A 57,221-nucleotide genomic window follows, 5' to 3' on the forward strand; every position below is an offset into this window, starting at 1 on the left:
GTTCCGATCCGGTTCGGTCAATCGAACAGGCCGAAGGTCATGTAGCTCCACCAGGAGCGGTCGTCGTCGTTGCCTTCGGCTTCGCGTGCATCCTCGCGCGCTTCGTCCTGATTCTCCGGCTTCAGTTCGTCCGGAATCTGTTCTTCGGCATCTTCGTACTGACGGATAACGTCCTGGCTGGCGCGCGTCTGGCCGGGCGGCAGCGGGGTGTCGCTCTCGATCAGGCCTAGCGTGGCCTTGGCCAGCCAGGAGCGATTGTCGGCTTCTTCCTCGCGGGGAACGAACTGGCCGTCCTCGAGGTTGGGGTGGTCCGGGTAGTTCAGCTTCAGGGTTTCCAGGCTGGTCGCGGCCAGGTCGTTCAGACCCAGGCGTTGATAGGCTTCCACCATGACCGCCAGGCCGTCACCGACCGATGGGGTCTCCTGGAAGTTTTCCACGACATAACGCCCACGATTGGCAGCAGCCACATAGGCCTGGCGCTTCAGGTAATAGTGGGCAACGTGAATTTCGTAGGCGGCCAGCAGGTTGCGCAGGTAGATCATCCGCGCTTTCGCATCGGGGGCGTAACGGCTGTTCGGATAGCGGCTGGTGAGTTGGGCGAATTCGTTGAACGAGTCGCGGGCCGCACCCGGGTCGCGCTTGGTCATGTCCAGCGGCAGGAAGCGGGCCAGCAGGCCTCGGTCCTGGTCGAAAGACGCGAGGCCTTTCAGGTAGTAGGCGTAGTCGACGCTGGGATGCTGCGGGTGCAGGCGGATGAAGCGCTCGGCCGCAGCCTTGGCGGCCTCCGGCTCGACGTTCTTGTAATAGGCGTAGATCAGTTCGAGCTGGGCCTGCTCGGCATAACGGCCGAACGGATAGCGAGATTCGAGCGCCTTGAGCTTGCTGATCGCGCTGGTGTAGCTCTTGCTGTCCAGGTCGGCCTGCGCCTGCTGGTACAGCTCCGTCTCGCTCAGGTTCTCGTCGACCACTTCGTTGGATGAACAGGCGGCGGTAAGGGCGAGGATGGCGATCAGCAGCAGGTGTTTCACTTGCATGGCGGCTTGCGTCCCTGTGACGGCTGGCTGTCGTGTGCAGAGCCGTCCTGTTATGATGGGCGCCCCGGAACTACCGGGACAAAAGAAGCCGTATTTAACCACAAGCGAGTAGCCGAACCAAAGGCCGCTCCCCCGCCGTTTCCGAGCATGTCCTCAAATACCGATCAGGCCATCCAACTCCGTGCCGAGGTGCCGTCCGAACTGGGCGGGCAACGTCTCGATCAGATCGCGGCTCAACTTTTCGCCGAACATTCCCGGTCGCGGCTGGCTGCCTGGATCAAGGACGGCCGGCTAACGGTGGATGGCGAGGTGCTGCGTCCCCGCGATATCGTCCATGGCGGTTCGCTGCTCGAACTGAATGCCGAGCAGGAAGCCCAGGGCGAATGGGTGGCGCAGGATATCGAGCTGAACATCGTCTACGAGGACGACCAGTTGCTGGTGCTCGACAAGCCGGCCGGGCTGGTCGTTCACCCGGCGGCGGGGCATGCCGATGGCACGCTGCTCAATGCCCTGCTGCATCATGTCCCGGACCTGATCAACGTGCCGCGTGCCGGCATCGTCCATCGCCTCGATAAGGACACCACCGGTCTCATGGTGGTGGCCAAGACACTGCAGGCGCAGACCCGCCTGGTCGAGCAGTTGCAAAAGCGCAGCGTCAGCCGGATCTACGAGGCCATCGTCATCGGCGTGATCACGGCCGGTGGCAAGATCGACGCTCCTATCGGCCGGCATGGCCAACAACGCCAGCGCATGGCCGTTGTCGAAGGCGGCAAGCCGGCTGTGAGTCATTACCGTGTGCTGGAGCGCTTCCGCTCGCACACTCACACCCGGATCAAGCTGGAGACCGGCCGGACTCACCAGATCCGCGTGCACATGAGTCACATCGGCTTTCCATTGGTGGGCGACCCCGTCTACGGTGGCCGTTTCCGCATCCCGCCGGCGGCCAGCCAGACGCTGGTTCAGGCGCTGAAGGACTTCCCCCGTCAGGCCCTGCATGCGCGCTTTCTCGAGCTGGACCATCCGGTGACTGGCCAACGCATGCGTTGGGAGTCGCCGTTGCCGGATGACTTCGTCTGGCTGCTGACGCTGCTGCGGCAGGATCAGGACTCTTTCGTCTGATGGGCGCCGACTGGCTGATCCCGGATTGGCCGGCCCCGGCTGGCGTCAGGGCTTGCGTCACCACGCGGGAAGGTGGAGTCAGCCAGCCGCCGTTCGACACTTTCAACCTTGGCGATCAAGTGGACGACGTGCCGGCGGCGGTTGCCGACAATCGGGCCCGGCTGATACGCAACCTGGAATGCCAGCCCGCCTGGTTGCGTCAGGTTCATGGCATCCAAGTCACCAAGGCCGATCCCCATCGCGTGGACGAGGCCGATGCCAGTTGGACCGATACGCCAGGCATTGCCTGCGCGATCCTCACCGCCGATTGCCTGCCGGCGCTGTTCTGCCATCGCTCTGGCGATCGTGTGGCGGCTGCCCATGCCGGGTGGCGCGGATTGGCTGGCGGTGTGCTGGAAGCCACGCTGGATGCGCTGGCCGTACCGGCCGACGAGGTATTGGTCTGGCTCGGTCCGGCCATCGGCCCCGCAGCGTTCGAAGTTGGGCCGGAAGTCCGCGAGGCGTTCGTCCGTAGCCATGCGCAAGCCGACTCGGCGTTCCGTCCCAGTGAGAATCAGGGCCGCTACATGGCGGATATCTACCAACTCGCCCGGATTCGTCTGGCTGCCCGTGGGGTGACAGCCGTATACGGCGGCGACTGGTGCACGTTTAGCGACCCGCGTTTCTTCTCGTATCGGCGCAGCGCCCGCACCGGGCGGTTTGCGTCCCTCATCTGGCTGGAATAGCCCTTCGGGCCGGCCAGACCTCCTTCCTGCAACGCCCAAGGCTGATCCGGGTCAAAGACCTGAGCCTTGAATCGACCAGAATCGTCCTTATCTAGCGTTCATCTCGGCAGGTTTTTCGTCACCAGGTGTGCTCATCGCGCCGGCCTGCTCCCAACCGGAAGGATGACTTCATGCGAATCGACCGATTGACCAGCAAGCTGCAGCTTGCACTCTCCGACGCCCAGTCCCTGGCCGTCGGTCTCGACCATCCGGCGATCGAGCCGTTGCACCTCATGCAGGCCCTGCTCGATCAGCAGGGTGGTTCGATCAAGCCTCTGCTGATGCAGGTGGGTTTCGACATCAATGGCCTTCGTCAGGCTCTGACCCAGGAACTCGACCGGCTCCCGAAAATCCAGAACCCCACCGGCGACATCAACCTGTCCCAGGACTTGGCGCGCCTGCTCAACCAGGCCGACCGGCTGGCCCAGCAGAAGGGTGATCAGTTCATTTCCAGTGAATTGGTGCTGCTTGCGGCGATGGACGAGAACACCCGCCTGGGCAAGCTGTTGCTGGGGCAGGGGGTATCGAAGAAAGCGCTGGAAAACGCCATCGCCAACCTGCGGGGTGGCCAGGCGGTGAACGACCCCAACGCCGAGGAGTCCCGCCAGGCGCTGGATAAATACACCGTCGACCTGACCAAGCGCGCCGAGGAAGGCAAGCTCGATCCGGTGATCGGTCGTGACGACGAAATCCGCCGGACCGTCCAGGTCCTGCAACGCCGCACCAAGAACAATCCGGTGCTGATCGGCGAGCCCGGCGTCGGTAAGACGGCCATCGTCGAAGGGTTGGCCCAGCGCATCGTCAACGGCGAAGTGCCGGATGGCCTGAAAGACAAGCGTCTGCTGTCCCTGGACATGGGGGCCCTGATCGCCGGTGCCAAATTCCGCGGCGAATTCGAGGAGCGTCTGAAGGCCGTGCTCAATGAGCTGGCCAAGCAGGAAGGGCGCGTCATCCTGTTCATCGACGAACTGCATACCATGGTGGGCGCGGGCAAGGCCGAGGGCGCCATGGACGCTGGCAACATGCTCAAGCCGGCGCTGGCGCGGGGCGAGTTGCATTGCGTAGGCGCCACCACCCTGGATGAGTATCGCCAGTACATCGAGAAGGACGCGGCGCTCGAGCGGCGCTTCCAGAAGGTGCTGGTGGACGAGCCGAGCGAGGAGGACACCATTGCTATCCTGCGCGGCCTCAAGGAGCGCTACGAAGTGCACCACGGGGTGACCATCACGGACGGTGCGATCATTGCCGCGGCCAAGCTCAGCCATCGCTACATCACCGATCGCCAGTTGCCGGACAAGGCTATCGACCTGATCGACGAGGCAGCCAGCCGTATCCGCATGGAGATCGACTCCAAGCCGGAAGAACTCGATCGCCTGGAACGTCGGCTGATCCAGCTGAAGATCGAACGCGAGGCGCTGAAGAAGGAGGAGGACGAAGCGACCCGCAAGCGCCTGGCCAAGCTGGAGGAAGACATCGCCAAGCTGGAGAAGGAATACGCCGACCTCGAGGAAATCTGGAAGTCAGAGAAAGCCGAGGTACAGGGCTCGGCGCAGATCCAGCAGAAGATCGAGCAGGCCAAGACCGAGCTGGAGGCCGCACGGCGCAAGGGCGATCTGAACCGCATGGCCGAGTTGCAATACGGTGTGATTCCCGATCTGGAGCGCAGTCTGCAGATGGTCGACCAGCACGGCAAGGCGGAGAACCAGTTGCTGCGCAACAAGGTAACCGACGAAGAAATCGCCGAGGTGGTTTCCAAGTGGACCGGTATTCCGGTTGCCAAGATGCTCGAAGGCGAGCGCGAAAAGCTGCTGAAAATGGAAGACATGCTGCACCAGCGCGTGATCGGGCAGCACGAAGCGGTGGTTGCCGTGGCCAACGCCGTGCGGCGCTCCCGTGCCGGTCTGGCAGACCCGAACCGGCCGAGCGGGTCCTTCCTCTTCCTCGGCCCGACCGGGGTGGGTAAGACCGAGTTGTGCAAGGCGCTGGCCGAGTTTCTCTTCGATACGGAAGAGGCGCTGGTGCGCATCGATATGTCCGAGTTCATGGAGAAGCACTCCGTGGCGCGGTTGATCGGTGCACCTCCGGGATATATCGGCTACGAAGAGGGCGGTTACCTGACCGAAGCGGTGCGCCGCAAGCCCTATTCGGTGGTGTTGCTGGATGAAGTGGAAAAGGCGCACCCGGATGTGTTCAACATTCTCTTGCAGGTGCTCGAGGACGGCCGTCTGACCGATAGCCACGGCCGCACGGTGGACTTCCGCAATACCGTGGTGGTGATGACCTCCAACCTCGGCTCGGCGCAGATTCAGGAGCTGGTCGGCGATCCCGAGGCGCAGCGGGCGGCGGTCATGGATGCGGTCAGCAGTCACTTCCGTCCGGAGTTCGTCAACCGTATCGACGAGGTGGTGGTGTTCGAACCGCTGGCGCGCGAGCAGATCGCCGGTATCGCCGGCATCCAGTTGCAACGCCTGCGTAAGCGGTTGGCCGAGCGGGAGCTGAGTCTGGACCTGTCCGACGAGGCATTGGACAAGCTGATCGCGGTCGGTTACGACCCGGTATACGGGGCACGGCCGTTGAAGCGTGCGATTCAGCGCTGGATCGAAAACCCGTTGGCGCAGTTGATCCTAGCGGGCAAATTCGAGCCGGGTGCGAGCATCGCTGCAAAGGTGGAGGGCGACGAGATCGTCTTTGCCTGACGGCTTTAGGCGAAACGTGAAGGCGATGGGGAGACCCATCGCCTTTTTGTTTGTGGCTAACCGTGGCCTTTCAGCAGGCGTTTGAGCGCTTGGGCCTGCTCTTCGGCCAAATCGATGATGTGGAAGCCGGCCCAGCAGTGCTGGCCATCGGCGCCGGGGCGCTGCCAGAGGCAATCGGCACCGAGGCGGATTTCTTCGATGCCTTCGATCGTCTGGGCTGGAACCAGGCGGAACTCCCAGAGCGAGTCGGCATTCAGGAGCTCTTCGCTGAACAGCATGAAGCCTTCGGTGGAGAGATCGACGACGCGGCCCAGATTGCGCCCGGAATGCAACTCGAAGGCATCCAGGGGCGGTTCGGCTGTTTGGCGCTCTTGCTGGCGACGCTCTTTTTCCATTGGCGGCGGGCTCCTAGCGGGAATCACTTCTGCGGCCAGTCAGGCGCTGCAGCAGGCGGTAAATGACATTCAGGGCTCGGTCCATCAGGGGTTTGGGCGGCTCGGTCGGCAGAATGCGCACCAGGCCCGACTCCATGTCGCCGGCCAGTTGCGCGAGGGACTTCACTGCGGCACGTTGGCCGCTGTGATCGACGAACATGTAGTTTTGTGTGGTCGAGCTGAACCACGACAACTTCAGGATGCGTTTCTGCTCTCCGCCAAATTCGAACCAGGTGCCGAATTCGACGCGCTGGAGTTCGTCGGCCAACTGCCGGCTGCTCCCGGTCAACGCGATCCCTTCGGTTCCGGCATCGACCGCGGCGGCGACACCTGTGCCCACATCCGGCGCGGCTTTCGACGACGCTTGAATGGGGGCGGCCGGAGTGACTGGGCTGTGCTGCTCAGTCTTGCTGGGTTGCTGGTCGATGCTCAAGCCTTTGAGCAGGCGGCTGATGTCGGCTTCGTGATGGCCAAGCAGCTGCAACCCTTTGCGTAATTCTTCCCGTATTCCTTGCACGGTTTCCTGGTTTTCGTGGCTGCCATTACGGATCAGGTGTTCGGCTACTTCGCTTGCGCGTCGCCATTCGCTGCTCTGTTCGCCGTGGCGTAGCTGGATGAAAACCAGTACATCGGTCCAGCTCTGTTCGAGAAAACTGCGGATCGCGGCAGGCGGCATCTGATCGGCGAGGCTGCGGGCGATGACGTCGGTCGCCTGTCGGCGAGCATCGAGCAGCTTGTCCCGGCCTTTCGCCGCCTCGATGGCGCGCCGCTCACGAAGCTCCACCCTGTGCCTGAGGGTGGCGACGAATAGCGTGAACTCGTCGAGCAGGCTTTCGAACAGCCCCAGGTCGCCCTCGAAGTGCTGGATCACGCGCTCCACCACCCAGTGCACCTTGTTCAGCAATTCGCCGTCTTCGCCATCGCCACCATAGATGACCGCTGCCTGGGCCAGACTGTTGAGCAGGCGGCGTGCGGGGTGGCTGTGTTCGGTGAACAGGCTCCGATCTTGAAGAGCCAGTTTCAGGTAGGGGGTATGCAGGTGCGACAGGGCAATCTTGTAGCTATCGCCCAATTCGTCGTCGTCGAGGATGAAATCGAACAGCATGCCCACCAGGTCGATCACGTCGGCCTGTTCCGAGGCCATTCTCCCTTGGCCGCTCGCATCGCTCCGGCTTTCCAATTGTTGGTGAAGCTCTGCTTTCAAACGATCGACTTTCTGCGGTTCCCGCAGCCGTTGGGCAAGCTCCTCGGCCGACTGGCCCTGCAAGCGATTCAGTGCTTCCAGCAGTTCACTGGCGCTGTAGGTCCGCTTGGCTGAAGGCGGCGCGAAGCTATCGATACTCGGCGTGCCACCCAGAAGCGGCGCTTCGGTCTTGTGCAGCCTGTAATCGTCCAGCAGGGCGGTGAGACCGCCGAATAGCGCACCCGGATTACTGGGGGGCGGGGCGCTCAAATCCTGAGGCGGCGCACTTGCGTTGGATATCGTCGCGGGGGAGGGGGCGTCCGGCGTTTTCGTCGGCTTATCCACCGGAGCGGGCGAGCGCTGTGCAGTGTATTTCAGGTTCGGCAGTATGCCGGCCTCGATCAGCCGTGCGTTCAGGGCTTCGTAGAGTCCGTCGAGGTTCTGCATCAACAGACGATCGAAGAGCACATAAAGGATGGTCTTGATCTTCACGTGCATGGCGCAGGGAGCCATCGCTTCGCGCAGCGACGATGCGATCGCCAGGGGGCCGAAGGGATTGCTGTCTTCGCCGAGCTTGCGTCCCTCGTTCAGGACCGCCAGGCGCTGGTCGAGGGCGAAAAGCGACTGTGCACACCGCGCCTTGACCCGGCTGACCATGTTACTGACCTGCAGGCTTTCTTCGTACTCGTCGTTCTGCACCAGAGCAAGCTGTTCGGCGTCCAGATCGACCGGTATTTCCGAGGCGGTGCGTCCTTCGATGAACTCGTCGAAGCGCCGGGCGATGCTCTGGTGGTAGAGGCGCTCGATATGTGGCCATTGTTGGCGAATGTCGCGCATGCTGTCGAAGAACAGGGTCTGGACCTGGTTGTTTTCGGCTTTCTCGGCGCAATCGAACAGCGTGTCTTCGGCGTGACTGAACACCAGATCGAGGTGTTCGGCCAAGTGATTCATCGCCAACTTGCGGCAACCCTGTACCAGCTCGCTGAAGCGTGGCTGGATGACACGGTTGGCCAGGATGCTGACGGTTCTGGGTGTTTCGGGTGGGGTGCCTTGGGAGCTCATGGATGGTCCTGGCTGAGCCTCGCGCTCGGCATGTCCTGGCCGAGCGCAAACTTCGCACAGATATAACAGTCGTGCTGAGAACTGCAAAGCATTGTATGAAGAAGAAAATTCAGGGTTGACAGGCGCGCGCGGAACCGTAAAATGGCGCGCCTCTGATACGGGAATCCGGTAACGCCGGACCAGTAAGGAGATTGGAAGGCTCGTCGTTCCGCGATAGCTCAGTCGGTAGAGCAAGTGACTGTTAATCACTGGGTCCCTGGTTCGAGTCCAGGTCGCGGAGCCAACTTCCAAGCGGGGTATAGCGCAGTCCGGTAGCGCGCCTGCTTTGGGAGCAGGATGTCGGGAGTTCGAATCTCTCTACCCCGACCATCTCAGGGTCGTTAGCTCAGTCGGTAGAGCAGTTGGCTTTTAACCAATTGGTCGTAGGTTCGAATCCTACACGACCCACCATTTCAAAGAAGCCCACCTCATCAGGTGGGCTTTTTCATTTCTGGCATTCGCTGAGAGGGTGCCACGACTTCGATTTCTATCCACCGTGTGTGGCGCGTTTATTTGGGGCTATCTCACATCCAGCCGGCGGATCGGGTTGCTAGACTGCCACGCCCAGTTAAGCCTCCAGGTCATGATGATGCGTTGGATAGCGATCGCTTTCAGCTTATTGACTATTGCCGCCTGCAACGACAGCGCTCCCTCCGCCACTCCGGTTTCCAATGCGGCGGAGAAAACGGCGGTGGTGTCTGGCAAGTGTGATGCCTTGCGGGACTATGAGGCACCTTCGCAGCGCTTCGATGAACGTGCCCAAGATTTGGCCCATGCGACAGGTTGCTTCATCGAGACCGATCTCTCCGAGACGGAGAGCGTTCAGGTGCCTGCCGTGAAAGGGGTTCTGACCATTCGAGAGGCGATAGCCAAGTCGCTCGAAGGAACGTCCTTGAAGATCACGCGCAACGAGCCCGATCTGATCGCCGTGGACGTGAATAAATGATGCTCTGAATATGTCGGTGAGCCGGAGCGCGGATCGCCGACATCAGCCCTTTTCAGTGCAGCTTCAAGCGCGGTTCCGTGCTGCGGCCGATCCGGTCGCTGAGCATCAGGAGCAGCGTGCGCGTAGTGCCGTACAGCGCCATTTGGTGCAGACGGTAGAGGGAGATGTAGAACATCCGGGCCAGCCATCCCTCCAGCTTCACGCTGCCCATTAGGTTACCCATCAAATTACCCACCGCCGAGAAGCTCGACAGCGAAATCAGCGAGCCATAGTCACGGTAGCGGTATTCCGGTAGCGCCTGGCCGGCGATCCGCAGCTTGATCGACTTGGCCAACAGAGAGGCTTGCTGGTGGGCTGCCTGGGCCCGGGGAGGAACGTTGCGGCCCTCGCTGCCGGGTTGTGGGCAGGCAGCGCAATCGCCGAAGGCGAAAATGTCGTCATCGAGGGTCGTCTGCAGGGTCGGCCGGACCAGCAATTGGTTGATGCGGTTGCTTTCCAGGCCACCCAGCTCGCGGAGAAAGGCTGGCGCGCGGATACCGGCTGCCCAGACCATCAGGTTCGCGGCCAGCGTCTGGCCCTGGTTGGTCTTCAGGCCATCGCGAGTGACTTCACTGACGGCCGCGCCGGTGATTACCCGCACGCCGAGCTTTTCCAGCGTTTCATGCACTGGTTTGCCGATTCGCTCCGGCAGGGCCGGAAGCACACGTGGGCCGGCCTCGATCAGGGTGATCCGCAGGTTCTCCGGCGTAATGCCATCGAGGCCGTAAGCGGCCAGTTGATGGGCTGCGTGGTGCAGTTCCGCCGCCAGTTCCACGCCAGTGGCACCGGCGCCGATGATGGCGATGTCGATCTGCGTGGCATCGTTGCCCTCACGGGCATGGGCGCGTAGATAGTGGCTGAGGAACTGGCTGTGGAAGCGTTCGGCCTGCTCGCGGGTATCGAGGAAGATGCAATGCTCGGCCGCACCTGACGTGCCGAAGTCATTGGTGGTACTGCCCACTGCGATGACCAGCGTGTCATAGCCGATCTCGCGTTCCGGAACCAATTCGAAACCGTGCTCGTCGTGGGTGGCGGCCAACTGGATGCATTTGCGGGTGCGATCCAGGCCGCACATGCGGCCCAGTTGGAACTCGAAGTGGTTCCATTTGGCCTGGGCGACATAGTTCAGCTCGTCCCAGGATGAGTTCAGCGACCCTGCCGCCACTTCATGCAGCAGCGGTTTCCAGATATGGGTCAGGTTGCAGTCGACCAGGGTGATGTTCGCTTGGCCGCGTTTGCCGAGGCTTCTACCCAGACGGGTGGCGAGCTCCAGCCCGCCGGCGCCGCCGCCGACGATCACGATACGATGGGACATGGGACAGTCTCACAAGGCTTGGAAAATCCGGGGCGGCCGAAAGGGCGAGCGCGAAGCAGCTCATAGCACCAGTTGGCTCAGAAGGCGGCTAAGGAGACCGAGGCCGATGACGACGGCGAGCACAAGGAGCAGAAGCAGCCAGGGGCGGAATGGCTTGCGCTCGACTTGATGCTGGGGAGCACTCAGGTACTGGTCGACGCGTTGTTGGTCGTCAGGACTCAGGCGGCTGGGCATGGAAGGCCTCGATGAAGTGTGACGTCATTCTATCCGTGCCTTTCGTTGCGGCTCAACGCCGAGGTCGTCATTCAGTCCGATAATGCCGCCGTGCAATACACGGATCACAGCGCGATACCGATATCGAACAGGATGGTGCGCCCGAGGTTGTTGCGCAGAAAGTCCGGAGCGCCCGGATGGGCGAACAGGACGCGGGCAAAGGTGGGGCCGACCATGGACAGCGATCGCCAGCCTTGGCGGAGGTATTCGGTCGGCGGCGGAAAGTGGCTGTTGAAGTCGGGCACCGCGCGTTTGAGATTGACGAAGGCGAGCAGGTCCAGATCGCCGAGATCCAGATCGCGCTCCACATAGTTATGCGCCTTCTTGCGCAGGGTCGGTGCCAGCCGGGCTTGGAGTTCGGTGGCGGGAATGCGCCGTGGACGGCTCTCGCGGCGCACCAGTTGGCTGAGGGAGAACGCGCTGCGGCGTCGCTCCAGTTCTGCACGCCATTCCTCGTTCAGCCGCCGCCCTTCATCCAGCACGAAGAACACTTCGAAATTGGCGTCACGGAACAGCACATCCGGCGGTTCCTGGCCTGCACTGCCGAATTCCTCGATGCGGTGTGAGACATTCAACGCTTGCAACAGGCGCTGGCAAACCCAGCGCTCACGTTCCCATTTGCGGGCGTTGGAGAGAAACGCGTTGGCTTGTTCGGCCTGATGGGTGAGCAGGCGCAGATAGTCTGAGTCATCCATGGCAAGCAGCTTAGCCCGCTTGGCTGGGGAGAGGTACCCCTTCGCTTGGTGTCAGTCGCTGCTGCCCAGGAGGGTTACACTGACGCTTTCTTCTCGATGGAAGACTGCCATGCAGATTCGTTCGGTCTTGCCTGAGGATCATTCCGCCTTGCTGGCGTTATGGGAGCGCACCCCCGGTATTCGTATACGACCCGAAGATGCTTTCGAGCCTTTTTGCGCTTATCTGGCCCGAAATCCGGGATTGAGCCTGATCGCCGAGCATGAAGGGCAACTGGCCGGGTCCGTAATGGCGGGGCACGATGGCCGGAGGGGCTACCTGCAGCACCTGGTCGTCGATCCGGCATATCGTCGCCGCGGTATCGCTAGGGCTCTCTTGGAGGAGGTGCTGGCTCGTCTCGCTGAGCTTGGTGTGCACAAGTCCCACGTCTTCGTATTGAGCGATGCGCCCGAGGCGTTGGCCTTCTGGGCTGCCCAGGGCGGCTGGGAGCAGAGGCAGGATATCCAGGTGTTTTCCACCCATGGGGTGCGTTCATGATTGGCGCGGAACTGCTCTCCCCCGAAAGCCAGTGGCTGGGCTGGGCGCTGTATTTGCCGATCCTGCTCTGGGCAGCTTGGCGAGCGCCCTGGCTGGAGCTGTTCAGCGACATGCGTCGGCAACACTTGCTGTTCGGTACGGTGCTGGCCCTGTTCTTCCTGTGGTTGGTGCGGCGTGATTTCGATTCCGGGCTTTCCTTGCATTTCATTGGCATGACCGCGGTGACGCTGCTGCTCGACTGGCCGCTGGCGATACTCAGCGGCTTGGCTGCACAGCTCGGCCTGATCGCTATCGGCCGTCAGGACGTCGCAGCGCTGGGGATGAACGGAGTGCTGTTGGTGTTGATCCCGGTAATGGTGACGGAGGTCTGCTCGACCTTGGTCGAGCGCGCACAGCCACGCAATCTGTTCGTCTATATCTTCTGTTCCGGTTTCTTTCCGGCCGCCCTGTCCGCACTGTTCTGCGTACTGGCCGGACTGGGTGTGCTGTGGATCGACGGGCTCTTTCCCATGCCGCCCTGGATCGAGGAGTTCGCTGGCTACCTATGGTTGGTGATGTTCCCCGAGGCTTTCATCAACGGCACCGCCATATCGGCTCTGGTGGTCTTCTACCCGGACTGGCTCGAAACGTTCAACCGTAGTCGCTATCTGCAAGCTCCCTGGAAGGGCGACGAGCCACCCCGTTGATGATGAGAAATTCAGCCGGCGGATCGGCTGGGTTGGGTTGATGTGGATCAAATCGCGGGTCGTGCTTCTGGCGACGATGATCAAGACATCGACAACAGGAGCAGGGTATGGGCGTACACGATTGGGCTCGTCAGGCGTTGACCACCGAACTGCAGGCGGCAGAGGGAAACGGATTCGATGAAGCGATGGCACTGCGTGCTTTGCTGAGTGCCATCGTCGAGCGGAGCAAGTCTGTCCGGTCTATCGATGATCTGGCGCAAGAGCTTCAGTTCCTGGCCGACAATCTCGACGATGGGCGGGACTATGCCTTCATGCGCCCCTGAGGGGTACCTCTAAAAACGTAGGCGAGGCGGTCAGCACAAGGCAAAAACAAACGAAAAAGCGCAGTTTACGGGCTGTAAATGAGCATTTTGACTGGGCTCGCATCCGAGCTTGTTTTTAACGCAGTGATGACAACGCAGGTAGTTTTTAGAGGTGCCCTGAGGTCGCTCAGTGCTCCCGAGGCGATAGGTCGCCGGAGAACAGATCGTCTTCCAACTGGTCGCCGGGTATCGCATGTTCTTCCGCGGCCCAGGCACCCAGGTCGATCAGCTTGCAACGTTCCGAGCAGAACGGTCGGTTCGGGCTTTGTGGACCCCATTCCACGGGCGCGCCGCAGGTAGGGCATTCAACGGTCATGGGTTGGCTCATGGCTGGCCTCCGCGCAAGGTCAGGTAGAAGTGGTGCAGTCGCTCGACTTCGGCCTTCAACCAGCTCAAATCGCGGTCGTTGACGATCACGTCGTCCGCATGGCGCAAACGCTCCTCACGCTTGGCCTGCACTTGAAGGATGGCATGTACCTGTTCTTCGGTCACATGATCGCGCTGGATGGTCCGGGCGAGTTGCAGATGCTCCGGAGCGTCCACTACCAGGACGCGCTGAGCCAGGCGATGCTGCCCTGACTCGACCAGCAGCGGAGACACCAGAATCGCGTAGGGGGACTCGGCACGACCGAGGTGGGCCAGAATTTCCTGGCCTATCAACGGGTGCAGGAGGCCTTCCAGCCAGCGCCGCTCCTCGGGATTCTGGAAAATTCTCCCTCGCAGCGCGGCGCGATCCAGTTGTCCATCAGGCAGGAGTACTTCCTGTCCGAAATGCTCGGCGATACGATCCAGAGCCGGGCGCCCGGGTTCGACGACCCAGCGTGCGGCGTGGTCGGCATCCACGAGATGGACGCCAAGATCGATGAAATGCTGGGCGACGGCGGTCTTGCCACTGCCAATACCGCCCGTCAGGCCCAGAATCCAGGGTTTGCTCATTTGAAACCGGCGAACTGCAAATAGGTACCGGTTATTTGATCACCCCAGAGCAAAGCAATCCAGCCAGCGATGGCCAGATAAGGACCGAAGGGAATCGGCGTGCTGGTTTCCGCGTTGCGCAAGCGCAGCATGATCACACCCAGCACGGCCCCGACCAGAGACGACAGCAGGATGGTCAACGGCAGTATCTGCCAGCCACCCCAGGCGCCGAGCATGGCCAGCAACTTGAAGTCGCCATAGCCCATGCCTTCCTTGCCAGTGATCAGCTTGAACAGCCAGTACACCGACCAGAGGCTCAGATAACCGGCCACCGCCCCCCAGAGCGCATCCTCCAGACTGGCGAAAAGCCCGAAGCTGTTGACGATCAGACCCAACCAGAGCAGCGGGAGCACCAGGGCGTCAGGCAGCAACTGGTGATCGACATCGATCATGCTCATTGCCAACAGGCCCCAGGTCAGTACCAGAGCCGCCCCGGCCGTCCATCCAAAACCGAAATGCCAAGCCACATAAGCCGACAACAAACCGCAGGCCAGCTCGATCAATGGGTAGCGCATACTGATCGGCGCCTTGCACTCCGAACACTTACCGCGCAGCGCCAGATAACTGACGATGGGAATATTTTCCCAGGCCCTGATCTGATGATTGCAATGCGGACAACGAGAATGCGGCAGCACCAGATTGAAAACAGGCCCGCTGTCTTCAGCCGGCAGGCCCAGCAGTTCTCTGGCCTGACTCTGCCAATCCCGGTGCATCATCTTCGGCAGGCGATGAATCACCACGTTGAGAAAGCTGCCAATCAACAGCCCCAGCACCAGCGCACATAAAACAAAGGCCAGCACATGGCTGGCCAAAAATTCGATCAAAGGCATGTTTAAACCACGGAGCCCAGCTGGAAGATCGGAAGGTACATGGCGATGATCAAACCGCCGACCAGCACGCCGAGGACGGCCATGATCATGGGTTCCATAAGGCTGGTTAGGTTGTCAACCATATTATCAACTTCTTCTTCGTAGAAGCTGGCAACCTTGTCCAACATGGTATCCAATGCGCCTGACTCTTCGCCAATAGCCGTCATTTGTACTGCCATGGCTGGGAATATCGAAGTTGTACGCATCGAGAAGTTCAACTGCATACCTGTCGAGACATCTTGTTTTATTTTGTTGACCGCGTTTTTGAATACTACATTACCGGTTGCGCCTGAAACGGAGTCCAGAGCATCAACGAGTGGAACACCGGCAGCAAAGGTGGTCGATAGTGTTCTGGCATAACGGGCAACCGCAGATTTGTATAGAATATCTCCTACAATGGGAAGCTTCAGGACTGTCCGATCAATCCAGTTTCGAAATCCCTCCGAGCGCTTATGGATTTCTTTAAAAGAAAATCCAATGGCAAAGAAACCAATCAGAACAATAAACCACCACTCTTGTAATAGTTCGGAAAGGTTAATTACCATCATGGTAAAGGCGGGTAGCTCTGCGCCGAAGTTTTCAAATACTGATTGGAACTGTGGGACGACTTTAATCAGCAAGATTGCAGAAACGATAATTGCGACAATGATTACGGCAATGGGGTAGGTCATCGCCTTCTTGATCTTGGCCTTAAGTGCTTCGGTTTTTTCTTTGTAGGTGGCTACGCGATCAAGCAATGTTTCTAGAGCGCCGGATTGTTCACCCGAGTCCACTAAGTTGCAATATAGATCATCAAAGTACTCTGGTTTTTTGCGTAGAGAGGCGGCGAAACTATTACCAGCAGCCACCTCTTGCTTGACCTCATCCACAAGCTTACGCATATTGGGATTTTCAAACCCCTCCCCAATGATATCGAACGACTGAAGTAAGGGGACGCCGGCTTTCATCATGGTCGCCATCTGGCGCGTAAACAAGGCGATATCAAGTGGTTTGATTTTCTTGCCAGAGTTAAATATGGATACCGATTTCTTTCGGACCTTGGTTGGGTTAATTCCCTGCTTACGTAGCTGGGCCTTGACTAAGGCAGGATTCTGCCCACTCAGCTCACCTTTGATCTTGGCGCCTTTCTTGTCTGTGCCTTCCCAGGCGAAGACACTGGTTTTCAACGCTTTTTCCGCCATGGGAGTTATTCCTTGGTCACGCGGTTGACTTCTTCGAGGCTGGTGACGCCCTGCATGGCCTTCAGTAGGCCAGAAGCGCGTAGGTCATTGAAGCCATCTCTTCGTGCCTGAGCAGCGATATCGATGGAATTACCTTCCTCCATGATAATCCGTTGCAGTGCTGGCGTAATTTTAACCACTTCATAAATACCGACACGGCCCTTGTAGCCCCCCTTGCAGTTTTCGCAGCCTACCGGGCCGTAGATTTTGAAGGTCCCGATCTTGTCTTCGGGAAAACCTTCCTTCAGCAAGGTTTCGCGTGGAATCTCGACCTCTTTCTTGCAACTGCCGCAAAGCTTGCGAGCGAGGCGCTGGGCAATGATGAGGTTGACTGACGTAGCGATGTTGAATGCCGGAACGCCCATATTGCGCAGACGCGTCAGCGTTTCCGCGGCACTGTTGGTGTGGAGCGTCGACATCACCATGTGACCGGTCTGGGCGGCCTTGATGGCGATTTCGGCGGTTTCCAGGTCGCGGATCTCCCCCACCATGATCACGTCCGGGTCCTGGCGCAGGAAGGCACGAAGAGCCTGGGCGAAATCCATACCTTGGCGTGGGTTGACGTTGACCTGGTTGATGCCCTCCAGGTTGATTTCCACCGGGTCCTCGGCCGTAGAGATATTGATATCCACCGTATTGAGGATATTGAGGCCGGTGTAGAGGGACACGGTCTTACCGGAGCCAGTGGGGCCGGTGACCAGAATCATGCCCTGAGGTTGTTTCAGGGCAGTCATATACAGCTCTTTCTGCTCTTCTTCGTAGCCAAGGGCATCGATCCCCATCTGTGCACTAGAGGGGTCGAGAATACGCATTACAATCTTTTCGCCCCAAAGGGTGGGGAGCGTGTTGACGCGAAAATCGATGGCCTTGGATTTGGAAATTTTCATCTTGATCCGGCCATCTTGAGGCTTGCGTCGCTCAGAGATATCTAGGCTCGCCATGACTTTGAGGCGTGCTGCAATTCTGCTAGCCAGTTGTATGGGGGGTTTTGCTACTTCATGAAGAATGCCGTCGGTCCGGAAGCGAACACGATATGCCTTTTCATAAGGCTCAAAGTGAAGGTCCGATGAGCCTCCTCTGATAGCATCGAGAAGCATTTTGTTGACGAAGCGCACCACGGGGGCGTCATCCGCATCCCCACCAGCCCCGGAGTCCTGCTTGTCTTCATCGACGGACTCAATGTCAACGCCATCCAAGTCGACATCGACGAGATCCTCCATTCCGCTCGAGCTGTTCTCGAAGAACTTTTCGATCGCATCACCGAGCTTGTCGTCTTCGACCAAGATGGACTCGGTGTTAAGGCCGGTACTGAACTGGATGTCGGTAATAGCTTGGTGATTGGCTGGATCGGATACTGCAACGAATAGCTTATTTCCGCGGCGCCAGAGAGGAAGAGCGCGATGTTGGCGGATCAGCTTTTCGCTGACGAGATCCTTGGGTTGGCTTTCCTTGTCGATGGTTCGCAAGTCAAAAAAGGCGACTCCGAACTGCTCCGCTGCAAGTTCTGCGAGATCTCGGCTTTTTACCAGTTTGTTCTGGACTAGGTAGGTAACCAGAGAAAGCTTATTACGCTGCGCCTGGATTTGGGCTTGCTGGGCGCTTTTTTCATCCATTAGCTCGGCCAACACCAATTGCCTGGCCAAGCCGGAAAGGGAGACGCTATCGTTCATGAATAACCTCACTCATCATGACTGCCTTATATCGTAGTTGGACCATGCTGCCAAACGAGGGGTGGGAGGGTGGCAAATTTTGTCACAAGCTGTGCATTTTTGTGTTCGGAGGATGAGGCTTGGTTAAGTCTCTTGGGGAAAAACGAGGGAGGACGACTTGGCATGGCTATTGCTTTTGGGTTTTCAGGTCGTTTGGCCTATCTACTTTTAGGAGAAACCAATGAAAGCTCAAAAAGGCTTTACCTTGATTGAACTGATGATCGTGGTTGCGATCATCGGTATTCTGGCTGCAATCGCTATCCCGGCATATCAGGACTACACCGTGCGCGCTAAGGTGACTGAAGGCTTGTCTCTTGCCTCTGCAGCAAAAACAACAATTGCTGAAAACGCAGCTAGTGGGACTTCTCCCTTGGACGCTGGTTGGACCGCCCCTACCTCTACTAATAACGTTAGCAGCGTTTCGGTGGTAAGTGGTACCGGTGTTATCCATATTACTTACACTTCTGCTGCCGGTAACGGGACCATTCAACTTAGCCCGACTGCAGGTGGTAGCGCATTGTCCGCTGGTGTTGTTCCGACAACATCGATTAGCTGGGATTGCAAAGGCGGTAATCTTCAGCCGAAATACCGTCCGTCCAACTGCCGGTAATCGTAGTAATAAGAAAGCCCTCTCTGGAGGGCTTTTTTTCGCTTGGAGATTTATAGTGCGTTTATCTCGTTTGCTTCTTCCTTTGGTGGTTTTATTTTTCGTTTTTCTTTTGTATTGGCCAGTAAAAGATTTCTTCTACGTCTGGGATGATTTTGCTCTTTTTCTTGATAGCTCTGCTTTACGCGGCTCCGGTAACGTTTGGGAGGCAATCTCACAGCCCATATTGCCTGGCACGACCTACTTTAGGCCGCTGGTGCTGTTGAGCTTTTGGTCGGAATTTAAACTTTTTGGAGTGAATCCGGCGATCTCCCATGTGGTGAATTTGTTTATTCAATTGCTAAATATTTCCCTGGTTGGGTGGCTAGCCCATGTATTAGTCGGGAGGGAAGGGAAAAGGTGGCAAATTGTTCTGCCCATGGTTGCATATGGGATTCACCCTGCCTTGGTCGAACCAGTTGCCTGGTCGGCTGGGCGCTTTGACCTATTGGTCACGACATGCACGCTCTTGGCTTTAATATCTGCCTTGGAGTGTAAAGGGAAGGTGGGAGGAATAGTTCTTTCCGGAATTTTCTTTCTTTTGGCGCTCCTTTCAAAAGAAATGGCGATTACTTTTCCGGCTCTTTTCGTGGTTTGTTACCTTGTCAAGACACAAAGTAGCCTGCGAGAGTCATTTATGACCTTTATGGCGCGCCCGCATATTTGGCTATTCGTTTCCCTATTCGTGGCAGGTGCTTTGTATTTATCGCTGCGCTATTCAAACTTGCAGGCGATGTACCATCAAGACCCTCGGGTCTCGGCTGCATTGAATAGCGTTTCGCATTTTGCGTTGGTGGGGCAAACGATCATTTTTTATCTGAGAATGATTGTTTGGCCATTTTCAGATATTAATCCTATGCATCCTTTTGATGTTTATAACTGGGGAGCGGGGCAGCTTATCTCAGGGGGACTTGCTCTCTTTTCGCTGAGTATGTTTGGTGTGTATGCCCTGGTTAAGCGTAGCCCTGCTTTACTGTTGGTTCTGGCAGGCTTCATCTCGCTTGCACCTGTATTGAATGTTATCCCCCTGACAATTGGCGGCAATATCGGGCATGAGAGGTTTTTGACCCTTCCCCTTGTCTTTTTTGCTCTGGCTATCGGATGGGGCCGGCTACCTGGCCTGAGCATTTCTTCTTCCATGAAAAAAGCATTACCGAAGCTATCCTGGCTGTTGGGAGGGGGGTGGGTATTGCTAGGTGTGATGAATGTTACGGTTACGTTACCATTATGGCGTGACGAGGTTTCCTTATGGTCTTGGTCATATGAGAAATACCCTGATTTTGAATATGTTCAGTTCAGTTTGGTTGCGGCTGCTGTTCGTCTGGGGCGGTTAGATACTGCTCAGAAGGTATTAGACGAAATCGAAGCCAAGGGCGAACTATCTCTAAGAATAAAGGCTATTAAAGGCCAATTGCTAGCCAGAGTGCATAGGCCGGAAGAGGCATTAAAACTACTGAATGAGGCTTTGGCGGGAAGTTATCAACCTCACCTGAAGGTTTTGAATAAAGGAATACAGCTAAAGGATGCAAAGATTACTAATCGGGGCTTTTCTGAGTCTTGGTACTTAAGGTTCGTGTATGGGGCGAGAGCTGAAGCTAATCTTTCTTTGAAGCGTTACAATGACGCGCTGGCAGACTTGGAGGTTGTGAAATTCTATCAGGAAGACTACGCCCCAGCTTATCTTCTTACAGCGCTGGCACTTTATGGGAAGGACGAGGTTAAGGCTGCAGATGAGAGCTTTAATAAGGCTTTGGGGTTTTATGTCAAGGAAGGGGCTAAAGACGCTATAGGTATTAAGGAGAATTTTATCTCCCAGTTGTGCCGGGGGGAAGGACGGCCTTTGCGGGTTTGCGAGTTAGAAGGGGATTTGGATGATTAAAAAAGAGATTCATGAATTTTTCTTTCTTTCCAAGGGTGGGCAGTTTGTTTGGATTGGGCTTTTATTGGGTTTGTTTTTAGTTGCTTTTATTAGGACGGCCTGGGTGTCGGACGATGCATATATAACATTTCGAGTGGTAGATAATTTTGCGGATGGATTGGGCTTGGTGTGGAACCCTGGTGAACGTGTTCAGGTATATACTCATCCGTTATGGTTGTTCTTGCTCATTCCTATTGGATTGATTGGTTTCGATCCATATTGGGGCAGTCTATTTTTGTCGTTTGCTTTTTTGGTCGGTACGTTGCTGCTCTTGATTCGAATGGGGTGGGCGAGCGGGGCGGGAGGAATATTGACGGCATTCCTGCTGTTAGCCTCAAAATCTTTCGTAGATTATTCCAGTTCGGGTCTTGAAAACCCGCTTTTGCATTTTCTTGTGGTTCTATACTTGTTAATTTTCTTGTGGGATAAGGGGGAGGGTATTTTTTTTATTGGGGTTATAGCAGGGCTGATTTTTTTAACTCGACCAGATGCGCTTCTTTTGATTTTGCCTGGTTTTGCTTTTCAGTTATACAGAGAGAGAAGAGATAGAGGGTTCTTGAAGCTTTCTATTCTTCCTTTTTTCTTTATTATTTTAGTGTGGGTGTTATTTTCAATATTTTATTATGGGGTGCCTGTTCCTAATACGGCTCTGGCAAAGGCTGGTAATGGGTTTGACTTGCCTCTGTCTATTCGGCAGGGATGGGGTGGTATTCAATGGCTCTGGCGAAATGACCCGTTTTCGCTAGTGCTTGTGGTGGCAGCGGTTGCTTTGGGTGGCGGCAGTAAGGATGCTCGCTGTAGAATTGTTGCTTTAAGTATTCTGCTGTGGGTTTTATATTACTTATATGTTGGCGGTGACTTCATGGGGGGGAGGTTTTTTAGTGTATTAGTGGTTGCGGGGGTGGTGATACTTGTACGTGAGTTGAGGGGGGGGGCTTCGATAAAATTCATGTTGCTCCCTCTTTTTATGGCATCTACAGCTGTGCAGGCCTCTGTCTTTTCTCCGCCAAATTATAATAATGCATTTATTGACTCAAATGGCGTGGCCGATGAAAGAGGTTTTTATTACACTTTTACGGGTGGGCTTCCTAATTATTTCATACGTGACCGTCGCAAGGAGCATATCTGGTATCGGTTAGGCGAAAGGTTCTATCCGCTGCATCAAAAGGTCTTTGTTGGTTGTACCATTGGGCTTTGGGGATATGCTGCAGGGAAGGAGGCTTATACGATAGATCCGTTTGCGCTGTCTGATCCATTTTTGTCAAGACTACCTGCGAGCCGAAGCTCAAGAGTGGGGCACTATGAGCGAGCGCTTCCTGCCGGTTATTTAGAGTCGCGGTTGTTTGGTAGTAACCGCCTAGAGAATCCCCATTTGGCTGAGTTAATGAGGTTGGTGTTGACAGTGACTCAGGGGGATCTTTGGTCAGTTGAGAGGCTTAAGTCGATTGTACGGTTAAATATCATAGGTCCCTCCTTGGTTGCTCAGTCTGGGTACAACCCAGATCTTGTGTGGCTTCCTGGAAAGTCTATCGAGGCGAAAGGCGCCTTTAGTTGTGCGGGAGTATCGAGTGCCGTATGGCTTTGGCGAATTGACCAGGACGGCGGTGAGTTAAAGGCTACAGCGCTTGTTGATTTATTATGAGTGTCTTTTTCTCGCTGTTTGCTGGCTTTGCTCAATTTGGATTTGGTTCGAGATGTCATTCATGGATAGGCTAAAAGGCCTTTTGGTATTGATGCGCCCCAAACAATGGGTAAAAAATGCCTTTGTTTGTGCTCCGTTGCTTTTTACTGGAGGTTTTATCGATAGTGCGGCTTTGCTTATGACGGGGCTGGCCGTAGTGCTTTTTTGTTTTGCATCTTCAGCAACGTATATAGTCAATGATATCCATGATATAGATCGGGATAGATGCCATCCTAAGAAGTCCAAGAGTCGGCCATTAGCTGCTGGAATCGTATCAATTCCCCAAGCCTTCATATTGCTAGCTATTTTATATTGCATGCTGGGTTTGGGGTGGTTTTTTCTTCCGCAGGTTGTGTTGGTCATACTAGGGTACTTGGTATTGAACCTGGCTTATACCTTTATACTCAAACATCAGCCGGTCATAGATATTTTTATCATTGCCATCGGTTTTGTGCTGCGTGTTTACGCTGGTGCCGTTGCGTTGTCTGTACCTGTTTCCTCGTGGATGTTCGTGACGACATTGTGTCTGGCGCTCTATCTCGCCGCAGTGAAGCGGCGCCAAGAGCTCAAGAGCAGTGGAAGCGAGGGGAGAGAAGTGCTTCGTCACTACTCTGTGGCGTTGATCGATCGCTATGCCGAGATGTCGGCGACAGGCGCGCTACTGTTCTATAGCCTTTTCGTGATTAGCGCGCGGCCGGACATGGTTATTACGATCCCTCTCGTTCTTTATGGGCTTTTCCGTTACTGGTACGTTGTGGAGACCCTGGGTGGAGGGGAGTCCCCAACGGACGCACTGTTGGCTGATTGGCAGCTTTTGGCTGTAGCGGCTATTTGGGTTCTGGCTTGCGCTTGGGCGATCTGGCCGAGTTGATATTCATGGATATATCCTACTTGTTGACCCCTTTCATCGCTTGGCTCGTGACGGGAGGGTGTAAATTTCTTATTAACAGCCTGAAGGTGAAGCGGCTGGCGTTCGATCTGATTGGCTATGGAGGGATGCCAAGTAACCATAGTGCGATTGTTAGCAGTATGGTAATGCTGATTGCGCTTAGAGAGGGGGTTGATCATCCTGCTTTAGGCGTGGCGATAACGCTGGCATTTATTGTAACGCTAGACGCAAGCAGCTTGCGTAAGCAGGTGGGTTTGCATGCTGAAGCTATTAATGCGCTGCGCTCAGATGATTTCAAAAAATTGAGGGTGCGCATGGGGCACTCCCGGGTCGAAATCCTAGCTGGGCTGTTTGTTGGTGGCCTGGTTGGGGTTGCTAGTTATTGTCTGCTTTAGCTGACTGACGGTTTGTGGCTTTGGACGGTTATAGGTTCAATCGTTTGAAGATAAACTCTGGAATCATCCGAATGATCAGCATAATGGGGCGCCAGAAGAAAGGGGTGTACAGAACATCCTTTCTTTTGTCGAGAGCTTGAATTATATCGCTGGCAATTTTGTCGGGCGTTGCCCAAAGTAGCCCCTTGCGGAAGTGGGCGGTCATTGGGGTGTCTACGAAACCAGGTTTTATCGTTAAGACTTGTACCCCTTGCTTGCTCAGCCGATTGCGTAATCCTTGTAGGAAAATATTCAGGGCGCCCTTAGCTGTTCCATATACATAATTGGACTGACGGCCGCGATCTCCGGCGACCGAGCTGATCACTGCGATGCGTCCATGTCCTTGGGTTTCAAAACGGTTACCCAAGAGGGTCAGCAAGGAAATTACGCTAGTTGCATTTGTTGTAAGCTCTTGAAGTGTGAGTGCGAAATTCTTTTCGCAGCTCTTCTGGTTACCCAAGGTTCCGTGGGCAATCAAGACAGTATCCAGCCCCCCTAAATCTCTTTCCGCTTGGTCAAGAAGCATGGAGTGGCTGGAAAAGTCAGCTGCATCGAATGTTTCGTATAGAGCCTTATTGGCTCCTCTAACCTTGAGGTCGCCGGCGAGCATTTCTAGTCTTTCTTTGTTTCGCCCCAGTAAATAGAGATTTATGCCCCTTAGTGCGAGCTGGCGAGCGGTTGCCTCAGCGATAGCCGAGGTGGCGCCAATAATTAAGATGTTCTTCATTTTGGTTATTCCAATCCAAGTCTGTGCGATTGCAGAGATGTAAATTTGTTTATTGCGCCATATTGGCTTCGGACTGTTTGAAAGTCTTCCCAGCGATTGTAGCTTCGCTTGAATGTTGCTTCGCTCATGCGAGCATCTTTAGCCAGGTAAATGCGACCGCCGTGGTCCAGAACCATGGCGTCCAGTTCGTTAAGCAGCTCGAAAAGACCCGTTGAGATTTTGAAATCCAAGGCTAATGTATAACCTTCCATTGGGAAGGAAAGCAGGTTGGGGTTCTCTCGGCCGAACGCCTTGAGTACAGCGAGAAAAGAGCCTCGGTGAGAAGACGCAATACGCTTGAGGATATCGTGCATGCCGCGCCGCCCTGCATCTTTCGGTATCACAAACTGATATTGAACGAATCCGTTCTTCCCGTAGAGTCGGTTCCAGTTAAGAATACGATCCAGCGGATAAAAGAAGCTTTCGTACGTTACTCTTTCGCAGTTATGTAAAGTGCGGACTCGATTATAGTAAAGCGTATTGAATGCTTGCACTGAATAGCGATTAAGAAGCGCTGAGGGCAGGTCTATCGGTACATTGATAGGGCGGTTTCGGGGGAGCTCTAGTCCGCCTTCGGTAGAGTGCTCTCCTGTCATGAGGAGCGATCGTCCTAGGTTTTTATCGCCGGCCAGGCAGTCAATCCACGCAACTGAGTAGGTAGCCCCTTGTTCGGAGTCGAAAAGGTCCATTACCTCCACTAGGTTGGTTGCTTTATGAGTAGTTTGCTCGATGTAAGCGCTCGTTATCGGTTTCAAGCGCAGGCATACATCAAGGATCAATCCCGTCAGACCCATCCCGCCGCAGGTGGCAAAGAACAAATCAGCATTTTGCTCTCGGGAGCACTCTAGAGCCTCTCCGCTTGCCAGCAATAATCTGAAACTGTCAACTATTTCACTAAAGCAACCAATCAGATGATGATTTTTTCCATGAACATCACTGGCGATTGCCCCGCCAAGCGTCACGAACTTGGTGCCGGGTGTAACGGGTAGGAACCAACCTCTGGGAGTAAATAGCTCCAGTAGTTCGCCAAGCGTTATGCCTGCACTGCAATGCAGTAGGCCAGTTTCCTGATCAAAGGACTTCAAGTGGTTTAGTGCGCGAGTACTGATAACCTGCTTGGATGAAGCACTGTCTCCATAGCTGCGACCCATTCCTCTTCCGATCAATGGGCCGGAGTTAGTAAGCACCGCTATGGTATCGCTAATCGTTCTTGGTTCCTCTACGACTGCATTGACGCTTGGATAACGCCCCCATCCTTGAATCAGCATTCATGCGCTCCTGCTACCGAAGACGTAGCGTTTATCCAATTCGTACTTTGTGAAGTACCCTATCGCAAGACCAATGACTCCTCCCAGATAACGCATTTCTTTGGTTGCAAAGACGAACTCAAATAGAAACTCGAAGCCCCAGAAAACGACGGTGGTTACAACGCCCATCAGTGCGTATAGCAGGAAGGTTCGGCTGTCTTCCGCAATGTCGCGTGCTTGAAATGAGAATATATAGCGCTTGTCAAGGATATACTTGACTAGTAAGCCAGTTCCTGTGCCGGCGATGATAGATAGCAGGAGAGCGAACGGGCCGTCATACATGCGTATGATTGCGTCCTGCGTACCTATGTTTGTTGCCGTTGCTACCGCGGCAAATAGTGCGTACATCGCGGCTAGTTTCATTTCTTTCTCGTTTGCAAAGAGCGTTGGATTGTATACTTATTTTTTTGACGAGCTTGAGCCTTATTCAGAACTGCCCAATGAAGCTCCATTTTCTACACCGCAGTTGAATCATATGAGCAGGAATGCTAATTTCCGCCTGCCGCCGGCATAGCTCAGTTGGTAGAGCAGCGCATTCGTAATGCGAAGGTCGGGGGTTCGACTCCTCTTGCCGGCACCACAATCTTAAAGCCCCGCCTTCGAGCGGGGCTTTGCTTTTTCTTCTTACAGGCTCAGCCGCATCGAAAGATCCACCGCCTTGATGTCCTTGGTCAAGGTGCCCAGCGAGATGTAGTCCACGCCCGTTTCGGCGATGCCGCGCAGGGTGGTTTCGTTGATGCCGCCGGAGGCTTCGAGTTTGGCGCGGCCGGCGGTGAGGGTGACGGCGGTGCGCATGTCGGCGAGGCTGAGTTCGTCGAGCATGATGATGTCGGCGCCGGCGTCCAGGGCTTCTTTCAATTCATCCAGGCTTTCTACTTCGACTTCCACCGGCTTGCCCGGGGCGATGTGGTGGGCGGTTTGTATGGCCTGGGCGATGCCGCCGCAGGCGGCGATGTGGTTTTCCTTGATCAGGAAGGCGTCGTACAGACCGATGCGATGGTTGTGGCAGCCGCCGCAGGTGACGGCGTATTTCTGGGCGAGGCGCAGGCCGGGGAGGGTCTTGCGGGTGTCGAGGAGTTTGACGCCGGTCCCTTCCACCAGGTCGGCGTAGTGACGGCAGCGGGTGGCGACCGCCGAGAGTGTCTGGAGGAAGTTGAGGGCGCTGCGTTCGCCACTGAGCAGGGCGCGGGCGGGACCTTCCAGGTGAAACAGTGTCTGATTGGGGGCGACACGGTCGCCGTCGTTGACTTGCCAGTGCACGGCCACACGGGGATCGAGCTGGCGAAACACAGCATTGACCCAGGCAGTGCCGCAAACGACGGCCATTTCACGGGTGATCACGCTGGCATGGGCCAGTCGCTCGGCGGGAATCAGTTGGACGGTGATGTCGCCGCTGCCGATGTCTTCCGCCAGCGCGCGGCGGACGTTGCTTTCGATTTCGGCGGTCAGGTCGGCGAGGGTCAGGTTGGGCATGCTGGGCTCCGCTGTCTGGATCGGGCGATTATAGAGACAGCCGGCGCCGGTATGCAGCGAATGAGTGGTTCGGAGCGGGCGAATTCAGCGGCTCGTTGGTCGTTTGGCTGTAGCCGCTCGTAAGGTTGTGCGTTACATCTGTGATGGAGATCATGTCTGTGACAAAAGTCGGCTTGGTGGAGGTAGGTGCATTCCTATATTGTTCCTACCAATCCTTATTTGACGCCATAAGCTTGACGTTACGGATGACGCCCATGTTCGTTGTGCAGAACGGCCCCTCGTGATGAGCCGTCTGTGGGAGACTCGTAATGCAGACCGATGCGAATGTGGTCCACCTGAACAAGGTGACCTCTGAGCAATCGCCAACTTCGCCGGTAGGAAGGCTGCCCGTGGCGCTTATTCAGGTGCGCGATAAGGCTGCTCAGCAGCTCAAGGAGGCGTTGCAGGCGTTGTTCGATAACGCCGATGACACCTTGTTCGAAATGGCCGATCGTGCCACCAGCAACGCCGAGCAGAATTCCTTCTTCGAGGCCATGCGTGACTTGCGTCTGAAGCGCAAGAGCATCGAGCGTGGCTTCCTGCAGAAGATCTTCGAGTCTTTCAGCGCCCTCACTCAGTACGAAATCGGTAAGCCGCCGCAGTTGGATGCGGTGGTTTCCTTCGACAGCCTGTCGCTGGTCCAGAACGACGAACTGGAAGAAACCGTGGCCATCGATGCCATGGTTGGCAAGGTGATGAGCCGCGACGCCACGGCGCTGGGCCACCTGACGACGCGCCTGAATACCCTGGTCAGCAAGAAGATCGAGGACAAGACCAACCCGCTGAGCCCGCGTGTGCTCTGTGAAGCTTTCCTGAGTGCATGCAGCAGCCTCGGCGTGGAAATCAAGGTCAAGCTGATCATCCTCAAGCTCTTCGAGAAGTACGTTCTCAGTGATCTCGACCATCTTTATGCCGAAACCAACCAGATGCTGGTGGCGGCTGGCGTGCTGCCCGAGCTGAAGACCGCTCCGGTGCGCCGCAATCCGACCCGTTCTCCGGCCTCCTCCTCTTCCGGCGGCCATGCGCACGAGGGGGCTTCGGCGCTGGGCGGGGGATACGTCGACGAGGGGGTGCAGGAGGTATTCGGCGTTCTGCAGGAGCTTCTGGCAGAGGTCCGTGGGAGTGCATTGCCGCGTCGTGAAGTACCTGCCGATGCAATGCCGATCACTACCCGCGACCTGACCCGCCTGCTGTCCCATATGCAGCAGCATTTGCCTGTCCAGACGGCCGCCGATTTCGACCTGCGTACACAGCTCGAGTCGCTGCTCACCCGCGCCAGCGCCAAGAGCGGCAAGACCCGCGTGGTCGGCGAAGTGGACGAGGATGTGATCAACCTCGTTTCCATGCTGTTCGAGTTCATCCTGGACGACCGCACGCTGCCTGACTCGCTGAAGGCCTTGATCGGCCGGCTGCAGATTCCGATGTTGAAGGTTGCGGTACTGGACAAGACCTTCTTCAGCCGCGGCAGCCATCCGGCCCGTCGCCTGCTCAACGAGATTGCAGCCGCAGCCATGGGCTGGAGCGAGCAGGACGATGCGCAGCGCGACAGCCTGTACCAGCGCATCGAGCAGGTGGTCCAGCGTCTGCTTAACGATTTCGTCGACGATCCGGCGATCTTCACCGATCTGTTGGCGGACTTCCTGGCCTTCACCGGTGACGAACGCCGTCGCAGCGAGTTGCTCGAGCAGCGTACCCGTGATGCGGAAGAGGGGCGGGCCAAGGCTGAGCTGGCCCGCCAACAGGTCGAGCAGGCACTGAACGAGCGTCTGCTTGGCAAGACCTTGCCGGAAGTGGTGGTGCGCCTGCTGCAGGAAGCCTGGAGCAAGGTCCTGCTGCTGACCTGTCTCAAACACGGCACTGAGTCGGAAGAGTGGCAGGCCGCGCTGGCCACGATGGACGATCTGATCTGGAGCGTGGAGCCGCACGAAGAGGCCGAGGCGCGTTTGCGCCTGTTGGAGCTGGTGCCGGGCTTGCTGAAGTCCCTGCGCGAAGGCTTGACCAGTGCGGCCTTCGATCCGTTCTCGACCGGCGAATTCTTCAGCCAGTTGGAAGCCCTGCATGTCCAGGCCTTCCAGCGCTTCAAGCGGCCCGTGCCGGAGGTGGCAGAGGTCGAAGTGCCTGTGACTGACGGCGCACAGAGCGATCCGCAGGCATTGGCCGATGGCGGCGATCAGGCGGCCTTGGCGTTGCCGGCTGCGGTTGTTCCTGTTGCCGAACAACCGAGCATGGTCGAGGTCATCGAGGAAATCGTCTTGTCGGCTCCAGGTGAAAGCCGCGAGCAGGAGCCCGAGGTTCACCTACCGGACGATGATGAGGCCTTGGCGCATGTCGACAGTCTGCGTGTCGGCAGCTGGGTGGAGATTCAGGAAGATGACGACCATAAGCTGCGTTGCAAACTGGCTGCGATCATCAAACCGACCGGCAAGTACATTTTCGTCAACCGCACCGGTATGAAGGTGCTGGAAAAGACCCGTATGGGGCTGGCCGTCGAGTTCCGTCGCGGCGCTATCCGGTTGCTGGACGATGCACTGCTTTTCGATCGCGCACTGGAATCCGTGATCGGCAATCTGCGTCGCTTGAAAGGCGCCTGATCCATCCTGCTACTACACAACGCCCGGTTTTCCGGGCGTTGTCGTTTATGCGGTGCCTTCTTTGTCGTCGATTTGGGCAAATTGGCTTCGGTGTCGATCACCTTCCTCAAGTGAGTGGGCGTTTGCCGAAATCGGTTCCCGAATCAACAAAAAAATTCTGCGGGAGCGGATGGTCAGCCCAGGCGGTGCTTTTTCGAAGTAGCCAAGGTGTCGACTATCGGAGGGCAGCCCTCTAGAGTGGAGGCAGCTCAAGGAGTGCTTATGCAGCTGGATCCCGACAGCGGCTGGTGCCAAGGCATCCGCCACTGCCCGTCACCCAATTTCAACGCCCGTCCGGCCGGGGAAATCTCCTTGCTGGTCATCCATAACATCAGCCTGCCGCCGGGCCAGTTCGGTACCGGCAAGGTGGTCGAGTTCTTTCAGAACCGCCTGCCGGTCGATGAGCATCCTTTCTTCGCCGAGATTGCAGCGCTGCAAGTCTCCGCGCATTTTCTGATCGAGCGTGACGGAGCCGTCACCCAGTTTGTCTCCTGTCTGGATCGTGCCTGGCATGCCGGGGTGTCACGGTTCGAGGAGCGGGAAAGCTGCAACGATTTTTCCATCGGTATCGAGCTGGAAGGCACGGACCTCATGCCTTTCACCGATGAACAATACAAGGCGCTGATCGGCTTGAGCCGGGAGTTGCTCAAAAACTATCCGGCCATCACGTTGGCGCGCATCTGCGGGCACAGCGATATCGCTCCGGGCCGCAAGACCGACCCGGGGCCTGCCTTCGATTGGGCGAGGCTGCGGACGGCCCTGAAAGAACAAGGAGAGAAACAATGAGCTTTCTGGTACTGCTGCTGGTGGTGTGGGTCGAGAAGTTCTCGTCCTGGCGCTGGCGTATTCAGCAGGACGGTCCCTGGTTGCGCCAGTTGGCGAAGGTAGAGGCAAGCCCGCGGCTGAAGACGGCACCCTGGCTGGCCCTGGGGCTGCTGGTGTTGCTGCCGGTACTGGTGTTGGGGCTCGTGCTATGGATGCTGGAGCCGGTGGCCTATGGTTGGCTGGCACTACCGGTTCACCTGCTGGTGGTGATCTACAGCCTGGGGCGCGGCGATGTCCTGGCGGCGCTCGGGCCCTTCCGCGATGCCTGGCGGCGTGGTGACAGCCAGGCGGCGTACCACGTGGCCGAGCGCGATCTGGCGCTGGATGCCAGTGAGGGTGGAGCCTTGCTGCTGCGGGTGCAGGGATATCTGCTGTGGCAGGCCTACCAGAGTTTCTTTGCCGTGATTTTCTGGTACGCGCTGCTCGGTCCGATGGCGGCGCTGGCCTATCGCTTGTTGGCACTGACGGCCGAGCATAGCCAGGAGCCCGCTCTACGCGAGCGGGCGGTGCAGTTGCGTCATGGCTTCGATTGGGTGCCGGTAAGGCTGCTCGCCGCCAGTTTCGCCCTGGTGGGCAATTTCGTCGCGGTCAGCCGGGCCTTGCTGCATGAACTGCTGAGCTGGGACGTTTCCGCTGCCCGGCTGGTGATCGATGCCGGGAGGGCGGCGAGCGAAAGCCCCGAGCCGGTGCTGGGTGAGGCGGGAGTCGCCAGCCTGGACGCGCTCTGGCAATTGCTGGTGCGCGCTGCGGTGCTCTGGTATGCGGCTTTCGCGGTCTGGACGCTGCTGCTCTGATACCGATCGCGCAGACTCAGCGCCATAGCCAGGCGGCGCCGCGCACACCGCTGGAATCGCCATGCCGGGCAGGTACCAGGCGTGTGTTGACCCGGTCGGAAAAAACATAGCGCGGCAATAGCAAGGGCACCTGTCGGTACAGCGCGGCGATGTTGGAAAGACCGCCGCCGAGCACGATGACCTCCGGGTCGATCAGGTTGATCACCGAGGCTAGCCCTCGCGCCAGTTGGTCGCAGTAGCGTTCCAGCGCTGCGCTGGCTACCTTGTCCCCGGCACCTGCCGCTTGGGCGATGGCACTGGCATCCATACCCAACCCGTTGCGTCCGGCCCACCCCGGGCCGGACAAAAAGGTCTCGATGCAATCCTCCTTGCCGCAATAGCAGCGCTGTGCCGGACCGTCCGATACTTGGCGCCAGGGCAGCGAATTGTGTCCCCACTCGCCGGCGATGGCGTTCGGGCCGGACAGCAGCCGCCCGTGAATCAAGATCCCGCCGCCCACGCCTGTGCCGAGAATTACGCCGAAGACGCTGGAGGCGCCTGCACCCGCGCCGTCGGTGGCTTCCGACAGGGCGAAGCAGTCCGCGTCGTTGGCCAGGCGGACGGGGCGATCCAGCCGTCGCTCCAGATCGCCCTGCAGGTCGCGGCCGATCAGGCAGGTGGAATTGGCGTTCTTGATCAGGCCGTGGTCGGGCGAACGGGTGCCGGGAATACCGACGCCGAGGCTGCCTCGTTCGCCGAGTTGCGCTTCGGCGGCTTCGACCAGATGCGCCAGGGTATCCAGGGTTGCGTCGTAGTCGCCCTGCGGGGTGGGCAGGCGTTGCCGGAGAAGCTCTCGTTCCCCGTGCAAAGCAAGGAGTTCGATCTTGGTGCCGCCCAGGTCGATACCCAGATGCAGTGTGTCGCTCATGCTTAACCTTAAGTTACAGAGGGGCGTGCCGAAATGAGGTATATATGTGGCACGTGGCCATAAAATGCGACTTGCGTCACGTTTATCCGTCCGTATCGACGAGTCTTTCTCGGGGCTGTGGATCGGATGGAAAGGGACGCGGGGACTGCCCTCTGAAAATCCTTCACGCGCCCTTATCCGGATAATAAAAACGGGAACAGGAGACGTCTTGTGAAGACCGCGTTGTATCCTGCCATCGCACTGATGAACCGACTGAGCTTCGGCATGAAGTTCAGCCTGATCAGCGTATTGTTCTTCCTGCCGATGTCGATCACCAATTTCTATCTGGTGCGCGACTCCTACCGCGATTTCGTCGCCACCCGTGCGGAGCTGGAAAGCCTCGATCTGCTCAGGGCCAGCCTCGAACTCCGGCGTAACCTGGAAACCCTCAACGACCTGGCGCTGATCAACTCCGTCATCGGCCAGTCCGGCCAGGCCGCGGACGTGGAAGCACGGGTGAACCGCCTGGAGAACGATCTGACCCAGGCGTTGCAGAATCTATCCCCGGTGGTCAGCGATGCCGAGCAGGTAGCGGAATTCAACGCCAAGCGCGACGAGTTGCTGGCCGCGCTGAAAGGTGCCCAGGCGGAAACCTCGTTGCAGAGCAAGGCCGCTTTGGTGGAGAAGTTGCTCGGCAATGCCCAGGTGTTCATCAAGTTCATCGCCAGCCAGGCTGGCCTCAGCCAGGACGCGCAGCGCGACGTGAGGCAACTGGCGGAGCTGGTGACCACCGTCACGCCTGAAGTGACAGCCGCACTGGCCACCGGACGCGCCATCGGCGCCTATTCCCTCGGCCAGGGTTTCCTCAATTCCGCCGCCAGCACCAAGCTCGACGAACTCTTGCTGGAGCTGGAGAAACTGCACGCCGAGTACGGCTTGAAGCTGACCGACGTGCTGGACGACAGTCCCGCCGCGCGCACGGCACTCGACGGCCTGGCCAGCGCCAGCCGGGAAACGCTGAAGGAGGGCGGGTTGCTCTTCGAAGACAAGGTGATCGTCGCCGATACCCTGGACATGCCCTGGCCGCAGTTCTACGAGCAGGTCACCGGTTTGATCGACAAGACCTACCAGCTCAACGATGCTGCCCTGGTGTTCCTCGACCATGAGCTGGAACAGCGCCTGGGGCAGAACCGGGTGCAGATGATCCTGCTGGTGACGGCGCTGGTGCTGGTGTTCCTATTGATCGGCTATCTCTACGGCGGCTTCTACGTATCGACCCGCAGCACCCTGAAGAACCTCGGCCAGGTACTGGACAAGGTCGCCGCCGGCGACATGACGGTCAGCTTCCAGGCCCGCAGCCGGGATGAGCTGGGCGAGCTGGGCCAGGTGTTCAACGGGACCGTGGCGAAGATTCACGACCTGATCGAGCGGGTCGGCCAGACCGTGGCCGAAGTGGAGCGTCAGGCCGACCGGGTGGAAGTGGTGTCCGGTGAAAGCAATCAGGCGGTGTCCGGCCAGCTCGGCCAGATCGAGCAGGTGGCCACGGCGATGAACCAGATGTCCGCCACCGCGCAGGAAGTGGCGCGAAGTGCCGCTGCGGCAGTGGGCAGCGCCCAGAGCGTCAATCAGGAGACCGTCAGCGGCCGCGCCCTGGTGGAGTCCCAGGTCGGCAGTATCCAGCGGCTGGCGGGCGAGATCGATCAGTCGGTGCTGGTGATCAACCAACTGGCCAGCGACAGCAGTGCCATCAGCCAGGTACTGGACGTGATCAAGGGCATCGCCGAGCAGACCAACCTGCTGGCGCTGAACGCTGCCATCGAGGCGGCGCGGGCGGGCGAGCAGGGGCGCGGTTTCGCCGTTGTGGCCGACGAGGTGCGCAACCTGGCCAAGCGGACCCAGCAGTCCACCGAAGAAATCGAGCAGATGATCTCCCGGCTGCAAGGTGGCGTCGGCGCGGCGGTGAAGACCATGAACACCAGTCACCAGATGGCCGAGGGCACGGTGAGCCAGTCGAGCCAGGTGCAGCAGGCGCTGGAGAACATCCTCGGTGCAGTGGGCATGATCGTCGACCAGAACCAGCAGATCGCCGCCGCCGCCGAACAGCAGACGGCGGTGGCCCACGATATCGACCAGAACATCGTCGAGATCAGCCGCGCCGGCGAGCGCACCGCCGAAGGCGCCAGCCAGACCGAACAGGCCAGTCGCCAGATGAGCGAGCTGGTGGCGCAGTTGAAGCAGTTGATCGGCGCGTTCCGCGTTTAAATTCTTGTGGGAGCGAATTCATTCGCGATAGAGGCATGACCTAATTCGCGATGATCCGCTCACACAAGTCATCGGCTCTTCTTAGAAACCTGCGTGCTGGCGAGCGAATGGGTATCGCGTGGGCTCAGTCCCAGCCAAACACAGCCTTGGCGTTGGCGGTGCTGGCGGCGGCCAGTTCGTCCGGGGCGATGCCCTTGAGTTCGGCCAGCGCAGTGCAGATGTCTGGCAGGTGCTCCGGGCTGTTGCGTCCTTCCGGATGCATCGATGGCGCCATGTCCGGCGAGTCGGTTTCCAGCACGATGGCGTCCAGCGGCAGATCGACGATGGTCCGGCGCAGGCGCTTGGCCTGTGGCCAGGTCGGCGCGCCGCCCAGGCCCAGCTTGAAGCCGAGCTTGAGATATTCCCTGGCTTCCTCAGCGCTGCCGGCGAAGGCGTGGACGATCCCGGCGCGTTCCAGCTTGAAGCGCTTCAGTGCGGCAATGGTCGGGGCATGGGCCCGGCGCACGTGTAGGAGCACCGGCAGTCCGAAATCGGCGGCCAAGGCCAGTTGCGCCTCGAACAACGGCTGTTGGCGCTCGCGGTCCAGCTCTTCCAGGTAGTAATCCAGGCCGAACTCGCCCACGGCACACAGCTTCGGATGCCCGGCACAGCGAGTCAGCCAGTCGCGCAGGGCGTCCAGGTCCTCGGGGCGATGCCGGTCCAGATAGACCGGGTGCAGGCCGAACGCGGCATAAACGCCGCGCTCTTGCTGGGCCAGGTCCCATAGGCGCTGCCAGTTGTCCCGGTACACCCCCAATACCACCTGCCGTTCGACGCCCAGCGCCTGGCAATGCCTCAGCACTTCGCTGCGGTCGTCGTCGAAATCGGGGAAGTCCAGATGGGTATGGGTGTCGATCAATCGCATCTCGATACTCAGGGGCGCCGCTGTTTGAACGTCCGGCTGACCGCTTGCACGCCGGCCCGGTAGTCGTCCTTCTCGATGGCGCGCAGGGCCAGGTCCAGGGCCTGGGCGGCGATCAGTTCGTGCTGCTGCGACATGGAGTTGACCCGCAGCGGCACGAAGTCGAGCAACTGGGTATCGCCAAAGGTCCCCAGCCGCAGGTGTTCCGGCCATTCGCCACGGGCTTGCAGCACATCGAAGACGCCTTCCAGCAGCACGTAGGCGGTGGTGATCAGCGCATCCGGCAGGAAGCCCAGGCGGTCGAGCAGGGCGTTCATCGATTGGCGTCCGCAGGCCCGGCTGAACGCTTCCCCTTGTTCGAGCAGTACCTCGCCGGAAAAGTTGCCCAGCGCCTGGCGGAAGCCGGCGGCACGCTCTTGACTGATGATCAGGTCCGGGCGGGCGCCGATCAGGGCGATGTGTCGCGGCGGTTCCGCTGCCAGCAGGCTGGCGGTGAGCTGGGCGCTGGCCTGGCGGTCGTCGCTGATCACCGAGCAGAAGCGCGCAGGGTCGAGCACCCGGTCGACCGCCACCACCGGCAGGCCGTCGGCCAGCAGGCGGGCATAGCTGTCGTCCTCTTCCGGCAGGCAACTGGCGACGATCAGCGCGTCGCAGCGGCGCATGCGGAACAGTTGCAGCAATTGCCGTTCGCTGTCCGGCTCGTCGTCGGAGCTGGCGATCAGGAGTTGATAACCACGGGCGCGGGCGCCCTGTTCGAGCAGTTTGGCCAGCCGCGCATAGCTGGGGTTTTCCAGGTCGGGGAGGATGAAGCCGAGGCTGCGGGTCTGGCCGCTGCGCAGGCCGGCGGCCTGGGGGTCCGGCTGGTAGCCGTGCTGTTCGACCACGGCGCGCACCCGCTCCACGGTGGCCGGGCTGATACGCCGCTGGGCGGCCTTGCCGTTGATCACGTAGCTGGCCGTGGTGACGGAAACGCCGGCCAGACGGGCGATGTCGCTGAGTTTCAAGCTGGATTTTCCTGGTTCGACTGACTGTCGGGCGACGGTCGGGCTTCAAGGATCGAACATTATGGGTTAACGTGCCACTCATTGTTGGTGAAACGATTCAGCAAGTCGTTTGTCTGACCTCTCTGCCCGGTGGTGGTTCACCACCCCCGACTTGCTGAAGAGGGCCTCGCCCGCACCAGCGACAACGCGTCGATAACAATACCCGGCTGCCAGCCGGGATGAGCGGCCGACGGCGCCGCGGAGGAAAGAGCATGCTCGAATTGACCGCAGAGCAGATCCGGATGGGCCAGTCGGCCGCCGACAAATCCCAGGCCCTGCGCCTGATGGCCTCCACTCTGGAAACCGACGGCCTGGTCGCCCCCGGCTACCTCGCCGGGCTCGAAGCCCGCGAAGCCCAAGGCTCGACCTACCTGGGCCAGGGCATCGCCATCCCCCATGGCACGCCGGAAACCCGCGATCAGGTATTCACCACCGGCGTCCGTTTGCTGCAGTTTCCCGAGGGGGTCGACTGGGGCGATAGCCAGCAGGTCTACCTCGCCATCGGCATTGCCGCCCGTTCCGACGAACACCTGCATCTTCTGCAACTGCTGACCCGCGCGCTGGGTGAGGCCGATCTGGGCGAGGCCCTGCGCCAGGCGGACAGCGCCGAGCGGATCATCCAACTGCTCCAGGGCGCTCCCCAGGAGCTGGCACTGGATGCCCAACTGGTCGGTCTCGGTCTGGCGGTGGATGACTTCGACGAACTGCTCTGGCAGGGCGCGCATCTGCTCAAGCGGGCGGACTGCGCGGATAGCGGGTTCGCCGCTAAGCTCCAGCAGACCGAGCCGCTGCCCCTGGGCGACGGCCTCTGGTGGCTGCACAGCGAGCAGGCGGTGAAGCGTCCGGGCCTGGCCTTCGTCACCCCGGAAAAAGCCATCGTTCACCAGGGACAGCCGCTCACCGGCCTGTTCTGCCTGGCCAGCCTGGGCGAGGCCCATCGCGCCTTGCTGGAGCGCCTGTGCGCGCTGTTGATCGAAGGGCGTGGCCAGGTCTTCAGCCAAGCCACCAGCCAGCGCGCGGTGCTGGAGGCCCTGGGCGGCGAATTGCCGGTGGACTGGCCGAGCGTGCGCGTGCCGCTGGCCAATCCCCACGGCCTGCATGCCCGCCCGGCGAACGTGCTGACTCACCTGGCCAAAAGTTTCGACGGCGAAATCCGCGTGCGGATCGCCGACAGCGGGGCCACGGCGGTGTCCGCCAAGAGCCTGAGCAAGCTGCTCAGCCTGGGCGCGCGGCGTGGCCAGGTGCTGGAGTTCCTCGCCGAGCCAAGCATCGCCGCCGATGCCTTGCCGGCCTTGCAGGCGGCGGTCGAGGAGGGCTTGGGAGAAGAGATCGAGCCGTTGCCGGCCGCCGGCGAGGGCGAGACGTTCGAGTCGCCGGCCGAAGCCCCGGTGGCGCCGGCTGCCGGCAGCATCCTGCCGGCCATCGCCGCCTCGCCGGGCATTGCCATCGGCCCGGCCTACGTGCGGGTGGCGCAGCGCTTCGAGTATCCGCAGCGCGGCGAATCGCCGGCGGCCGAGCGCGATCGCCTGGGCTCGGCGCTGACGGAAGTCCGCGACGAGATCACCGGGCTGATCCAGCGCAGCGAATCCAAGACCATCCGCGAGATTTTCGTCACCCACCTGGAAATGCTCGACGACCCGGCCCTGAGCGAGGACGTCGCGGCCCGCCTGCAACAGGGCGAGAGCGCCGAGGCGGCCTGGGCTGCAGTGATCGAGGCGGCGGCCAGCCAGCAGGAAGGCTTGCATGATGCGCTGCTGGCCGAGCGCGCTGCCGATCTGCGTGACGTCGGCCGCCGCGTGCTGGCACAGCTCTGCGACGTGGAAGCGGCGGTGGAGCCGGACGAACCCTACATCCTGGTGATGGACGAAGTGGGCCCCTCCGACGTGGCGCGGCTGGATCGCGCACGGGTCGCCGGCATCCTCACCGCTCGTGGCGGCGCCACCGCACACAGCGCCATCGTCGCCCGCACCCTGGGCATCCCGGCGCTGGTGGGGGCGGGGCCGGCGGTGCTGGCCCTGGCGCCGCGTACCCTGCTGTTGCTGGATGCCGAACACGGACGTCTGCACGTGGCGCCGGATGCCAATGCCCTGCGGCGTGCCGAGCAGGCGCGCAGCGAGCGCGAGCAACGCCTGCGTGCCGCCCAGGCCCAGCGCCTGGAACCGGCCCGCACGCGCGACGGCCATGAGCTGGAAGTCTGCGCGAACCTGGGCGACACCAAGGGCGTCACGGCGGCCGTGGAGCAGGGGGCGGACGGCGTCGGCCTGTTGCGCAGCGAGTTCGTCTTCATGGCCCACGCCCAGGCGCCGGACCAGGCCACCCAGGAGGCCGAGTACCGCCACGTGCTCGACGTCCTCGCGGGCCGGCCGCTGGTGGTGCGGACCCTCGACGTCGGCGGCGACAAACCGCTGCCGTACTGGCCGATCCCGGAAGAGGCCAACCCCTACCTCGGCCTGCGCGGTATCCGCCTGTGCCTGCAACGCCCGCAGGTCCTCGAGACCCAGTTGCGCGCTTTGCTATCCGCTGCCGGCGAGCGGCCGTTGCGGATCATGTTCCCGATGGTCGGCAGCATCGAGGAGTGGCGCCAGGCCCGTGACATGGCCTTGCGCCTGCGCGAGGAAATCCCGGTGACCGACCTGCAGCTCGGCATCATGGTCGAGGTTCCCTCGGCGGCCTTGCTGGCGCCGGTGCTGGCGCGCGAGGTGGATTTCTTCAGCGTCGGCACCAACGACCTGACCCAGTACACCCTGGCCATCGACCGTGGCCATCCGACCCTCTCGGCCCAGGCCGATGGCCTGCATCCGGCCGTGTTGCAACTGATTGACATGACCGTGCGCGCCGCCCATGCCCATGGCAAGTGGGTGGGCGTCTGCGGCGAACTGGCCGCCGACCCGCATGCGGTGCCGCTGCTGGTGGGGCTCGGGGTCGATGAGCTAAGCGTCTCGGCGCGCAGCATCGCCGAGGTCAAGGCACGGGTGCGCGAACTGACCCTGGCCGAGGCCCGGACCCTGGCGCAACGGGCGCTGGAGCTGCCCAGCGCGACCGAAGTCCGTGCCCTGCTGGAGGTGCGGTGATGGCGCGCATCCTCAGCCTGACCCTGAACCCGGCCCTGGACCTTACCGTGCGCCTGCCGTTGCTGGAACCGGGGCAGGTCAATCGCTGCGAAGCGGTGATCAGCCACGCGGCCGGCAAGGGGCTCAATGTCGCCCAGGTGCTGGCCGACCTCGGCCACGAACTGACCGTCGCCGGCTTCCTCGGCGCCGACAATCCCCAGGCCTTCGAGGCGCTGTTCCTACGTCGCGGGTTCCGTGACGAGTTCGTCCGGGTGCCGGGCGAGACACGCAGCAACATCAAGCTGGCGGAAGCCGGCGGGCGGATCACCGATCTCAACGGACCGGGGCCGGAGGTGAGTGTCGAAGCCCAGGCCGAGCTGCTTGCGCGGCTGGATGCGATTGCGCCCGGCCACGAGCTGGCGGTGGTCGCCGGCAGCCTGCCGCGGGGCGTCAGCCCCGAGTGGTTCGCCGAGCTGCTGGCGCGCCTGAAGCGCCTGGGCCTGCGGGTCGCCCTGGACACCAGCGGCGCGGCCCTGCACGCCGGCCTGGCGGCGGTGCCCTGGCTGATCAAGCCGAACACCGAGGAGCTGGCCGAAGCCTGCGGCACGCCGGTGGTTTCCCGGGCCGCCCAGGCGGATGTGGCGCAGCGGCTGCATGCCCAGGGTATCGAGCAGATCGTGATTTCCCAGGGCGCCGAAGGAGTGCACTGGTTCGGCCCGGTCCAGGTGCTGGCGGCGCTGCCGCCCAAGGTGAAGGTGGCCAGCACCGTCGGCGCCGGCGACTCGCTGCTCGCCGGCATGCTCCATGGCCTGCTCAGTGGCTGGCCGGCCGAACGCACCCTGCGCCACGCCACCGCCATCGCCGCCCAAGCGGTGACCCAGATCGGATTCGGCATCGGCGATGCCGCACAGTTGGCTCGCCTGGAGTCCGCCGTGCAGGTCAGCGCCCTCCCAGAACAATAAGAGGTCTTCGACATGAAACTCGCCATCGTCACCGCCTGCCCCAACGGCATGGTCACCAGCGTGATCAGCGCACGCCTGCTGGAAGCCGCCGCCCAGCGCCTGGGCTGGACCGTCCACGTGGAAGTGCAGGACCCGCAGCACCCCGAGGCGCGCCTGCCCGCCGAGACCATCGCCATCGCCGACTGGGTGTTGGTGGTCAGCAGCGGTTCCGTGGACCTCTCCCGTTTCGCCGGCAAACGCTTGATCCAGGCCGCGCCGGCCGATGCGCTGCGAGAGCCGGAGGGCTTTCTCCAGCGCGGTTCCGTCGAAGCCCAGTCCTACGTCGCCGAGCCCGCGCCCGCGACGCCAGCGGCCGGCGCGCCCAAACTGGTGGCTATCACCGCCTGCCCGACCGGGGTGGCGCATACCTTCATGGCCGCCGAGGCGCTGCAGCAGGCCGCGCAGAAACTCGGCTACGACCTGCAGGTGGAAACCCAGGGTTCGGTGGGGGCACGCAACAAACTCAGCGAAGCGGACATCGCCGCCGCCGACGTCGTGCTGCTGGCCGCCGACATCGAGGTGAACACCGAGCGTTTCGCCGGCAAGCGAATCTTCCGTTGCGGCACCGGTGTGGCGCTCAAGCAGGCCGAGGCCACGCTCAAGCGCGCCCTGGCCGAGGGGCGTGTCGAGGGGAGTACGCCGGCCAAAGGCACCGAGCCGGCCGCCACGCGCCAGGAAAAGACCGGGGTCTACAAGCACCTCCTCACCGGGGTGTCCTTCATGCTGCCGATGGTGGTGGCGGGCGGCCTGCTGATCGCCCTGTCGTTCGTCTTCGGCATCGAGGCGTTCAAGGAACAGGGCACCCTGGCGGCAGCGCTGATGCAGATCGGCGGAGACGCGGCCTTCAAGCTGATGGTGCCGGTGCTCGCCGGCTACATCGCCTATTCCATCGCCGACCGCCCCGGCCTGGCGCCGGGCATGATCGGCGGCCTGCTGGCCAGCACCTTGGGCGCCGGCTTCATCGGCGGGATCGTCGCCGGCTTCCTCGCCGGCTACAGCGCCTGGGCGGTGAACCGCTGGCTGCGCCTGCCGGCCAGCGTCGAGGCGCTCAAGCCGATCCTGATCATCCCGCTGCTGGCCAGCCTGTTCACCGGCCTGGTGATGATCTACGTGGTCGGCACCCCGGTGGCCGGGATGCTCGCGGGGCTCACCAGCTTCCTCGACAGCATGGGCACCACCAACGCCATCCTCCTCGGCGTGCTGCTCGGCGGGATGATGTGCGTGGACCTCGGCGGCCCCATCAACAAGGCGGCCTATGCCTTCTCGGTGGGCCTGCTGGCGTCGCAGAGCTACGCGCCCATGGCCGCGGTGATGGCAGCCGGCATGGTGCCGCCGATCGGCATGGGTATCGCCTGCTTCCTGGCCCGCCGCAAGTTCGCCCAGAGCGAGCGCGAGGCTGGCAAGGCGGCGCTGGTGCTGGGGCTGTGCTTCATCTCCGAGGGCGCGATTCCCTTCGCCGCCAAGGACCCGCTGCGGGTGATCCCGGCGAGCATCGCCGGCGGTGCCCTGACCGGCGCGCTGTCCATGCTGTTCGGCTGCAAGCTGCTGGCGCCGCACGGCGGGCTGTTCGTCCTGCTGATTCCCAACGCCATCAACCACGCGTTGCTCTACCTGCTGGCCATCGCCGCGGGGAGCCTGGTCACCGGGTTGATCTACGCCTTCATCAAGCGCGGCGAGGCGCAGGGGCTGGCGGTGGCGGCCGGAGCGGCCTGAGCCCGCTCCCGCTCCTACGGGAAATGGATGCGCTCATATCTGTGAGCCAGTCGGCGGATCGACGGTGACGGCCGCCGCTTCGTCATGCCTCTGTCAACTCCCTGGCTTAAACCGGTCTTTCGTCAACCTGCGGAGGACCACGAAATGACCGATCCGGACAAGAATCGCCGTCGCCTGTTGCAAGGAATGGGCGCCGGCCTGCTGCTGCCGGGCCTGGGCGCCGCCCCGGCGCTGATCGCCGCGCCGAACGCGCGGCCGAAGCTCACCGACGGGGTACAGGCCGGCGACCTGCTGGGCGACCGCGCGGTGATCTGGAGCCGCTGCGACCGACCGGCGCGGATGATCGTCGAGTGGGATACCCGCAGCGCCTTCCGCCACCCGCGCCGGGTGGTCGGGCCAATGACCGACGGCCGCCTCGACTACACCGCCCGGATCGACCTGCGTGGGTTGCCCGCCGACCAGTCGATCTTCTACCGGGTGCGCTTCGAGGACGCCCGCGACGGCAGCCTCAGCGAGCCCTGGTTCGGCCACCTGCGCAGCGCCCCGGCGCGGCCGCGCGACATCCGCTTCGTCTGGGGCGGCGACACCGCCGGGCAGGGCTTCGGCATCAACCCGGACATCGGCGGCATGCGCATCTACGAAGCCATGCGCCTGCGCCGGCCGGACTTCTTCATCCACAGTGGCGACTGTATCTACGCCGACGGTCCGATTCCGGCGCAGATCCGCAGCGCCGATGGCGAGGTATGGAACAACCTGGTCACCGAGGCGAAGAGCAAGGTGGCCGAGACTCTCGACGAATTCCGCGGCAACTACCGCTACAACCTGATGGACGACAACCTGCGCCGCTTCAACGCCGAAGTGCCGCAAATCTGGCAGTGGGACGACCACGAAGTGACCAACAACTGGTCACCCGGCAAGGTCTTGGACGACCGCTACCAGGTCAAGGACATCGGCCTGCTCGCTGCCCGTGCGCGTCAGGCCTACCTCGAATACGCACCGATGCGCGTCAAGCGCGCCGACGAGTCGGGGCGGATCTACCGCAAGCTCAGCTACGGCCCGCAACTGGACATCTTCGTGCTGGACATGCGCAGCTACCGCGCCGCCAACAGCGACAACCTGCAACCGCGCCAGGGCCCGGAAACCGCCTTCCTCGGCCGTGCCCAACTGCAATGGCTCAAGCGCGAGCTGCGCGCCTCGCGGGCGCTGTGGAAGGTGATCGCGGCGGACATGCCCATCGGCTTGCACGTGCCGGACGGCAAGGACGCCCAGGGCCGGGCGCGCTGGGAAGCGATCGCCAACGGCGACGACGGCAAGGCCCTCGGCCGCGAGCTGGAAATCGCCGAGCTGCTGGCCTTCATGCGCCGTAGCGGGGTGCGCAACACGGTCTGGCTCACCGCCGACGTGCATTATTGCGCGGCGCACCACTACAGCCCCGAGCGGGCGGCGTTCCAGGACTTCGAGCCGTTCTGGGAATTCGTCGCCGGCCCGCTGAACGCCGGCAGCTTCGGCCCCAACCCGCTGGATGCCACCTTCGGCCCGCAGGTGGTGTTCGAAAAGGCACCGGCGGTGGCCAACAGTTCTCCGCTGGCCGGTTTCCAATTTTTCGGCGAAGTGGAGATCGAAGCCCAGAGCGGCCTGATGACCGTCACCCTGCGTGACATCGATGGCGAGCCGGTCTTTACCCAGGAATTGCAGCCGGCCTGATGGCCGGCCCTTGCGACAGGAGTGTCCCCGAATGCGTTCTCCCTTGCGTCTTTCCACCCTGCTGGTCGGCCTCGGCGGCGCCGTGGTTCTGCCGGCCGCCCAGGCCGCGCTGCTGATCTCCGAGTACATCGAAGGCAGCGGCAACAACAAGGCTCTGGAGTTCTACAACAGCGGCGACAGCACGCTGGACCTCAGCGGCTACCGCGTCGAGTTCTATTTCAACGGCGCCACCAGCGTCGGGCGCAGCCTGCCGCTCAGCGGCAGCCTGGCGGCGGGCGACGTCCATGTGCTCGCCCACAGCCAGGCCGACCCCGCGGTGCTGGCCGTGGCGGACCAGCTCAGCGACGGCAGTTGGTACAACGGCGACGACGCCATCGTCCTGCGCGACGCCGCCGGCCAGGTGCTGGACAGCTTCGGCCAGCTCGGCGTCGATCCCGGCAGCGCCTGGGGCAGCGGCGACACCCAGACCCAGGACCGTACTCTGCTGCGCAAGACCTCGGTGAGTGCGGGGGACCTCGAGCCCGCCGATGCCTTCGACCCGGCCGCCGAGTGGGATGGCTACCCGCAGGACACCTTCAGCCAGCTCGGTCGCTACGGCGCGGGAACCCCCGGCAATGGCGACGCCGGCTTCAAACGGATTCACGAAATCCAGGGCAGCGGCTCCGCCAGTCCGCTGGCCAACCAGGTCGTCACCGTGGACGCACTGGTGGTCGGTGACTTCCAGGGCGCCGACGAACTCAAGGGCTTCTTCATCCAGGAAGAGGACAGCGATGCCGATGGCGACCCACTGACCTCCGAGGGCCTGTTCGTCTATGACGGCGGGACGGGCGTCGACGTACGCGTGGGTGACCGCGTGCGGGTGCGTGGGCAAGTCCGCGAATTCAATGGCCTGACCGAGCTGACTGGGGCGCTGCAGGTGAGCATCGTTGCGCGCGATGTGCCGCCGCCGAGTGCGGCGACGATCCACCTGCCGTTGGCCTCCGCCGATGCCCTGGAGCGTTACGAAGGCATGCGGGTACGGCTCGACCAGCGGCTGACCGTGAGCGAGGTCTACAACCTCGGGCGTTATGGCGAGGTGCTGCTGTCCTCCGGCGGCCGGCTGTGGACGCCCACCAACGTGGTCCTGCCTGGGGCGCCGGCCCGGGCACTGCAAGCGCAGAACGACCTCAATCGCATCCTGCTGGACGACGGTCGTAGCGGTCAGAACCCCGACCCGATCCGCTATCCGTCGCCCGAGCTGAGCGCCTACGACAGCCTGCGGGTAGGCGATGAGGTGAGCGGCGTGGACGGCGTGCTGGACTACACGGCGGGCAGCTACCGCGTCCAGCCGGTCCGCCAGCCGGAATTCATCGCGGCGAACCCGCGCTCGGCCCAGCCGGAGCGACTCGACGGGCGGCTGCGGATCGCCAGCTTCAACGTGCTCAACTATTTCAACGGCGACGGCCAAGGCGGCGGCTTCCCGACCTCGCGCGGCGCCAGCAACGCGGAAGAGTTCCAGCGCCAGCGCGACAAGACCATCGCCGCCATCCTCGGTGCCCAGGCCCATATCGTCGGCCTGATGGAGATCGAGAATGACGGCTACGGCGAACGCAGCGCCATCGCCGATCTGGTGATCGGCCTCAACGCCGCCTCGCCGCGGGGGCAACGCTATGCCTTCATCGAGCCGGGCCGGGAGCGGCTAGGTAGCGATGAGATCGCCATGGGGCTGATCTACCGCGAGGACCGCGTGCGTCCGCACAAGGCCGCGGCGGTGCTGGACAGCACGGTGGACCCGCGCTTCGACGACGGCAAGAACCGCCCGGCGCTGGCCCAGACCTTCCGCGAACGGCACAGCGGCGAACGGCTGACGGTGGTGGTCAACCACCTCAAGTCCAAGGGCTCCAGTTGCGACGACGTGGGCGACCCGGACACCGGCGACGGCCAGGGCAACTGCAACCTCACCCGCGTCCGCGCCGCCCAGGCCCTGGTGGACTGGCTGGCCAGCGACCCGACCCGCTCGAAGGACCCGGACGTGCTGATCGTCGGCGACCTGAATTCCTATGCCAAGGAAGACCCGATCACCTTGATCCGCTCGGCTGGCTACACCGACCTGATCGCCCGTTTCGCCAAGGGCAAGGGGTATTCCTACGTGTTCTCCGGCCAGTCCGGCTACCTCGACCACGCCCTCGCCAGTCCCTCCCTGGCACGCCAAGTACGCGGTGCCGCTGAGTGGCACATCAACGCCGACGAGCCGCGGGTGCTGGACTACAACCTCGAGTTCAAGAGCGCGCGGCAACAGGCACTGCTGTACAGCGCCGAGCCGTACCGGGCGTCGGATCATGACCCGGTGGTGGTGGGGGTGGATTTGCGGTGAGGGTGGAGGGCGGAGTGTCGGTCAGCCTTGAGGTCGCTATCGAAGCGGAGCTGCATTCTGGGGAGAAGGTCGGGCTACGTGCGGGTGGTCTAGTCCGCCCCCTCACCCCAGCCCTCTCCCCAGAGGGGCGAGGGGGTTGTTCGTGCATCGCCGATGATGCGTGTTGAAATTTAACCTTCTGCTTTCTAAGGCCGCACGCCGGAGCAAAGTGCTTGCACAGACTATCCCCTCCCCCCGCTGGGGAGAGGGCTAGGGTGAGGGGGCGGAGTGTCGGGTTTGATAGGGGCAAGTCCATTCGTGCATCGCCGAAGCGGCAGAGAACGGCGAATCGGAAGTTTCGTTTTACCGCCACATTGAAGAGCCCGCACAGACCATCCCCTCTCCCCTTTGGGGAGAGGGTTAGGGTGAGGGGGCGGCGTGTCGGGCAACCTCGAGGGCCATTATCGAAGCGACAGAGCTACGTTCTGGGATTGGAGGCACTTGGAGCGGAGCTGTGTGCGAACTCTCGGCAAGCCTCGAAAATCACCTCCAGCACCGTTTCAAAATTCCCCAGCACGTCATGATTGCCGAACCGAATCACTCGAATGCCTCGGCTCGCCAGAAACTCCGAGCGCACCCGGTCCTTCGCCCGTCCCTCATCGTCATAGTGCTGCCCGCCGTCCAGTTCGACCGCCAGGCGGCAGTCGGCGCAGTAGAAGTCCAGCACGTAAGGTGGGCAGGGATATTGGCGGCGGAACTTGAAGCCACCGAGCTGGCGGTTGCGCAGGTGGTGCCAGAGCCGGCGTTCGCAGTCGGTCTGGTCGTGTCGCAGGTGCTGGGCGAAGTCGCGTTGGTCGCGGGTGGCGCGGGGCATGTTCACATTCCATGTGAAGAGAACAAGCCGCCCCTTCGGCGCGAAGGGGCGGGTGGGTTCAGGCGGTCAGTGGTGTTCCCGCGTCGCGCGGAATTTCACGTCGGGCCAGCGCTCTTCCATGAGGCTGAGGTTGACGCGGGTCGGGGCCAGGTAGGTGAGGTGGCCGCCGCCGTCGATGGCGATGTTCTCGAAGGCCTTGGTCTTGAAGTCTTCCAGCTTCTTCTTGTCGTCGCATTCGATCCAGCGGGCCGACCAGACGTTGATCGCCTCGTAGGCGCACTCGACCTTGTATTCCTCTTTCAGGCGGCTAGCGACCACATCGAACTGCAGCACGCCCACCGCGCCGAGGATGATGTCGTTGCTGCGCTCGGGGAAGAACACCTGGGTGGCGCCTTCCTCGGCCAGTTCCTGCAGGCCCTGGCGCAGTTGCTTGGATTTCAGCGGGTCCTTCAGGCGCACGCGGCGGAACAGTTCCGGGGCGAAGTGCGGAATGCCGGTGAAACCCAGGCTCTCGCCCTCGGTGAAGGTGTCACCGATCTGGATGGTGCCGTGGTTGTGCAGGCCGATGATGTCGCCGGCATAGGCCTCTTCCAGCATCTCCCGTTCGGAGGAGAAGAAGGTCAGGGCATCGGCGATCTTCAGGTCTTTCTTGATCCGCACATGGCGCATCTTCATGCCTTTCTCGTACTTGCCGGAGCAGATGCGCATGAAGGCGATGCGGTCGCGGTGCTTCGGGTCCATGTTCGCCTGGATCTTGAACACGAAGCCGGAGAATTTCTCCTCGACCGGCTCCACCACCCGCTCGTGGGCGGCGCGGGAGAGCGGCTGCGGGGCCCAGTCGACGATGCAGTCGAGCACCTGGTCGACGCCGAAGTTGCCCAGCGCGGTGCCGAAGAACACCGGGGTCATCTCGCCCTTGAGGAAGGCGTCCTGGTCGAATTCGTGGCAGGCGCCCTGGACCAGCTCGAGTTGCTCGACGAACGCGTCGTACATATCGCCCAGGTGGGCGCGCGCTTCGGCCGAGTCCAGGCCCTGGATCACCGGCACTTCGATGCGCTCGTGGCCGTGGCCCGGCACGTAGACGATGATCTTGTCTTCGGCCAGGTGATAGACGCCCTTGAAATCCTTGTAGCAGCCGATCGGCCAGGTGATGGGCGCGGCCTTGATCTTCAGCACCGCCTCGATCTCGTCGAGCAATTCGATGGGATCGCGGATGTCGCGGTCGAGCTTGTTGATGAAGCTGACGATCGGCGTGTCGCGCAGCCGGCAGACATCCATCAGGGCGATGGTGCGCGGCTCGACGCCCTTGCCGCCGTCGAGGACCATCAGCGCGCTGTCCACCGCGGTCAGGGTGCGGTAGGTGTCTTCCGAGAAGTCCTCGTGGCCGGGGGTGTCGAGCAGGTTGACCATGTGCTCGCGGTAGGGGAACTGCATCACCGAGGTGGTGATGGAGATGCCGCGCTGCTTTTCCATCTCCATCCAGTCGGAGGTGGCGTGGCGGTCGGATTTCCGCGATTTCACCGTGCCGGCGACGGCAATGGCCTTGCCCATCAGCAGGAGCTTCTCGGTGATGGTGGTCTTACCCGCGTCGGGGTGGGAAATGATGGCGAACGTGCGGCGCTTGGCGACTTCGGCGGCCTGAGTGGTCATGGTGGATGCCTGCTGCGATACGGAGCGACGGGGCCCGGCCCCGAGAAAGGGCGCGATTATACCGGCAAACCGCGTCGAGCAGGCAGGCGCCCGGTCCGTTGCCTGGCCGAAGGGGGAACATCGAGCCGCCAGCCGGGTCTGTCAGAAAGAGAGGGACGGAATGGGAGCGGCCCGGTCCGGACGGGCAGGCCGGAGCGGCTGCGGCCCTCTGTGGCGGGCGTCGTTTCGTGCAGCATTCCCCACGGTTCGTTGAAGATCGGAAACGGCGGCCCGTCAGGCGACGGACGTGCGTGGCCAGACGGTAATTTTTGATTGATATCGTCGCCTCATGGTCCTAAAGTTCGCGCCCGAACGTCCATGCTGGAAACGATCCATCCGGCTCAAGTACTGACGACGAGAGGTTGCCGGTTTCGAACCCGCCGACGAGCATCGCTCGGAGGGTTCGCCGGGACCGGTGATGCTCGGCGACATGCCTTGGGAAGTAGGCGAACCAAAGTGGGGAAACGGATTAGGCGTTCAGGCTTTTGCAGTTCCGACAGTAGCCACCCCTTCTAACCTTTCGTTTGTTTTGCCCATGGAGCCCCAAAGCATGCCTATCCAGGTCGAAGACTATTTCCCGCGCGAAACCTTCCAGCGTATGAAGGCCTTCGCCGACCAGCACGAAACCCCCTTCGTGGTCATCGACAAGCAGACCATCGCCAACGCCTACGATCAGTTGGTGACCTGCTTCCCCTTCGCCAAGATCTACTACGCGGTCAAGGCCAACCCGGCGGTGGAAATCATCGACCTGCTGCGGGACAAGGGCTCCAACTACGACATCGCTTCCATCTATGAGCTGGACAAGGTGCTCAAGCAGGGCGTGAGCGCCGACCGCATCAGCTACGGCAACACCATCAAGAAGTCCAAGGACATCCGCTACTTCTACGAGAAGGGCGTGCGCCTGTTCGCCACCGACTCCGAGGCCGACCTGCGCAACATCGCCAAGGCCGCGCCGGGCTCGAAGGTCTATGTCCGTCTGCTCACCGAGGGTTCCACCACCGCCGACTGGCCGCTGTCGCGCAAGTTCGGCTGCCAGACCGACATGGCCATGGACCTGCTGATCCTCGCCCGCCAGCTGGGCCTGGTGCCCTACGGCATCTCCTTCCACGTCGGTTCGCAGCAGCGCGACATCGGTGTCTGGGATGCGGCCATCGCCAAGGTCAAGGTGATCTTCGAGCGCCTGAAGGAAGAGGACGGCATCGTCCTCAAGATGATCAACATGGGCGGCGGCTTCCCGGCCAACTACATCACCAAGACCAACAGCCTGGAAACCTACGCGGAAGAAATCATCCGCTTCCTCAAGGAAGACTTCGGCGACGACCTGCCGGAGATCATCCTCGAGCCGGGCCGCTCGCTGATCGCTAACGCCGGCATCCTGGTCAGCGAAGTGGTGCTGGTCTCGCGCAAGTCGCGTACCGCCGTGGAGCGCTGGGTGTTCACCGACGTGGGCAAGTTCTCCGGCCTGATCGAAACCATGGACGAAGCCATCAAGTTCCCCATCTGGACCGAGAAGAAGGGCGAGATGGAGGAAGTGGTGATTGCCGGCCCGACCTGCGACAGCGCCGACATCATGTACGAGCACTATAAGTACGGCCTGCCACTCAACCTGGCCATCGGCGACCGCCTCTACTGGCTCTCCACCGGTGCCTATACCACCAGCTACAGCGCGATTGAGTTCAATGGCTTTCCGCCGCTGAAAGCGTTTTACCTGTAACCGTCGCCTCACGACAAAAACCCGCCATCCGGCGGGTTTTTGCGTTTATGGGCCGGCCGTCACCGAGGCGATGGCATGGCGACTGTGTGAGTACCCCTACAAAAAGCTGACAAAAGGCATGGCGGCTTTTTGCCGCAGGGCTTGGAGAGGGCTTCCGCAGTGGGCGGACGAGCCGAAGCGTCTAGCTGGCGGCTTGCGCGCAAACCCCCAGTTGGCGCGGGCTGCGGCAGAGGTGGAGCGGCGTGTGGTGGACCGCGAAAATGTAAATGACAGTGTATTGCCATTGTAATTGGTAATGATTAGCATCCGCGCCGCTTCGCTGAGCCTTTGTAACTTCCCGTTACGTCGCCGTTTGCGATGTCGGGAAGTGGCCTTTTCCACATGGGGACAACAATGACAATCCGTAGTCGCAAGCATCACAAGACGAGCCACCTGGCAGCGCTGGTCGCGGCAGCCATCCCGGCCATGACCCTGGCCCAGACCGCCAAGACCGGGGACGAACTCAACCTGCCCGAGATGGTGGTGACGTCCAAGGCCGAGGTTCCCTACAAGGCCGACAAGAGCGCCAACCACAAGCTGACCGAACCCCTGCTGGATACGCCCAAGACCGTCCAGGTGATCAAGAAGGAGATGCTCCGCGAGCAGGGCGCCACCAGCCTGATGGAAGCGCTGCGCAACACCCCCGGCATCACCATGCAGCTCGGCGAGAACGGCAATACCTCGGCCGGCGACACCTTCATGATGCGCGGCTTCTCCACCCAGCAATCGACCTTCGTCGACGGCGTTCGCGACCTCGGCGCGGTGGGCCGCGACGTGTTCAACCTGGAGCAGGTCGAGGTGGTCAAGGGCGCCGCCGGCTCCGACATCGGGCGCGGTGCCGCGTCGGGTTATATCAACCTGATCACCAAGCTGCCGACCCTGGAAGACTCGATCAGCGGCACCCTCGGCTACGGCACCGCCGACAACGCCCACATGACCGCCGATATCAACCAGGCTTTGAGCGACCACTCGGCCCTGCGCCTGAACCTGATGCGCCGCGACGGCGGGGTGGACGGCCGCGACTACGTGGAAAACAGCAGCTACGGCGTGGCGCCGTCCATCGCCTTCGGCCTGGAGACCGACACCCGCCTGTACGTCTATTCGCAGCACGTGCGCCAGGACAACACGCCGGATGGCGGCATCCCGACCATTGGCATGAAAGGCTTCTACAGCACGCAAACCAGCGCCGCCCAGGCCGCCCGCCTGAACACCGGCGGCAAGGTGGACCGCGAGAACTACTACGGCAGCAAGAGCGACTACGAGAAGGTCGACGCCGACATGCTGACCGTCAAGTTCGAGCACGATCTCGACGACGTGACGACCCTGCGCAACATCTCGCGCTATGGCAAGAGCAACGTCGACCGCATTCTCACCGGCCCCGCCGGTGGCACGACCGCGCTGAAAGCGACCAGCGCCGATCCGTCCACCTGGACCGTCGACCGTTCGCGCCAGTTGATCGACCAGGAAAACGAAATCCTCGCCAACCAGACCAGCCTGAACACCGAGTTCACCACCTTCGGCCTGCGCAACAGCCTGGCCAGCGGTGTCGAGTTCATGCGCGAGAGCCAGCGCAACGAATCGGGCACTACTTCTCGTCAGATCATCGATGGTGTCGATTACGCCGCGGTGCTGCTGCCGTCGGCCAGCCTATACGACCCCAACCCACATGACGCCATGGGCAAGCCATACAAGACTGGCGTCTACAGTGATGGCACCACCGATACTGCGGCCATCTATGTCTTCGATACCCTGCACCTGAATGAGCAGTGGTCGGTCAACGCCGGTGTGCGTTTTGAGCACTACAAGACCGATACCAAAGGGGCCTCGCTGACAGCCATTTCGGCCACGTCGATTACATATGATTACCTGCTCACTCCCTACAAGCTCAGCGACTCGGGTGATCTGACCAGTTGGAATACCGGTATCGTGTTCAAACCGGCGGAGAATGGCAGCATCTACCTGGCTTATGCCAACTCGCTGACCCCGCCTGGTAGCTCCAACTTCGCCCTGTCCAGCTCCGAGAGCAGCGATAATCAGCCGAATCTCGATCCACAGGAAACCAAGCACGTCGAGCTGGGCACCAAGTGGGATCTGCTGGACGACCGGTTGAACCTGTCGGCGGCGATCTACCGTACCGAGAACAGCAACCAGATGTCCTACGACACCCTGAGCGCCACCTACCAGCAGGACGGCACCATCCGGGTCAAGGGGATCGAGCTGGCGGCGGTGGGCCAGATCACCAACTTCTGGCAGGTCTCGGCGGGTATCGCCAGCATGGATACCGAGCAGATCGACCAGGTGAGCCGTTCCTCCTCCGGGGTGATCACCGAAAACACCGGGGTACGCTGGTCGCCCGACCTGACCGCGACGTTGTGGACCTCCTACACCCTGGGCGACTTCACCCTGGGCGGCGGGGCGCGCTATGTCTCCGAACAGGATCGCCTGATCGCCAAGGGGGCCGATCGCTCCACCACCAACATGCCGAGCATCCCGTCCTACTGGGTGGCCGACATGATGGCGGCCTACCGTCTCAACAAGAACGTCAACCTGCGCGTGAACCTGTACAACCTGTTCGACGAGGAATACATCGCCACCCTCAACAACAGCGGTGCGCGCATGGTCATGGGCGCCCCCCGTTCGGCGATGTTCACCACCGAATACAGCTTCTGATCGCTGTCCTGGCCAGGGAACCCGCGGGTTCCCTGCCTTGCGAGGAGGATTTCGAATGTTGCTGCATATCCCCCAGGTACTGAGCCGGGACGAAGTCGCCGCCCTGCGCACCGAGCTGGCGGCCCACGACTGGGTCGACGGCGTACGGACCTCCGGCCCGCAGGCGGCGGGCCTCAAGCACAACCTGCAATTCCCCGCCGATTCGCCGGCTTTCGCCGGGTTGTCCCAACGGGTCGCCGATGCCCTGGCCCGGCACCCGCTGTTCGTCTCCGCCGTGCTGCCGCGCCATATCCTGCCGCCGATGTTCAACTGCTACAGCGGCGGCGGTCGCTACGGCAACCATGTGGACAACGCCTTGCAGCGCGACCGCTTCAGCGGGCTCCAGGTGCGCACGGATGTCTCTACTACGGTCTTCCTCAGCGAGCCGGACGAATACGCAGGCGGTGAACTGATCATCGAGGACACCTACGGCGAGCACGAGGTGAAGCTGGCGGCCGGCGATGCCATCGTCTACCCGGCCACCAGCCTGCATCGCGTCGAGCCGGTCACCGAGGGGGCGCGCATCGCCGCCTTCCTCTGGTCGCAGAGCTGGGTGCGCGACGCCTGGCAACGCAAGCTGCTGTTCGACCTGGACATGAACATCCTCAAGCTGCGCGGCCAGTTGGGCGACAGCGAGGAAGTCCTCGGGCTGACCAGCACCTACCACAACCTGCTGCGCCAGTGGAGCGAGTGAGCATGTCGCGCCAGCCGCCTCTCACCCAGATTCCCGCGGACATGGTCGCCGCCAGCGACTACGAGCGTTACGCCCTGCCGCGCCTGGATGCCAATGCCCTGGCATACCTGGAAGGCGGCGCGGCGGACGAACTCACCTGCCGGGCCAACCTGCAGGCATGGCGGGAGTGGGCACTGTTGCCGCGCATGTTGCGCGACCTGCGCGGCGGCAACACCCGCTGCGAGTTGCTGGGCGACGCATTGCAGCATCCGATCCTGCTGGCGCCGATCGCCTACCAGCATCTGTTCCATGCCGATGGCGAACGGGCCAGCGCATTGGCCGCTGGCGTCATGGGCGGTGCGGCGGTGCTCAGCTCCTTCGCCTCGACCCGCTTGGAAGACGTGGCCGAGGCCGCCCAGGGGCCGCTGTGGTTCCAGCTCTACTGGCAGGGCAACGAGCAGGACACCCTGGCCCTGGCAGAGCGGGCCGAAGCCGCCGGCTACCGGGCGCTGGTGCTGACCGTGGACGCGCCGGTGGCCGGGCTGCGCAACCGTGAGCAGCGGGCGGGGTTCCAACTGCCTGCCGGCGTCCGCGCCGTGAACATCGATAAATCCGTGGTGCTGCCGGAGGTGGCCGAAGGCGGCAGCCCGGTGTTCGATGGCCTGATGGCGGTGGCGCCGCGCTGGGAGGATGTGGCCGGGCTCTGCCGCCACAGCCGCCTACCGGTGCTGCTCAAGGGCATCCTGCACCCGCAGGATGCGCGCCTAGCCATGGAGGCTGGCGCCGCGGGTGTCATCCTGTCGAACCATGGTGGGCGGGTGCTGGACTCGCAGTGGCCGGCGGTGCGTTCGTTGCCGGCAGTCCGCGCGGAACTGGGCGAGGGCGTTCCGGTGCTGGTGGACGGTGGCATCCGGCGCGGCACCGATGTGTTCAAGGCCCTGGCCCTGGGGGCTTCCGCCGTGCTGATCGGCCGTCCCTACATCCATGCCCTGGCCACGGCCGGGGCGCTGGGTGTGGCGCACCTGCTCAAGCTGCTGCGGGAGGAGCTGGAGGTCGCCATGGCGCTGAGCGGTTGCCGCGAGCTGTCCTGCATTGGCCCCGACCTGCTGCGTCCGGCCTCGGCCGGTGACGGGAAGTACTTGTAAATAAAGCGTAAAACAAGGCGCTCAGGCGCCAAATGCAAGGACTTCTCAAATAGAATTACGTCGCAACGATGGCCGTGGCGGCTGTCTCGTGTCAGGTGTACCGCCTTGTTCAAGAAAACCCTGTTTCAACTGCACTGGCTGTTCGGCATCAGTGGCGGGCTGGTTCTGGCCCTGATGGGCGTGACCGGTGCGCTCTATTCCTTCCAGGACGAAATTCTCCGGGCGCTCAACCCGGACGTGCTGCGCGTCGAGGCGGGCGACCGCGCCGTTCTGCCACCGGCTGAGCTGGTGGCGAAGATCGAGTCGGCCACCGGCGACAAGGTCGGCGGCCTGTGGGTCGAAACCTCCAGCGGCAACGCCGCCCGGGTGTTCTTCGCGCCGCCACCGGGCGAGCGCCGCGGCCCGGTCCGCTATTTCGACCCGTACACCGGCGATCTGCTCGGCGACCCTGTGGGGCAGGACTTCTTCGGCCTGATGCTGCAACTGCACCGCTTCCTCGCCATGGGCGAGACCGGCAAGCAGATCACCGCCGCCTGTACCCTGATGCTGGTCTTCTTCTGCCTGTCCGGCCTCTACCTGCGCTGGCCCCGGCAGGTCGGCAACTGGCGCGCCTGGCTGGCCTTCGACTGGGCGAAGAAAGGCCGCGCCTTCAACTGGGACCTGCACGCCGTGGCTGGTACCTGGTGCCTGCTGTTCTACCTCTGCGCCGCGCTGACCGGCCTCTTCTGGTCCTATGACTGGTACCGCGCCGGCATGACCCGTCTACTCGGCGATGCCCCGGCCCAGCAAGGCGGCCGTGGCGAGAGGCCGGGCGCTGGCCGGGAGCGTGCGGCAACCCCCGTGCGGGTGGATTATGCGGCTGTCTGGGACAGCATCCAGCGCGAAGCCGGTCCGGGCCTGAACACATACAACCTGCGCCTGCCGCCCCAGGGTGGTCAGCCGGCGACGGTCTTCTACCTGCTCGACGACGCCCCCCACGACCGGGCGCTGAACAAACTCGAACTGGACCCGGCCACCGGCGTGGTCTCGCGCAACCAGCGCTATGCCGAGCAATCCTTCGGCGGCCAATTCCTGGCGAGCAACTACGCCTTGCACGTGGGCAGCTACTTCGGCCTGCCCGGTCGCATCCTGATGACCCTGGCGAGCCTGGCGATGCCGCTGTTCTTCGTCACCGGCTGGCTGCTCTACCTCGACCGCCGGCGCAAGAAGCGTGCGGTGCGGGCCGCACAGGGCGGAGTGAGCGGTGGCTCGGGCGCCGATGGCTGGCTGATCGGCTTCGCCAGCCAGAGCGGTTTCGCCGAGCAACTGGCCTGGCAGACTGCCGGGCAATTGCAGGCAGCGGGGCATCCGGTGAGCGTCCGGCCGCTGTCCGGGCTGGACGAGCAGGGCTTGCGTCAGGCACGCCGGGCGTTATTCGTGGTCAGCACCTTCGGCGATGGCGAAGCGCCGGACAGCGCCCGTGGCTTCGAGCGCCGTCTGCTCGACCGGGCGTTGCGCCTGGACCATCTGAGCTACGCGCTGCTCGCCCTCGGGGACCGGCAATACAGCCAGTTCTGCGGCTTCGCCCGGCGCCTGCACGGCTGGCTCGACCGTCAAGGCGCGCGCAGTCTGTTCGCCCCGGTGGAAGTGGATAACGGTGACGGCGGCGCCATCGCCGACTGGCATCGCCAACTGGGCTCGTTCACCGGGACGGACATGGCAGTGCCCGCCGAACCGGCCTGGACCACCCTGACCCTGCGCGAGCGGCGTCTGCTCAATCCCGGCAGCCAGGGTGGGCCGGCTTTCCTGATCGGCCTGACGGCGGATGCGCCGCTGGACTGGCGGGCCGGCGACGTCGTGCAGATTCTCCCGCGTCACGGGGATGCGCCGGTGAGCGACTGGCTGGCCCGCTTCGGGCTGGACGGCGAGGCGCAGGTGACGCTGGACGGGCACGCGCAAGCACTGCGCCAGGCCTTGGCCACACGCGAACTGCCATCCACCTTCAGCCATCTGGTCGGCCTTCATCCGCAGGCGCTGCTGGAGGCGCTGGTGCCGCTGGCGCCGCGCGACTACTCCATCGCCTCGCTGCCCAGCGACGGCACGCTGGAACTGATCGTGCGCCAGGAGCGCCGTGCCGATGGCGCCCTGGG

45 protein-coding genes, 4 tRNA genes and 2 pseudogenes (1 of these 51 running past the window's edge) are annotated in these 57,221 nt (G+C 61.4%); 31 read left to right on the forward strand and 20 right to left on the reverse strand.

Annotated elements, in window-relative coordinates; translation table 11 throughout:
- Positions 1–17: 17 nt before the first annotated feature.
- Positions 18–1,034 carry an outer membrane protein assembly factor BamD gene (locus PIN01S_RS23820; protein ID WP_084339406.1) on the reverse strand — a complete coding sequence of 339 codons (1,017 nt, stop codon included), beginning with the start codon at positions 1,032–1,034 and terminating at the stop codon, positions 18–20.
- Between the two features lie 147 nt (positions 1,035–1,181).
- Here PIN01S_RS23820 and rluD point away from each other — a divergent pair, with 147 nt between their 5' ends.
- The 3 genes from rluD to clpB all read left to right on the forward strand — a co-directional run bounded on the left by rluD (position 1,182) and on the right by clpB (position 5,613).
- Positions 1,182–2,153, forward strand: coding sequence for a 23S rRNA pseudouridine(1911/1915/1917) synthase RluD (rluD, locus tag PIN01S_RS23825; protein WP_084339407.1), 972 nt, complete (start codon positions 1,182–1,184; stop codon positions 2,151–2,153).
- The gene (gene pgeF / locus PIN01S_RS23830) at positions 2,153–2,878 is read left to right on the forward strand and encodes a peptidoglycan editing factor PgeF (RefSeq protein ID WP_084339408.1); all 726 of its coding nucleotides are present in this window, start codon (positions 2,153–2,155) and stop codon (positions 2,876–2,878) included. The genes rluD and pgeF overlap by 1 nt, the downstream gene beginning before the upstream one ends.
- Before the next feature lie 170 nt (positions 2,879–3,048).
- Complete coding sequence (gene clpB, locus PIN01S_RS23835) at positions 3,049–5,613, forward strand: ATP-dependent chaperone ClpB (protein WP_084339409.1); 2,565 nt, start codon at positions 3,049–3,051, stop codon at positions 5,611–5,613.
- Positions 5,614–5,669: 56 nt separating this feature from the next.
- On the opposite strand, the gene PIN01S_RS23840 is transcribed toward clpB, so the two are convergent.
- Positions 5,670–6,008, reverse strand: coding sequence for a PilZ domain-containing protein (locus PIN01S_RS23840; RefSeq protein WP_084339410.1), 339 nt, complete (start codon positions 6,006–6,008; stop codon positions 5,670–5,672).
- A 13-nt stretch (positions 6,009–6,021) separates the two neighbouring features.
- Positions 6,022–8,526 (reverse strand): DUF1631 domain-containing protein, encoded by a 2,505-nt coding sequence (locus PIN01S_RS23845; protein ID WP_139198625.1) that lies wholly within the window; start codon positions 8,524–8,526, stop codon positions 6,022–6,024.
- On the opposite strand from PIN01S_RS23845, the gene PIN01S_RS23850 reads away from it, so the two are divergent.
- The 4 genes from PIN01S_RS23850 to PIN01S_RS23865 all read left to right on the forward strand — a co-directional run bounded on the left by PIN01S_RS23850 (position 8,500) and on the right by PIN01S_RS23865 (position 9,277).
- Positions 8,500–8,575, forward strand: a tRNA-Asn gene (locus PIN01S_RS23850). The genes PIN01S_RS23845 and PIN01S_RS23850 overlap by 27 nt on opposite strands.
- A 9-nt stretch (positions 8,576–8,584) precedes the next feature.
- Positions 8,585–8,661, forward strand: a tRNA-Pro gene (locus PIN01S_RS23855).
- Between the two features lie 5 nt (positions 8,662–8,666).
- Positions 8,667–8,742 (forward strand) — tRNA-Lys (locus tag PIN01S_RS23860).
- Positions 8,743–8,914: 172 nt separating this feature from the next.
- On the forward strand, positions 8,915–9,277 hold the full coding sequence (locus PIN01S_RS23865) for a hypothetical protein (protein ID WP_139198626.1): 363 nt from the start codon (positions 8,915–8,917) through the stop codon (positions 9,275–9,277).
- Positions 9,278–9,329: 52 nt separating this feature from the next.
- Here PIN01S_RS23865 and PIN01S_RS23870 read toward each other — a convergent pair whose 3' ends face one another.
- From PIN01S_RS23870 to PIN01S_RS23880, 3 genes are all read right to left on the reverse strand, one after another.
- The gene (locus tag PIN01S_RS23870) at positions 9,330–10,631 is read right to left on the reverse strand and encodes an NAD(P)/FAD-dependent oxidoreductase (protein WP_084339413.1); all 1,302 of its coding nucleotides are present in this window, start codon (positions 10,629–10,631) and stop codon (positions 9,330–9,332) included.
- 60 nt (positions 10,632–10,691) lie between these two features.
- Positions 10,692–10,865 (reverse strand): DUF3094 family protein, encoded by a 174-nt coding sequence (locus PIN01S_RS23875; protein ID WP_084339414.1) that lies wholly within the window; start codon positions 10,863–10,865, stop codon positions 10,692–10,694.
- Positions 10,866–10,969: 104 nt separating this feature from the next.
- Positions 10,970–11,599, reverse strand: coding sequence for a DUF1780 domain-containing protein (locus PIN01S_RS23880; RefSeq protein WP_084339415.1), 630 nt, complete (start codon positions 11,597–11,599; stop codon positions 10,970–10,972).
- A 109-nt stretch (positions 11,600–11,708) separates the two neighbouring features.
- Between PIN01S_RS23880 and PIN01S_RS23885 the strand changes: the two genes are divergently transcribed.
- The 3 genes from PIN01S_RS23885 to PIN01S_RS23895 all read left to right on the forward strand — a co-directional run bounded on the left by PIN01S_RS23885 (position 11,709) and on the right by PIN01S_RS23895 (position 13,143).
- Complete coding sequence (locus PIN01S_RS23885) at positions 11,709–12,134, forward strand: GNAT family N-acetyltransferase (RefSeq protein WP_084339416.1); 426 nt, start codon at positions 11,709–11,711, stop codon at positions 12,132–12,134.
- Positions 12,131–12,820 (forward strand): energy-coupling factor ABC transporter permease, encoded by a 690-nt coding sequence (locus PIN01S_RS23890; RefSeq protein WP_084339417.1) that lies wholly within the window; start codon positions 12,131–12,133, stop codon positions 12,818–12,820. Before PIN01S_RS23885 ends, PIN01S_RS23890 begins: the two co-directional genes overlap by 4 nt.
- Positions 12,821–12,927: 107 nt before the next feature.
- Positions 12,928–13,143 (forward strand): hypothetical protein, encoded by a 216-nt coding sequence (locus tag PIN01S_RS23895; RefSeq protein ID WP_084339418.1) that lies wholly within the window; start codon positions 12,928–12,930, stop codon positions 13,141–13,143.
- A gap of 166 nt (positions 13,144–13,309) precedes the next feature.
- Here the strand turns inward: PIN01S_RS23895 and yacG are convergent, their stop codons facing one another.
- The 5 genes from yacG to pilB are packed head-to-tail and all read right to left on the reverse strand — an operon-like array spanning position 13,310 to position 17,916.
- Entirely contained in the window at positions 13,310–13,510 is a 201-nt protein-coding gene (gene yacG / locus PIN01S_RS23900; protein WP_084339419.1) for a DNA gyrase inhibitor YacG, read from the reverse strand.
- Positions 13,507–14,118, reverse strand: a complete 612-nt coding sequence (gene coaE, locus PIN01S_RS23905; RefSeq protein ID WP_084339420.1) for a dephospho-CoA kinase — start codon at positions 14,116–14,118, stop codon at positions 13,507–13,509. The genes yacG and coaE overlap by 4 nt, the downstream gene beginning before the upstream one ends.
- Positions 14,115–14,987, reverse strand: coding sequence for a prepilin peptidase (locus PIN01S_RS23910; protein ID WP_084339421.1), 873 nt, complete (start codon positions 14,985–14,987; stop codon positions 14,115–14,117). The genes coaE and PIN01S_RS23910 overlap by 4 nt, the downstream gene beginning before the upstream one ends.
- Before the next feature lie 2 nt (positions 14,988–14,989).
- The gene (locus PIN01S_RS23915; RefSeq protein WP_084339422.1) at positions 14,990–16,207 is read right to left on the reverse strand and encodes a type II secretion system F family protein; all 1,218 of its coding nucleotides are present in this window, start codon (positions 16,205–16,207) and stop codon (positions 14,990–14,992) included.
- Between the two features lie 5 nt (positions 16,208–16,212).
- Positions 16,213–17,916, reverse strand: a complete 1,704-nt coding sequence (pilB, locus tag PIN01S_RS23920) for a type IV-A pilus assembly ATPase PilB (protein ID WP_084339423.1) — start codon at positions 17,914–17,916, stop codon at positions 16,213–16,215.
- A 220-nt stretch (positions 17,917–18,136) separates the two neighbouring features.
- On the opposite strand from pilB, the gene PIN01S_RS23925 reads away from it, so the two are divergent.
- Genes PIN01S_RS23925 through PIN01S_RS23940 form a run of 5 tightly spaced genes read left to right on the forward strand, consistent with a single transcriptional unit; the run spans position 18,137 to position 23,484 of the window.
- Positions 18,137–18,565 carry a pilin gene (locus tag PIN01S_RS23925; protein WP_084339424.1) on the forward strand — a complete coding sequence of 143 codons (429 nt, stop codon included), beginning with the start codon at positions 18,137–18,139 and terminating at the stop codon, positions 18,563–18,565.
- Between the two features lie 55 nt (positions 18,566–18,620).
- Positions 18,621–20,480 (forward strand): tetratricopeptide repeat protein, encoded by a 1,860-nt coding sequence (locus PIN01S_RS23930; RefSeq protein WP_139198627.1) that lies wholly within the window; start codon positions 18,621–18,623, stop codon positions 20,478–20,480.
- A complete protein-coding gene (locus PIN01S_RS26570) occupies positions 20,473–22,161 on the forward strand; it encodes a glycosyltransferase family protein (protein ID WP_139198628.1) in 1,689 nt (562 codons plus the stop codon). The genes PIN01S_RS23930 and PIN01S_RS26570 overlap by 8 nt, the downstream gene beginning before the upstream one ends.
- Positions 22,145–23,071: a decaprenyl-phosphate phosphoribosyltransferase gene (locus PIN01S_RS23935; protein WP_244506033.1), complete on the forward strand. Its 927-nt coding sequence runs from the start codon at positions 22,145–22,147 to the stop codon at positions 23,069–23,071. Before PIN01S_RS26570 ends, PIN01S_RS23935 begins: the two co-directional genes overlap by 17 nt.
- A gap of 5 nt (positions 23,072–23,076) precedes the next feature.
- The gene (locus tag PIN01S_RS23940; protein WP_084339454.1) at positions 23,077–23,484 is read left to right on the forward strand and encodes a divergent PAP2 family protein; all 408 of its coding nucleotides are present in this window, start codon (positions 23,077–23,079) and stop codon (positions 23,482–23,484) included.
- 28 nt (positions 23,485–23,512) lie between these two features.
- On the opposite strand, the gene PIN01S_RS23945 is transcribed toward PIN01S_RS23940, so the two are convergent.
- From PIN01S_RS23945 to PIN01S_RS23955, 3 genes are read right to left on the reverse strand one after another with little or no spacing between them, the layout of a single operon-like run.
- Positions 23,513–24,250, reverse strand: a complete 738-nt coding sequence (locus tag PIN01S_RS23945) for an SDR family oxidoreductase (protein WP_084339426.1) — start codon at positions 24,248–24,250, stop codon at positions 23,513–23,515.
- A gap of 5 nt (positions 24,251–24,255) precedes the next feature.
- Positions 24,256–25,557 carry an FAD-binding oxidoreductase gene (locus PIN01S_RS23950; RefSeq protein ID WP_084339427.1) on the reverse strand — a complete coding sequence of 434 codons (1,302 nt, stop codon included), beginning with the start codon at positions 25,555–25,557 and terminating at the stop codon, positions 24,256–24,258.
- Entirely contained in the window at positions 25,558–25,959 is a 402-nt protein-coding gene (locus PIN01S_RS23955; RefSeq protein WP_084339428.1) for a GtrA family protein, read from the reverse strand.
- 141 nt (positions 25,960–26,100) lie between these two features.
- Between PIN01S_RS23955 and PIN01S_RS23960 the strand changes: the two genes are divergently transcribed.
- Positions 26,101–26,176: transfer RNA gene (locus tag PIN01S_RS23960), tRNA-Thr, on the forward strand.
- A 44-nt stretch (positions 26,177–26,220) separates the two neighbouring features.
- Here PIN01S_RS23960 and nadC read toward each other — a convergent pair.
- Complete coding sequence (gene nadC / locus PIN01S_RS23965) at positions 26,221–27,069, reverse strand: carboxylating nicotinate-nucleotide diphosphorylase (RefSeq protein WP_084339429.1); 849 nt, start codon at positions 27,067–27,069, stop codon at positions 26,221–26,223.
- Between the two features lie 308 nt (positions 27,070–27,377).
- Here nadC and PIN01S_RS23970 point away from each other — a divergent pair, with 308 nt between their 5' ends.
- The 3 genes from PIN01S_RS23970 to ampE all read left to right on the forward strand — a co-directional run bounded on the left by PIN01S_RS23970 (position 27,378) and on the right by ampE (position 31,357).
- A complete protein-coding gene (locus PIN01S_RS23970; protein ID WP_084339430.1) occupies positions 27,378–29,699 on the forward strand; it encodes a DUF1631 domain-containing protein in 2,322 nt (773 codons plus the stop codon).
- 261 nt (positions 29,700–29,960) lie between these two features.
- Entirely contained in the window at positions 29,961–30,524 is a 564-nt protein-coding gene (gene ampD / locus PIN01S_RS23975) for a 1,6-anhydro-N-acetylmuramyl-L-alanine amidase AmpD (RefSeq protein ID WP_084339431.1), read from the forward strand.
- Entirely contained in the window at positions 30,521–31,357 is an 837-nt protein-coding gene (gene ampE / locus PIN01S_RS23980; protein WP_084339432.1) for a regulatory signaling modulator protein AmpE, read from the forward strand. The genes ampD and ampE overlap by 4 nt, the downstream gene beginning before the upstream one ends.
- Before the next feature lie 16 nt (positions 31,358–31,373).
- Here the strand turns inward: ampE and PIN01S_RS23985 are convergent, their stop codons facing one another.
- Positions 31,374–32,264 (reverse strand): ROK family protein, encoded by an 891-nt coding sequence (locus PIN01S_RS23985; RefSeq protein ID WP_084339433.1) that lies wholly within the window; start codon positions 32,262–32,264, stop codon positions 31,374–31,376.
- 1,179 nt (positions 32,265–33,443) lie between these two features.
- Here PIN01S_RS23985 and PIN01S_RS27685 point away from each other — a divergent pair.
- Both PIN01S_RS27685 and PIN01S_RS27690 read left to right on the forward strand, forming a co-directional pair.
- A pseudogene (locus PIN01S_RS27685) lies at positions 33,444–33,647 on the forward strand (HAMP domain-containing protein); the annotation flags it as partial.
- Positions 33,648–33,932: 285 nt separating this feature from the next.
- Positions 33,933–34,505, forward strand: a pseudogene (locus tag PIN01S_RS27690) (methyl-accepting chemotaxis protein); the annotation flags it as partial.
- A 124-nt stretch (positions 34,506–34,629) separates the two neighbouring features.
- Here PIN01S_RS27690 and PIN01S_RS23995 read toward each other — a convergent pair.
- Positions 34,630–35,409: a TatD family hydrolase gene (locus PIN01S_RS23995; protein WP_084339435.1), complete on the reverse strand. Its 780-nt coding sequence runs from the start codon at positions 35,407–35,409 to the stop codon at positions 34,630–34,632.
- Positions 35,410–35,417: 8 nt separating this feature from the next.
- The gene (gene cra / locus PIN01S_RS24000) at positions 35,418–36,410 is read right to left on the reverse strand and encodes a catabolite repressor/activator (protein WP_084339436.1); all 993 of its coding nucleotides are present in this window, start codon (positions 36,408–36,410) and stop codon (positions 35,418–35,420) included.
- A gap of 251 nt (positions 36,411–36,661) precedes the next feature.
- On the opposite strand from cra, the gene ptsP reads away from it, so the two are divergent.
- The 5 genes from ptsP to PIN01S_RS24025 all read left to right on the forward strand — a co-directional run bounded on the left by ptsP (position 36,662) and on the right by PIN01S_RS24025 (position 46,270).
- Positions 36,662–39,520, forward strand: a complete 2,859-nt coding sequence (gene ptsP / locus PIN01S_RS24005; RefSeq protein WP_084339437.1) for a phosphoenolpyruvate--protein phosphotransferase — start codon at positions 36,662–36,664, stop codon at positions 39,518–39,520.
- Entirely contained in the window at positions 39,520–40,461 is a 942-nt protein-coding gene (gene pfkB / locus PIN01S_RS24010) for a 1-phosphofructokinase (RefSeq protein WP_084339438.1), read from the forward strand. Before ptsP ends, pfkB begins: the two co-directional genes overlap by 1 nt.
- A 12-nt stretch (positions 40,462–40,473) precedes the next feature.
- The gene (locus tag PIN01S_RS24015) at positions 40,474–42,213 is read left to right on the forward strand and encodes a PTS fructose-like transporter subunit IIB (RefSeq protein ID WP_084339439.1); all 1,740 of its coding nucleotides are present in this window, start codon (positions 40,474–40,476) and stop codon (positions 42,211–42,213) included.
- A gap of 144 nt (positions 42,214–42,357) precedes the next feature.
- Complete coding sequence (locus tag PIN01S_RS24020; RefSeq protein WP_084339440.1) at positions 42,358–43,917, forward strand: alkaline phosphatase D family protein; 1,560 nt, start codon at positions 42,358–42,360, stop codon at positions 43,915–43,917.
- 31 nt (positions 43,918–43,948) lie between these two features.
- Positions 43,949–46,270, forward strand: coding sequence for an ExeM/NucH family extracellular endonuclease (locus PIN01S_RS24025; RefSeq protein WP_084339441.1), 2,322 nt, complete (start codon positions 43,949–43,951; stop codon positions 46,268–46,270).
- A gap of 457 nt (positions 46,271–46,727) precedes the next feature.
- Here the strand turns inward: PIN01S_RS24025 and PIN01S_RS24030 are convergent, their stop codons facing one another.
- Together PIN01S_RS24030 and PIN01S_RS24035 are read right to left on the reverse strand one after the other, a co-directional pair.
- Positions 46,728–47,123 carry an endonuclease domain-containing protein gene (locus tag PIN01S_RS24030; RefSeq protein WP_084339442.1) on the reverse strand — a complete coding sequence of 132 codons (396 nt, stop codon included), beginning with the start codon at positions 47,121–47,123 and terminating at the stop codon, positions 46,728–46,730.
- 66 nt (positions 47,124–47,189) lie between these two features.
- Positions 47,190–48,773 (reverse strand): peptide chain release factor 3, encoded by a 1,584-nt coding sequence (locus tag PIN01S_RS24035; RefSeq protein WP_084339443.1) that lies wholly within the window; start codon positions 48,771–48,773, stop codon positions 47,190–47,192.
- A gap of 589 nt (positions 48,774–49,362) precedes the next feature.
- Between PIN01S_RS24035 and PIN01S_RS24040 the strand changes: the two genes are divergently transcribed.
- The 5 genes from PIN01S_RS24040 to PIN01S_RS24060 all read left to right on the forward strand — a co-directional run.
- Entirely contained in the window at positions 49,363–50,526 is a 1,164-nt protein-coding gene (locus PIN01S_RS24040; protein WP_084339444.1) for a type III PLP-dependent enzyme, read from the forward strand.
- Positions 50,527–50,919: 393 nt separating this feature from the next.
- The gene (locus PIN01S_RS24045; RefSeq protein ID WP_084339445.1) at positions 50,920–53,235 is read left to right on the forward strand and encodes a catecholate siderophore receptor Fiu; all 2,316 of its coding nucleotides are present in this window, start codon (positions 50,920–50,922) and stop codon (positions 53,233–53,235) included.
- A 55-nt stretch (positions 53,236–53,290) separates the two neighbouring features.
- The gene (locus tag PIN01S_RS24050; protein WP_084339446.1) at positions 53,291–53,968 is read left to right on the forward strand and encodes a Fe2+-dependent dioxygenase; all 678 of its coding nucleotides are present in this window, start codon (positions 53,291–53,293) and stop codon (positions 53,966–53,968) included.
- A gap of 2 nt (positions 53,969–53,970) precedes the next feature.
- Positions 53,971–55,092: an alpha-hydroxy acid oxidase gene (locus tag PIN01S_RS24055; RefSeq protein WP_084339447.1), complete on the forward strand. Its 1,122-nt coding sequence runs from the start codon at positions 53,971–53,973 to the stop codon at positions 55,090–55,092.
- A 105-nt stretch (positions 55,093–55,197) separates the two neighbouring features.
- Positions 55,198–57,221, forward strand: partial view of a PepSY domain-containing protein gene (locus tag PIN01S_RS24060; protein ID WP_084339448.1) — the 5' portion only. It continues 508 nt past the right edge of the window; only the first 2,024 of its 2,532 coding nucleotides appear in the window; it begins with the start codon at positions 55,198–55,200; its stop codon lies beyond the right edge, outside the window.

This window comes from Pseudomonas indica NBRC 103045 (genome assembly GCF_002091635.1).
GTDB lineage: Bacteria > Pseudomonadota > Gammaproteobacteria > Pseudomonadales > Pseudomonadaceae > Pseudomonas_M > Pseudomonas_M indica.

Coding starts and splice junctions, on each gene's coding strand:
- PIN01S_RS23870 (WP_084339413.1), bottom strand. CDS start 10,631: ATGTCCCATCGTATCGTGATCGTCGGCGGCGGCGCCGGCGGGCTGGAG.
- pgeF (WP_084339408.1), top strand. CDS start 2,153: ATGGGCGCCGACTGGCTGATCCCGGATTGGCCGGCCCCGGCTGGCGTC.
- PIN01S_RS23895 (WP_084339418.1), top strand. CDS start 12,928: ATGGGCGTACACGATTGGGCTCGTCAGGCGTTGACCACCGAACTGCAG.
- PIN01S_RS23820 (WP_084339406.1), bottom strand. CDS start 1,034: ATGCAAGTGAAACACCTGCTGCTGATCGCCATCCTCGCCCTTACCGCC.
- clpB (WP_084339409.1), top strand. CDS start 3,049: ATGCGAATCGACCGATTGACCAGCAAGCTGCAGCTTGCACTCTCCGAC.
- pfkB (WP_084339438.1), top strand. CDS start 39,520: ATGGCGCGCATCCTCAGCCTGACCCTGAACCCGGCCCTGGACCTTACC.
- PIN01S_RS24020 (WP_084339440.1), top strand. CDS start 42,358: ATGACCGATCCGGACAAGAATCGCCGTCGCCTGTTGCAAGGAATGGGC.
- PIN01S_RS23940 (WP_084339454.1), top strand. CDS start 23,077: ATGGATATATCCTACTTGTTGACCCCTTTCATCGCTTGGCTCGTGACG.
- PIN01S_RS23890 (WP_084339417.1), top strand. CDS start 12,131: ATGATTGGCGCGGAACTGCTCTCCCCCGAAAGCCAGTGGCTGGGCTGG.
- PIN01S_RS23885 (WP_084339416.1), top strand. CDS start 11,709: ATGCAGATTCGTTCGGTCTTGCCTGAGGATCATTCCGCCTTGCTGGCG.
- ampD (WP_084339431.1), top strand. CDS start 29,961: ATGCAGCTGGATCCCGACAGCGGCTGGTGCCAAGGCATCCGCCACTGC.
- PIN01S_RS23955 (WP_084339428.1), bottom strand. CDS start 25,959: ATGAAACTAGCCGCGATGTACGCACTATTTGCCGCGGTAGCAACGGCA.
- PIN01S_RS24055 (WP_084339447.1), top strand. CDS start 53,971: ATGTCGCGCCAGCCGCCTCTCACCCAGATTCCCGCGGACATGGTCGCC.
- rluD (WP_084339407.1), top strand. CDS start 1,182: ATGTCCTCAAATACCGATCAGGCCATCCAACTCCGTGCCGAGGTGCCG.
- PIN01S_RS23915 (WP_084339422.1), bottom strand. CDS start 16,207: ATGGCGGAAAAAGCGTTGAAAACCAGTGTCTTCGCCTGGGAAGGCACA.
- PIN01S_RS24030 (WP_084339442.1), bottom strand. CDS start 47,123: ATGCCCCGCGCCACCCGCGACCAACGCGACTTCGCCCAGCACCTGCGA.
- PIN01S_RS24045 (WP_084339445.1), top strand. CDS start 50,920: ATGACAATCCGTAGTCGCAAGCATCACAAGACGAGCCACCTGGCAGCG.
- ampE (WP_084339432.1), top strand. CDS start 30,521: ATGAGCTTTCTGGTACTGCTGCTGGTGGTGTGGGTCGAGAAGTTCTCG.
- ptsP (WP_084339437.1), top strand. CDS start 36,662: ATGCTCGAATTGACCGCAGAGCAGATCCGGATGGGCCAGTCGGCCGCC.
- PIN01S_RS23945 (WP_084339426.1), bottom strand. CDS start 24,250: ATGAAGAACATCTTAATTATTGGCGCCACCTCGGCTATCGCTGAGGCA.
- PIN01S_RS23985 (WP_084339433.1), bottom strand. CDS start 32,264: ATGAGCGACACACTGCATCTGGGTATCGACCTGGGCGGCACCAAGATC.
- PIN01S_RS23925 (WP_084339424.1), top strand. CDS start 18,137: ATGAAAGCTCAAAAAGGCTTTACCTTGATTGAACTGATGATCGTGGTT.
- PIN01S_RS23995 (WP_084339435.1), bottom strand. CDS start 35,409: ATGCGATTGATCGACACCCATACCCATCTGGACTTCCCCGATTTCGAC.
- pilB (WP_084339423.1), bottom strand. CDS start 17,916: ATGAACGATAGCGTCTCCCTTTCCGGCTTGGCCAGGCAATTGGTGTTG.
- PIN01S_RS23880 (WP_084339415.1), bottom strand. CDS start 11,599: ATGGATGACTCAGACTATCTGCGCCTGCTCACCCATCAGGCCGAACAA.
- PIN01S_RS24050 (WP_084339446.1), top strand. CDS start 53,291: ATGTTGCTGCATATCCCCCAGGTACTGAGCCGGGACGAAGTCGCCGCC.
- coaE (WP_084339420.1), bottom strand. CDS start 14,118: ATGAGCAAACCCTGGATTCTGGGCCTGACGGGCGGTATTGGCAGTGGC.
- PIN01S_RS24015 (WP_084339439.1), top strand. CDS start 40,474: ATGAAACTCGCCATCGTCACCGCCTGCCCCAACGGCATGGTCACCAGC.
- PIN01S_RS23970 (WP_084339430.1), top strand. CDS start 27,378: ATGCAGACCGATGCGAATGTGGTCCACCTGAACAAGGTGACCTCTGAG.
- PIN01S_RS23875 (WP_084339414.1), bottom strand. CDS start 10,865: ATGCCCAGCCGCCTGAGTCCTGACGACCAACAACGCGTCGACCAGTAC.
- PIN01S_RS24035 (WP_084339443.1), bottom strand. CDS start 48,773: ATGACCACTCAGGCCGCCGAAGTCGCCAAGCGCCGCACGTTCGCCATC.
- nadC (WP_084339429.1), bottom strand. CDS start 27,069: ATGCCCAACCTGACCCTCGCCGACCTGACCGCCGAAATCGAAAGCAAC.
- PIN01S_RS23950 (WP_084339427.1), bottom strand. CDS start 25,557: ATGCTGATTCAAGGATGGGGGCGTTATCCAAGCGTCAATGCAGTCGTA.
- PIN01S_RS26570 (WP_139198628.1), top strand. CDS start 20,473: ATGATTAAAAAAGAGATTCATGAATTTTTCTTTCTTTCCAAGGGTGGG.
- PIN01S_RS23910 (WP_084339421.1), bottom strand. CDS start 14,987: ATGCCTTTGATCGAATTTTTGGCCAGCCATGTGCTGGCCTTTGTTTTA.
- PIN01S_RS24040 (WP_084339444.1), top strand. CDS start 49,363: ATGCCTATCCAGGTCGAAGACTATTTCCCGCGCGAAACCTTCCAGCGT.
- yacG (WP_084339419.1), bottom strand. CDS start 13,510: ATGAGCCAACCCATGACCGTTGAATGCCCTACCTGCGGCGCGCCCGTG.
- PIN01S_RS24025 (WP_084339441.1), top strand. CDS start 43,949: ATGCGTTCTCCCTTGCGTCTTTCCACCCTGCTGGTCGGCCTCGGCGGC.
- PIN01S_RS23865 (WP_139198626.1), top strand. CDS start 8,915: ATGATGATGCGTTGGATAGCGATCGCTTTCAGCTTATTGACTATTGCC.
- PIN01S_RS23840 (WP_084339410.1), bottom strand. CDS start 6,008: ATGGAAAAAGAGCGTCGCCAGCAAGAGCGCCAAACAGCCGAACCGCCC.